Source organism: Pseudomonas fluorescens, assembly GCF_902497785.1.
In the GTDB taxonomy this organism is placed as follows: Bacteria; Pseudomonadota; Gammaproteobacteria; order Pseudomonadales; family Pseudomonadaceae; genus Aquipseudomonas; species Aquipseudomonas fluorescens_BO.
The window spans coordinates 229578-287248 of sequence record NZ_CABVHK010000001.1 but is presented as its reverse complement, the minus strand read 5'-3'; the positions used below and the strand labels follow the sequence as shown (position 1 = coordinate 287248).

Below are 57671 nucleotides of genomic sequence, written 5' to 3'. Positions count from 1 at the left end.
CCCGTGCGGTGCTGACCGGGGCGCAAAATTCGGTGAAGGTGGACCTGTCGGGTGTGGACGTCAGCGACCGTGCGATCAAGATCGATGGCCAGACCATCAACCTGAAAATCGTGCGGCCGGCCAAGGTCAAAGGTGAGTTGCCGGTGTTCATGTTTTTCCACGGTGGCGGTTGGGTGTTGGGCGATTACCCGACTCACCAGCGTTTGATTCACGACCTGGTGGTCGGCTCCGGCGCCGTCGCGGTGTATGTCGATTACACGCCGTCGCCGGAAGCGCGTTACCCGACCGCGATCAACCAGGCCTACGCCGCGACCCGCTGGGTCGCCGAGCATGGCAAAGACATCGGCGTCGATGGCAAGCGCCTCGCGGTGGCCGGCAACAGCGTCGGCGGCAATATGGCAGCGGTCGTGGCGCTGATGGCCAAGGAACAGAAAACCCCGGCGCTGCGCTTCCAGCTGTTGATGTGGCCGGTAACCAACGCACAATTCGACAGCGGTTCGTACCAGCAATTTGCCGAGGGGCATTTCCTGACCAAAGGCATGATGAATTGGTTCTGGGACAACTACACCACCAACCCCACGGAGCGTGCGCAGGTCCATGCCTCGCCGTTGCAGGCCAGCGCCGAACAGCTCAAAGGCTTGCCCGCCGCACTGGTGCAGACCGCCGAGTTCGACGTGTTGCGCGATGAAGGCGAAGCCTATGCCCGCCACCTCGATGCGGCCGGTGTGCCGGTCACGGCAGTGCGTTACAACGGCATGATCCACGACTTCGGTTTGCTCAATCCGCTGAGCCAGATTCCGGAGGTGAAAGCGGCGGTGCGTCAGGCGGCGCTGGAACTGAAGACGCATTTGAACTGACCTGAAAGCAAAAGGATCGCAGCCTTCGACAGCTCCTACGGGTGTACGACGTGCCCTGTAGGAGCTGCCGAAGGCTGCGATTCTTTTGCCCTGTAACCCTTTCGCCGGAGTTCCGCCATGTCCTTTGTCCTCGCCCACCTGCTGTCCTTGAGTGCCCTGCTGCTGGTGATCGACGCCGTGCTCTGGCACCTCGCGCCGTTCACCCATCGCGTCATGCGGGTCGGTGTGCGCCTGGCGCTGTTCGTGATGTTCAGCGCGGTGATCATCAACGCCGGCGTCAGCCCCTTGCAGGCGCCGCTGTTGGCCGATGACCGCGTGGCACAACTGGGCGCGACGGCGCTGGGGATTCTCTGGTGGCTGTACGCCGCGCGGGTGCTCACGGAAGTCATCGGTCTGGTACTGATGCGGCGCATCGGCCACAGCGGTCGGTTGTTGCAGGACGTCATCGGCGCACTGGTGTTTCTGATCGCCATCGTCGCGGCGGCCGGTTATGTGCTGGAGCTGCCGGTGAAAGGTTTGCTGGCGACCTCCGGGGTGGTGGCGATCGTCGTCGGCCTGGCGTTGCAAAGCACTTTGAGCGATGTGTTTTCCGGGATCGTGCTCAACACCACCAAGCCGTATCAGGTGGATGACTGGATAATGATCGACGGCGTCGAGGGCAAAGTGCTCGACATCGACTGGCGCGCGACCCACCTGCTGACCAGCGCCGGCAGTACCGCGGTGGTGCCGAATTCGGTGGCGGCCAAGGCGAAGATCGTCAACCTGAGCCGGCCGCACAACATGCACGGCGTGTCGATCAGCATTCGCGTGCCGAACCACATTCGTCCACGCCGCGTGCTCGACGCACTGGACCGTACGCTTCAAGGCAGCAGTCAATTGTTGCTCAACCCGGCACCGAAAGCGCTGTTGAAAGAGGCCGGCGAAACCATGTCCGAATACGTGGCCAGCGGCTTTATCGCCGAACTCGGGAAGAAAAGCGAAGTCCGCAATCAACTGTTCGACCTTGCCCACCGGCACCTCGAAGCGGCGGGTATTTCCCGGCAGCTGGATGGCGTGATTGAGCCCACCACCCGAGCGCGTGCATTGCTCGACGAGGTGAAAATCTTCCGCTCCCTGAGCGAGGACGAGCGTGACCGGTTGGCGCAGTCGATGGTTGCGCAGCAGTACGCGGCGGGCCAGGTGGTACTGGAATTGGGTGACGTGCCGGACAGCCTGATGGTCATCGCCACCGGTGTGGTCAGCGCGACAGTGCCGGACGGTGCCGGGCAAACCGAAGCCGGCCGCATGGGCCCGAGCGAGGTGATGGGTGAACAGAGCATCCTCACCGATACACCGTCGCAGGCGACGTTCACAACCCTGACTTCGTGCATCATCTACCGAATCGACAAGTCCCTGACCCGTGAGTGCATGGAGCAACGGGTGGAGGTGGGTCGGGCGTTGAACAAATTGCAGGCGGTGCGGCAGCAGAACAGTCGGCTGGCGTTGATGGCCAAGCCAGTGCCGATCAAGAAAGGAGGTTTTCTGGGGTGGTTGCAGAGTCGCGGATAAATCCCTGTAGGAGCTGCCGAAGGCTGCGATCTTTTGATCTTCGTGATCTTCGTGATCTTCGTGATCTTGAAGATCAAAAGAAAGATCAAAAGATCGTCCGAACGCGGCCCGAACCTTCGGCAGCTCCTACAGGGCGAAGGATTACTTCGCAGCCAGCACCGAATAGCTGTTCATCAGGTTGCGGTAGTTCGGAATGCGCGGCGACAGCAGGTTCGCCAGGCCTTCCATGTCGTTGCGCCAGTCGCCTTGCAGCTCGCAGGCCACGGAGAACCAGTTGACCAGTTGCGCACCGGCCGCAGCCATGCGCGCCCAGGCGGCTTGTTGCACGGTTTCGTTGAAGGTGCCCGAGGCGTCGGTCACCACAAACACTTCAAACCCTTCCGCCAGCGCCGACAGCGTCGGGAAGGTCACGCACACGTCGGTCACCACACCGGCGATGATCAGTTGCTTGCGGCCCGTGGCTTTGACGGCTTTGACGAAATCTTCGTTGTCCCAAGCGTTGATCTGACCTGGACGCGGGATGTACGGCGCGTCCGGAAACTGCTCTTTCAACTCCGGAACCATCGGGCCGTTCGGGCCGTTTTCGAAGCTGGTGGTGAGGATGGTTGGCAGTTTGAAGAACTTGGCCACGTCGCCCAAAGCCAGCACGTTGTTCTTGAATTCGTTCGGCGAGAAATCCTGAACCAGCGAAATCAGACCGGTCTGGTGGTCGACCAACAGGACAACGGCATCGTCTTTGTTCAGGCGTTTGTAGGGTACGTTGCTCATGTGAAACTCCTCGATGGACGGGTATTACGTTGGGCGCCGACACAGTGCATCGGCGCTTTATTTGTGATCGTCAGAATGCGAAACACGAGCAGCCGAAGGCGCCCCAGAAACCGGCAAAATCGCTGACCGGCGCGTTCGACAAACGCGCCTTTTCGTGGCTGTGGGAATGCACACCGCAAGGCCCGCTGCAATGGTGAACCTGCGCCTGCATCGGCGAGGTCGGACGCCAGTGACCCGGCACCTTGACCACCGGCGACCAGTCCGGCAGCACCGGCACACTGGCCGGCCCGAGTTTTTCGAAATCGCCGGCGGCGTATACCACCTTGCCGCCAACCACGGTCAGCACCGATTCGATCCACTTGATCGCTTCTTCGTCGACACTGAAAAAATCCGCGCTCAGGGCGGCGACGTCTGCCAGTTGGCCGACCTTGATCATGCCTTTCTTGCCCTGCTCGGAAGAGAACCAGGCACTGCCGTGAGTGAACAGTTCCAGCGCGGTCTGGCGCGACAGCCCCTCGGCGTGCAACTCAAGACCGCCAACCGTGCGACCGCTGACCATCCAGTACAGCGAAGTCCACGGGTTGTAACTGGACACCCGCGTGGCATCGGTGCCCGCGCCGACCGGTACGCCTTCGGCGAGCATGCGCTTTATCGGCGGCGTCGCTTCAGCGGCTTTGGCGCCGTAGCGCTCGACGAAGTATTCGCCCTGAAACGCCATCCGGTCCTGAATCGCAATGCCGCCGCCCAGCGCCCGCACCCGCTCGATGTTCTGCGGGGTGATGGTTTCGGCGTGGTCGAAAAACCACGGCAAACCGTTGAACGGAATGTCGCGGTTGACCTTCTCGAACACGTCGAGCATGCGGCTGATGGATTCGTTGTAAGTGGCGTGCAAACGGAACGGCCAGCGCTGCTCGACGAGGTGGCGAACCACCGGTTCCAATTCATCTTCCATGGTCTGCGGCAGGTCCGGACGCGGCTCGAGAAAATCCTCGAAATCCGCCGCCGAGAACACCAGCATTTCCCCGGCGCCGTTGTGCCGCAGGAAATCGTCGCCCTGATGCAGGGTCACGCTGCTGGTCCAGTTCTTGAAGTCGGTCAGCTCTTCCTTGGGCTTCTGGGTGAACAGGTTGTAGGCGATGCGAATCGTCAGTTGCTGGTCCTTGGCCAACTGCTCGATCACTTGGTAATCGTCCGGATAATTCTGGAAACCACCGCCGGCATCGATCGCACTGGTCAGGCCGAGCCGGTTGAGTTCGCGCATGAACTGGCGCGTCGAGTTGACCTGATACTCCAGCGGCAGCTTCGGCCCCTTGGCCAGCGTCGAGTACAGAATCATCGCATTGGGACGCGCCACCAGCATGCCGGTCGGGTCACCGTTGGCATCGCGCACAATCTCGCCACCCGGCGGGTTCGGCGTGTTGCGGGTGTAACCGGCGACACGCAGCGCGGCGCGGTTGAGCAAGGCGCGGTCGTACAGGTGCAGCACAAACACCGGCGTATCCGGCGCCGCCTGATTGAGCTCTTCCAGGGTCGGCATGCGTTTTTCGGCGAACTGGAATTCGTTCCAGCCACCGACCACGCGCACCCATTGCGGCGTCGGTGTGCGGTCGGCCTGCTCCTTGAGCATGCGCAGGGCATCGGCCACCGACGGCACGCCTTCCCAACGCAGTTCGAGGTTGTAGTTCAAACCGCCACGGATCAGGTGCAAGTGCGAGTCGTTGAGACCGGGGATGACGCAGCGTCCCTTGAGGTCGATCACCTGCGTACCCGTACCGCGCAGGGCCATGGCTTGGGCATCGGTGCCGACCGCGACGAAGCGTCCGTCGCTGATCGCGACGGCACTGGCGCGTGGGTTTTCACGGTCAACGGTATGAAACTGGCCATTGAATAAAATCAGATCGGCGCTCATCGCGTTTCCTTGGGCTGAGTGGAAGAGGACAGCCAGGGCGCGAACAAGCGCGTCGCCATCGGCATGAACAGGTACACCACCGAAACGACGATGGTCAGCGTGATCAGGAACGTGGCAACCACATAATTGGAGAGCACGGCATTGAGTTGCAGCAACGGCCCCCAGATCAGCGGCACCAATAAGGTGTGCGGCAGAATCACCAGCAACGTCACCACGGCCTGTTTCCAGCGCGGCGGCGGCGAGGCGGTTTCTGCCTGCGGGGCGAACCAGAATTCATTGACCGGGTTGACCTCGGTCTGGTCGCCGTCGGCGAGCATCGGCGCGGCTTCGTTGACCAGCGCCAGTCGTTGCGGCGAATCGAGCCAGCGTTGCATGGCGTCGGTGGTGCAAAAGCGCAGCACGCAGGTGTACATGTCGAGGCCGGCGTTTTTACCGCGCATCACGTCCACGCCCAAATGCCCGTCCTGGCGCCCGGCGATGCTCACAATGTTGCGCAGCCAGGCTTCGTATGGCACTTCAAAACCGGCCTTGACCCGGTGCTTGATGACCAGGGTCACGACTTCCTCGAAACGGTTGGATTCAGACATAACGCAAAGCTCCGGCGAATCGGACATTGAGCGCCAGCCGTCCAGGCCCGGCGATAAAAATGCTGGTGAACAGCAGTAACAACAGCCAACCGAATTGCCCTTCTTCGAGGCTCCATTGCGGATGCACAACCAGCAGCGCAATCAACAGCACCGCCAAAACCGGCAGGCACGCCAAACGCACCAACACCCCGGTGATGATCAGCAGCGGGCACAGCACTTCGGCAAAAATCGCCAGCATTAGCGTGACGTTTGCGCCTAGGTGAAACGGGTCTTCGATGGCCTGCAGTTGAGCACTGTAGTCAAGCAGCTTTGGCAGACCGTGCACCCACAGCAGAAACAAACCGGCGCTGACACGCAAAAAAAACAGCCCGAAATCCTCGGCTCGTTGATCCCGCCGCGAAGTATTCATGGGTAACCTGCACCAAAGAAAAACCACCGGCGTCGATGCGCCGGGACTTCATGCGATAGTGCCTGCGCGGGGGTGCGGGAAATTGGATGTACGTGCTCTGTTTGTGCAACAACCGGATCTGCCGGACAACGAAGATTCCCTATGGGAGCTGTAGGCGGGCGGCGTTCCGACGATAGCGGTGGGTCAGGCAATGCTGATACTGACTGTACTGGCCTCTTCGCGGGCAAGCCCGCTCCCACCGGGTTTCGGGTACATCCGGGAGAATGAGTGGGCCGTCAGGCCGTCTTCGCGAGCAGGCTCGCTCCCACAGGGTTTCGGGTACATCCGGGAGGATGGGTGGGCCGTCACGGTCAAGCCGAAACCGGCAAAGGTCTCGACATGAACTCACTGATCCGCGACCGCAACCAGCGCTCCGCCGGGTCATTGTCATGCACCCCGCTCCACGCCATCGACAGCTGCGCGGCGTCGATGGGAAACGGTGGATCCTCCGCCCGCAACGCACATCCCTCAACCAGCGCACACGCCGCATAATCCGGCACGGTGGCGATCATCTCCGTGCCCGCGAGTAAAGCGCGCAACCCGCTGAACTGCGGCACACCCAATACCACGCGACGACTGCGCCCGACCTTGGCCAGATCCAGATCAATATTGCCGCTCAGGTCCCCGGAAAACGACACCATCGCATGGGGCCGTTCGCAGTATTCTTCGAGCGTCAGCAGACCCGGCCGTTTGTCCCCGCGCAGCACTTTGCAGGGGATGTCGCGCAACTTTTTGCACTTGGCATTCGCCGGCAAATCCGTGGTGTAGCTCACCCCCACGGAAATTTCCCCCGAGGCCAACAACGCCGGCATCAACAGATAGTTGGCGCGGCGCACCACCACCACGATGCCCGGTGCCTCTTCTTGCAGTTGCCGCAGCAGCGGCGGGAACAACCCGAACTCGGCATCGTCCGACAGGCCGATGCGAAACACATCGCAGCTGGTCATCGGGTCGAATTCCTTGGCCCGACTCACCGCCCCGGAAATCACATCCATCGCTGGCTGCAACTCTTTGAGAATCGCCAGCGCCCGCCCCGTCGGCTCCATGCCGCGACCATTGCGCAACAGCAACGGATCGTCGAACAGATCCCGCAGCCGCCCCAACGCCGCACTCACCGCCGGTTGGCCCATGAACAGTTTTTCAGCGACACGGGTCAGGTTCTTCTCGAACATCAACGCTTCGAAAATCACCAGCAGATTCATGTCGACGCGGCGCAAATCGTTACGGTTCATAGGCACGGCTCCCTTGTGTAGGCGACGGACTTTACTCGATCAGCGGCACGTTGGCCGCACGTTTGTAAGGACCGTATTCCACCGGCACCCACTGGAAGTGCTTGCCCTCGGCGGCGATATGGCCGATGCCCGGGAACGGCAAGTGCGCAGCGGTGACCCAGGTCTTGCTCGCGGCTGCGGCGCTGAACACTTGGGCGCGGCTCTTGATCGCCTGCTGACTGTTGACGTCAAAGCCGATCGAGACTTCAGGGTGCAAAAACTGCACCGCGAGGTTATGCACCAGATCGCCCATGAACAGAATGCTCTGGCCTTGAGAGGAAAAACGGTAGGTGGTGCTGCCCGGCGTATGCCCGGCTTCGAGCGTCGCTTCGACACCCGGCACCGGCGACTGACCGGCGTCGAAGGTCTTGAAACGTCCGGCCGCGACATAGGCCGCCGTGGAGTCCTGGGCAATCTTGAAATACGGTTTCGCGCCTTCGGGGGCTTTGGCCAGCGCCTGTGGGTCGAGCCAGTAATCGGCTTCGGCCTTCGCCGCGTAGACGGTGGCATTGGCAAAAACTGGCTGCTTCTCGCCGTCGACCAGTCCGCAGATATGGTCCAGGTGCAAGTGCGTCAATAGAATCGTGTCGACTTGCGAAGGCTCATAACCGGCCGCTTTCATGTTCGCCGAGAGCATGCCCGCCGTTGCGCCGATACACTGGCCGGCCCCGGTGTCGACCAGGATCAATTGCTTGCCGGTGTTGATCAAAAACGCATTGAACGCGGTCTGCACGCCCGGTGTTTCAATCGAACGACGCGCCAGCAAGGCGCGGATCTGGCTTTGGCTCAGGCCGTTGAGCAGTTTGGGCGACAGGTCGTTGTAGCCGTCGAACAGCGCCGTCACTTCAAAGTCGCCCACCGCCAGGCGGAAGTAGCCGGGCACCTGGGTACCGACCTGCGCCGGCGCCTGGGCCATGGAAATGCCGGACGTCAGCGCCACCGTAAGGCCCACCGCGCGAACCAGAGAATGTTTCATGCCTTCACCCTTGATCGAATCAGAAAGCGGCCATGCACAACGCCGCCAGGTGAGGTCGATTGTGCGCGCCTCCCGGCCGTGGAAATTGCAGCAATGTGCTGAGTTAGCGCGGTTGCGCTGATGGAATTAACAACGTTTAACTCGCCGCCCAGCGCACTGCGACCAAGAATGAGGCTCACCGACACGGACACTTGTCATGGCCACATCTCAACACAACATCGCCCGCACAACGGTCACGCCAACGCCGAAGAAAAACACCGGTGGCCTGACCCCGTGGCGCGAAAGCCTGGCCAAGCAACTGATTCTCGAACGCCTCGGTGAAACCATCGAGGTGACTGAACTGGCAAGCGCCTGCGCCCTCTCGCGCAGCCATTTTTCCCGCGCGTTCAAGTGCAGCACCGGCCTCTCGCCTCAGGACTGGATTCGTCACCAACGTATCGCCCGGGCCAAGCAACTGATCCAGAGCACCGAACTGAGCCTCACGCAAATCAGCCTCGAATGCGGCTTCTGCGACCAGGCGCATTTTTGCCACATCTTCACCCGCAGCGAAGGCATCAACCCGTTTGCGTGGCGATGCCGGGTAGTGCGGGCGCTTCAAAGCAAAAGATCGCAGCCTTCGGCAGCTCCTACGGGTGTACACACAATCCTGTAATGCGTGGGTGGGAAACAAAAGATCGCAGCCTTCGGCAGCTCCTACGGGTGTACACACAACGCTGTAATGCGTGGGTTGGAAACAAAAGATCGCAGCCTTCGGCAGCTCCTACGGGTGTACACACAACGCTGTAATGCGTGGGTGGGAAACAAAAGATCGCAGCCTTCGGCAGCTCCTACGGGTGTGCACACAACGCTGTAATGCGTGGGCTGGAAACAAAAAATCGCAGCCTTCGGCAGCTCCTACGGGGGTACACACAACGCTGTAATGCGTGGATTGGAAACAAAAGATCGCAGCCTTCGGCAGCTCCTACAGGTGTACACACAACGCTGTAATGCGTGGGTTGGAAACAAAAGATCGCAGCCTTCGGCAGCTCCTACAGGTGTACACACAATCCTGTAGGAGCTGCCGAAGGCTGCGATCTTTTGATCTTTTCGATCAGCCCAACGGCACCAATCGCTCCAGCGCCTCGGCCACACCAAACCCGTACGCCGGATCAGCCTTGGTGCAGTTGTCGATATGGCGCTGGCGGATCGCCTGCGGCACGCCGTTCATGGCCCGCGCGGTGTTGTCGAACAGCAGTTGCTTGCGCACCGGATCGAGTAATCGGAACAGGTTGCCCGGCTGTTCGTAATGATCCTCTTCCAGCCGATGGTCGTAGTGCTGGGCAAAGCCTTCCAGCGGCAGCGGCGGTTCGGCCAGTTCCGGCGAATCCTGCCATTCGCCGACGCTATTCGGAAAATAACTCGCGGTGCCCCCCAGATTGCCGTCGGTGCGCATGGCGCCGTCGCGGTGGTAACTGTGATGCGGACAGCGCGGCGCGTTGACCGGAATGTGATTGAAGTTCACCCCCAGGCGATAGCGCTGCGCATCGCCATAGGAAAACAGCCGCGCCTGAAGCATGCGGTCTGGCGAGAAGCTCACACCTGGCACCACGTTTGCCGGCGAGAAAGCTGCCTGTTCAATTTCGGCGAAGTGGTTTTCGGCGTTGCGGTTGAGCTCCATGACGCCCACTTCAATCAACGGGAATTCACCGTGCGGCCAGACCTTGGTCAGGTCGAACGGGTTGTGTCGATAGTTCAGCGCCTGCTGCTCTTCCATCACCTGAATGCACAGTTTCCAGCGCGGAAAGTTACCTTGCTCGATCTCCTCGTACAGATCGCGCAGATTGCTCTCGCGGTCCTGGCCGACCACCGCTGCAGCTTCGGCGTCCGAGAGATTTTCGATGCCCTGCTGGCAGACAAAGTGAAATTTCACCCACACCCGCTGATTGTCGCGGTCAATCAGGCTGAAGGTGTGACTGCCGAAGCCGTGCATGTGGCGGAAACTGGTGGGAATTCCGCGATCGCTCATGACGATGGTCACTTGATGCAGCGCCTCCGGCAGCAGGGTCCAGAAATCCCAGTTGCTGGTAGCGTTGCGCAGGCCGGTGCGCGGGTCGCGTTTGACCACGTGGTTGAGGTCGGAGAAACGCAGCGGATCGCGAAAGAAAAACACCGGCGTGTTGTTGCCGACGATGTCCCAGTTGCCTTCGTCGGTGTAGAACTTCACCGCGAAGCCACGGATATCGCGCTCGGCATCCGCCGCGCCACGCTCGCCGGCCACGGACGAAAAACGCACGAACAGCGGGGTTTCCTTGCCCACTGAGCTGAAGATATTGGCTTTGGTGTAACGCGTGACGTCATGGGTGACGGTGAAGGTGCCATAAGCCCCGGCACCTTTGGCATGCATGCGGCGCTCGGGAATCAGTTCCCGGTCGAAATGGGCAAGCTTTTCCAGCAGCCAGATGTCTTGCAACAACGCCGGCCCACGAGGGCCGGCGGTCTGAATATTGAGGTTGTCTGCCACCGGGGCGCCGGTGGCGTTGGTCAGCTTTTTCATCGTCAGGTTCTCGAAGGATTCGGCTCATCAGGAGCAAAAAACCGGCGCGGCTCTACGTCCGCGCCGGGCACATCAACCCTTGAGGAACGCCAGCAGGTCGGCGTTGAGCTGATCTTTATGGGTATCAGTCAAGCCATGGGGCGCGCCGGGGTAGATCTTCAGCGTAGAACCTTTCACCAGTTTTGCCGAAGCAATGCCGGCGGCCTCGATCGGCACCACCTGATCCGCGTCGCCGTGCACCACCAGCGTCGGGATGTCGAACTTTTTCAGGTCGTCGGTGAAGTCGGTTTCGGAGAACGCCTTGATGCAGTCATAAGCATTCTTGTGGCCGGAGGTCATGCCCTGCATCCAGAACCAGTCGATCATGCCCTGGGAAGGTTTGGCGTCCGGTTTGTTGAAGCCGAAGAACGGACCGCTGGCGAGGTCGATGTACAGCTGCGAACGGTCGGCCAGGGACGCTTCCCGAATGCCGTCGAATACCTCGATCGGCAGGCCACCGGGATTGGCTTCGGTCTTGAGCATCAGCGGCGGCACCGAAGAAATCAGCCCGGCCTTCGCCACGCGGCCGGTGCCATGACGACCGATGTAGCGTGCCACTTCACCACCACCGGTGGAAAAGCCGAACAACACGGCGTCTTTCAGGTCCAGCAGTTTGATCAACTCCGCCAGGTCGTCGGCGTAGGTGTTCATGTCGTTGCCGGTCCATGGCTGGCTGGAGCGGCCGTGGCCACGGCGGTCATGGGCGATCACCCGGTAGCCTTGGGAGGCGAGGAAGATCATCTGCGATTCCCAGCTGTCGGCGTTCAGCGGCCAGCCATGGCTGAAGACGATCGGCTGACCGGTGCCCCAGTCCTTGTAGTAAATTTCGGTGCCGTCTCGGGTGGTGAAGGTGCTCATGCGATGTCTCCTTGGCGAGTGTCGGGATGAATCAAATCGGTGTGCGCTACCTATGTCAGTCGGCGCGCCGAAGTGTGGGAGCGAGCCTGCTCGCGAAGGGGTTGCATCAGGCAACAACGGCGTTGAATGTGCCGGTGCTTTCGCGAGCAGGCTCGCTCCCACAGGTTGTGCACAAGCCCCGTGCGGCGGGCGTTGAATCAGCAGAGTCTTGGCTGTGGACATGCGGCTGCACGAGTTAAACGTTGTTAATTTTTGCTTGGCGGGGCCAAACCTGACGAATATGCTCGGAAACCGCGTACCAGACGGCTGCAAGCAGGAGTTCCCCGTTGACCCTTTCCCCCTCACAGGCCATCCGTTTCGGCCCTTACCGGATCTATCCCGGACAACGTCTGGTGATGGAGGCGGACCAGCCATTGCGCCTGGGGCGGCGGGCCATGGACATTCTGTTGATCCTGCTCAAACACGCCGGGAAGGTGGTCAGCAAACAGGAACTCATCGCCGGGGTCTGGCCCAAGAGCGTCGTCGAGGACATTAACCTGCGCGTGCACATGGCCGCGTTGCGCAAGGCCCTCGGCGATGGCCAGGCCGGCCAGCGCTACATCGTTACCGTAGCCCAGCGTGGCTACAGTTTTGTGGCGCCGTATGCGCTTGAGGACGTCGGGCAACAACCGGCCAGCGCAGCCACCGCGCCGAGCGGCCACAACCTGCCCGTGCGGCGGACGCGGATGATCGGGCGCCAGTTCATCGTCGACAGCCTGGTATTGCAACTGCCGCGCAAGCGCTTTGTTACCCTGGTCGGCCCCGGCGGGATCGGCAAAACCACCGTGGCCCTGCGCGTCGCCGAGCAATTGATCGGGCGCTACCGGGACGGCATTCGCCTGCTGGACCTGGCGCCGATCAATGATCCGTCGATGATCACCGCTCACCTGGCAACCTTGCTTGAACTGTCATTGCACGACGCCGAACCCATGAGCGGCCTCGCCGCCTATTTGCGCGACCGGCAAATACTGCTCGTCATCGATAACTGCGAACACCTGGTCGAGGCCATCGCCCTGCTGAGCGAAAGCCTGCTGCGCGCCGCGCCCGGGGTCCATATTCTGGCCACCAGCCGCGAGAGCCTGCGCGCCGAAGGTGAATACGTGCAGCGTCTGGACTCGCTGGACTGCCCTCCCCCGATCGCCGTGCTCGACCGCGCGCAGGCCCTGACGTTTTCGGCGCTACAGCTGTTCGTCGAACGGGCGATGGCCAGCCATGACAGTTTCGAACTGAGCGACGACGAGTTGCCGCTGGCGATTGAAATCTGCCGGCGTCTGGACGGCATTCCACTGGCGATCGAATTGGCGGCGGCGCAAGTCGGCGTCCTCGGCGTGAGCGGATTGCTCCTGCAGCTGCAAGGCAGTTTTCGCTTGCTCACTCAAGGTTGTCCCGCCAGCCTGGGCCGGCACCAGACGTTGCGCGCCACGCTGGACTGGAGCTTCGAGCTGCTCAGTGCTTGCGAGCAAACCTGCCTGCGCCGACTGGGTGTGTTCAGGGGGGGCTTCACCCTCGAATCGGCGGCGGCGGTGATCGTCGGCGAACAGATCGAACCCGCAGAAGTGTTTGGCTCGATCACACAACTGGTGGCCAAGTCGCTGCTGAACGTGGAAGTCGGCGATGAAGAAGTGTTTTACCGTTTGCTCGACACCACGCGCAGTTACGCGCTGGAAAAACTCGATCAGGCCGCCGATCTGCCCGATACCCGTGGACGTCACGCCGAGCGCTGCCTGGCCTTGATGCGCCAGGCCCAGCAGGAGTGGGAACTGATCCCGACGGGGACGTGGATCGAGCGTTACGCGCGCGGTCTGGAGGACATTCGCTCGGCGCTCGACTGGGGCTTGAACGCACAGGGGCCGCAAGCCTTGGCGATCCGCCTCACTGCGGCGTCGGCGCCACTGTGGCAGGAAATGTCGCTGCTCAAGGAGCATGGCGTGTACGTGCGCCAGGCACTGGCCTTGCTGGACGCCACGCCCGAACCGGATCCACGGCTGAAAATGGCCCTCAAGCTCGCCCTCGGCAGCGCCTGCTATCACACTCAGGGCGGGTCGACGGAAACCATCGAAGCCTTCGTCAGCGCCAGCCACCTCGCAAGGGAGTGCAACGATCTGGCCGGTCAGTTGCGCGCGGTGTCCGGGCACCTGGCGGTCAATCTCAGTTGCGCCCACTATCAAACGGCGCTTGAGCAGAGTCGCCAATTTGACCAGCTGGGGCTGAACGGCGATGCGCTGTTGTCTCTGAGTTCCCACCGCTTGCGGGTGCTGGCCCTGCACTTTGCCGGCGACCAGCAACAGGCGCGGACAGATGCCGAGCAGGTGCTGCAGCGCATGGCCCAGAGCGGACAACTCAATCGCTTCACCCATGGTTTTGGCGTGCACTACGATCAGAGCGTCGCCGCCCTGACGATTCTGGCGCGCATCCTTTGGGTTCAGGGCCAACCGGAACAGGCCTGGCGCACCGCCCGGCAGGCGCTGGACATAGCGCTGCAGATCGATCACGGCACCTCCATCTGCTACACCCTGGCGCTGGCCGGTTGCCTGATCGCGCATTACAACGGCGATACCCGCACCGCTCGCGCACTCTTGCGCCAACTGCTGGAACAAGCGCAGAAACACTCGGTGCTGCTGTTCTACACGTGGGCCCGGCACTATGCGCAGGTGATCGACCGCACCGAGACACACTCGCCGCTGCAACCCGGCGTGGGGCTGATCAAAGACATTATGGTCACGCTGGACGGCGCTTTCGTCGATGAGGATTTATTGCTCAGGGCGGACATGGGCACGGCGGGCTGGAGCACTGCGGAAATTCTGCGCGCCCGGGCCAATGCGCTGCTCGCCGAGGACTGCCCGCTGCAAACCGAAGCGGCCGAGGCCGTGCTGATCCGCGCATTGAACGTGGCAAAACACCAGGGTGCCCTCGCCTGGGAATTGCGCAGCGCCACCGCGCTGGCCGAAGTCTGGCAGGGCCAGGGTCGATACCGGCAAGCCCACGCGCTGCTGGCGCCGATCTACCAGCGCTTCACCGAAGGTTTCGCCACCCCGGACCTGACGAAAGTGCGGCGGTTACTCGACGCGTTGCAGAGCCAGATGCTCACCTGAAGGCACTGTTTTTTCTGTAGGAGCGAGCTTGCTCGCGATGGACGTTAACGATGACGCGTGTTCTCTGAATGCACGCATCGCTCTCAAGTCCATCGCGAGCAAGCTCGCTCCTACAGTTAAATTAACGGGTGCGGCTGATGTAACGGGCGTAACGTCGTTCTACGTCACGCAACTCACCGCTGTGTTCGAGTTTTTCCTCGGCGTAGGTGCGGGTAGTGTTGAGGAAACGGTAAAGGGTCAGACCGCCCCCCTGCTCCATGGACAACAGCGATTTCAACGCCAGGCTTTCCACCCCTTCGATCAGACGCCCGGGCAGCAGCACCGCGCAACAGATCACGCCAATCGCCGCGTCCAGGGTGAACGCCATTTTGAACACCGCCAAGCGCTGCAACACCGTTTGTTCCAGCGGGCTGAGCTGTTCGTAGCTCCAGTCCAGCGCCGCTTTCAAGGTTTGATGCCGGGCCACCGCGGTGCGCCGGCCCTGGGTCAGCAGTTGCAGGCAGTTATCGAGTTGGGCTTGCAAGCCCACCAGTGCCAACGCGTCGATTTGCGCGGCGGCCAGCTCAATCGCCAGCGGCAAACCATCGAGCCGGCGACAGATGTCCCCCACCACCTCGATGTCTTGTTCGCGCAGGACGAACCCTTGCTGGCGGGCACGGGCTCGGCTGACGAACAACTGCACGGCCGAATAGCCCATGGCCTCGGCGACGCTGTGCAACGCCGAAGCCGGAGGCACCGCCAGCGGCGACAAGCGCTGGACCGTTTCCCCCAGCGCCTGGAGCGGTTCGCGACTGGTGACCAGGATCGACAGCCGTGGCGCGGTGTGCAGCAACGCTTCAACCAACGTCCGGCAACGCTCGAGCAAGTGTTCGCAGTTATCCAGCACCAGCAACGTATGGCGCCGGGTCAACGCATCGAGTGTTGTCCCGACCTCCAGTTCCAGGGTTCGGGTGAGTTGATCGACCACTTGCGCCGGATCATCGATGGCGGCCAGATCCACCAGCCAGACGCCGTCCCGATAGTGCTGCAGCAGCAGTTCGGCCACACGCAACGCCACGGTGGTCTTGCCGATGCCGCCGGGACCGACCAGGGTCATGAAGCGTCGAACCGGCAACTGGCGCACCAGGCTGCCGACAATCGAGTCGCGACCGGTGACCGGCGTGAGCCGCGCGGGCAAGTTGTGTTGAGGTTTGTGCGCGGTATCGATCGAGGCCAGCGTGCTTGCGGGCACCCGCTGCACCGCAGCGATAAAGCTGTATCCACGCTGGGGAATGTTGACGATGTAGCGCTGGCCGTTCTGCCCGTCGCCCAAGGCGCGACGCAACGCGGCGATGTGCACGCGAAGGTTGATTTCCTCGACCACGGACGTCGGCCAGACCCGCCTGATCAGTTCGTCCTTGCTCACCACCTCGCCTGCGCACTGCACCAGCACCTGCAAAATATCCAGGGCGCGACCGCCCATGCGCAGCGGCCGGTCACCGTCGAGAATCAGCCGTTGTTGCCAGTGGAACGCGTACGGGCCGAATTGCAACACCGCTTCGTTATTCAGGTCTGTGAAGCTGTTCATGCTCATTCATGCGTGCAAACCGCAACGGCGCAAAGGACCTGGAATCCATTACGCGCCAGACTCGCACGCCTCCTTTGAAGAGAGTTCTGCGTATCTTGGCAGGCCTCAGTGACAGAACAACCGCCACGGTGGGAGCGTCACGGCCATCGCGGTGCGCGTAACGGACAAGAAGGCTCTAACTGAACTGTTCGCGGTACTGAGTGGGGGTCAAACCGAGCTTTTCACTGAACAGAAAACGCATATGCCGGACACTGCCGAAGCCACTTTTAAAGGCCACGGTCTTCAGCGGCAGGTCGCTGGTTTCCAGCAGATTTCTCGCGCAATCGATGCGTGCACTTTGCAGAAACTCCATCGGCGTCATGTTCACTTCACGGGCGAATACCCGGGCGAAATGACGCGGACTCATGGTCGCCAGGCCGGCCATGCGTTCGATGCTGAAGGCTTCATCCAGATGGTCGAGCACATAGTTCTGCACACGGGTCACCGGCGTTTCATGGGGCGCGACGGCGGCCATCAACGGGCTGAATTGCGCCTGCCCGCCCTGACGTTTCATGACGACCAACAATACCTTGGCCACGTCCTGGGCGACTTTCTTGCCGTGGTCCTCGGCAACCACCGCCAGTGCCAGATCGATGCCGGCGGTAACGCCGCCCGAGGTGATAAGGTCGCGGTCCAGCACGTAAATCTGGTCGGTCTCCACCGTGGCCTTGGGGAAACCCTTGATCAGCCGTTCGGTGTAGTGCCAGTGCGTGGTCACGCGGTAACCGTCGAGCAGGCAGGCATGTCCGAGCACAAAGGCGCCGGTGCAGATTGAGCCGTAGCGGCTTGATCGGGTGACGGCGCGCTTCAACCAGGCGAGCAGCGGTGGGTGTTTGTCGTCGTAGGCGCCGGGCCCACCGGGCACCAGCAGCAGGTCATACGGTTGATCGGCCTGATCGATGTGCAGATCGGCGTGAACGCTGACGCCATTGGAGGCACGCAACGCCCCGTGCTCGGTGCCGATGGTTGACAGCTGGTAACGGTCGGCGGGCGCCAGGTAGCGATTGGCGATGGAAAACACCTCCATCGGCCCGGCCATGTCGAGCAGGAGAAAGTCGGGGAAAAGCACCATTGCCACGGTTTTCATGGGTTCAAAATCACTGAGATCATAATAAGGTCAGCCTGCCCAACGCCGGCCCCTGTGGGAGCGAGCCTGCTCGCGAAAGCGCTGTGTCAGAAAAATAGATGCTGGCTGATACAACGCTTTCGCGAGCAGGCTCGCTCCCACAAGGTCAGTGCAAAGGCTTGCGGCGTAAGAATACCCGAATCTGGCATCACCCACTGTCAACCTGTACGAGACAGTATTTCAATTTCCATCTACTTACTGTCTTTTAGGGTAACCATTAACCTTCTCCTCACTCGGACGAATCACCGTCCCCACAGGAGATTTCATCATGCTGACCCTTCGCAAAGCTTCCGATCGCGGTGCGGCCAATCACGGTTGGTTGAAGTCGTTCCATACCTTTTCCTTCGCCAACTATCGCAACCCAAAAGAGCAAGGCTTTTCCGACCTGCTGGTGATCAACGACGACCGCGTGGCCGCCGGAAAAGGCTTCGGCCAGCATCCGCACCGCGACATGGAAATTTTCTCCTACGTGCTCGAAGGTGCCCTGGAACACAAGGACACCCTGGGCACCGGTTCGGTGATCCGCCCCGGCGACGTGCAATTGATGAGCGCCGGCAGCGGCGTGGCGCACAGTGAGTACAACCACTCGGCAACCCGTGGCGTGCACTTTTTGCAAATCTGGATTGTGCCGGAGGTCAGCGGCGCGAAACCGCGCTATCAGCAAGAGCATTTCAGCACGCAGAAAAAACGCGGACGCCTGCAACTGATCATTTCTCCCGAAGGAAAAAACGGCTCGCTGAAGGTGCGTCAGGATGCTCGGGTCTATGCCGGCCTGATTGACGGCAAGGAAAGCGCCAGCCTGGAACTGGCCGCCCATCGCTTTGCCTACGTGCATGTGGCGCGGGGTAGCGTTGAACTCAACGGCGTGCAATTGCAGGAAGGCGATGGCGTGCGGGTTCGGGATGAACAGCTGCTGACCTTGAGCAACGGCGTGGATGCCGAGGTGCTGGTGTTTGACCTGCGTCCGCAAGAGCTGCCGGAAATGCCGTAACGTTTGATAGGAAGATCAAGAGATCGCAGCCTCGCTTCGCTCGACAGCTCCTACGGGTACACGCGAATACCTGTAGGAGCTGTCGAGTAAAACAAGGCTGCGATCTGTTTATCCATCACTCCCCAGTCCCCGAAAACCCCGCAACAATTTCATCTATCACCACCCGCACCCGCGCGGTATGCCGCAAGTCCGCATGCGTCACCAGCCACACGTCGTACGGCACCGGTCGGGTGCGCTCCGGCCACAGCCTGACCAGCCCGTCCCGCTCGCCCATGTACACCGGAATTTCCCCCAGCCCGATCCCGGCGGCAATCGCACGGCGCACCAGCAGGCCCGAGCTCAGGCTCGACACGATCCGCCCGCGCCCCAGCGGTTCCGCCACCAGGGTGATTTCCTTGTTGCCCTGCAAGTACGGCTGATACACCACCAGATCATGCCCCGCAAAGGCCGAACCCGGTTCCGGCACGCCGTGGGCGTCGATGTACGCTTGCGAGGCAAACAAACCCACCGGCCAGCGTGCAATGCGCCGGGCAATCAGGTCCGGATTGTCCGGTCGGGTATTGCGCACGGCGATGTCGGCTTCGCGTTTCGCCAGGCTGAGAATCTGTGTCGAGGCATCGAGTTGCACGCGCACGTCCGGATGTTGCTCGTGCAGGCGGGCAATGGCTGGAATCAGGAAGTCGATGGCCAGGGAATCCGTGGTGCTGACCCGAACGGTGCCGGTCAGTCGATCGTCCAGCCCTTGAATCTGACGCTGTAGCTCCAGCGCGGAGTGCTCCATTTTCTCTACGGCCTTCAACGCCGCTTCGCCGACGGCAGTCAGGGCATAGCCGTCCGAGGTGCGCAGAAACAGCGTCGCGCTCAAGGACTTTTCCAGCGCCGTCACGCGTCGGCCAACAGTGGCCTGATCGACGCCCAAAACCCGTGCAGCGCCGCGTAGCGTTGATTCCCGGCAAACCGCCAGAAACACCTTGGCGTCATCCCAATTCATAGATTTCCCCCGTGATGCATATGCGCATCACCATAGCGCAAATTCGCTGCGTTAATGCATCGACCAATGTGGATAAGCTGGGCACCAGAGAACATTTCACAGGAGAGCTCCCATGCTCACGACAGCAACCACGCCCCGCAACGCCCTCTGGCTGCCGATCTTCGCCGGTCTGTGCGCCAGTCTGGTCAGCATCGGCCTCGCACGATTCGCCTACACGCCGCTCATTCCTTCACTGATCCAGGCCCAGTGGTTTTCCGCCAGCGACGTGGTCTACCTCGGTGCCGCCAATCTGGTGGGTTACCTGATCGGTGCACTGATCGGCCATCCGCTGGCCCGTCGCACCTCCAACAAAAGCGCCCTGCGCCTGATGATGGTGGCGGTGACGCTATCGTTTTTCGCCTGTGGCTTCCCGCTGTCGGTGAGCTGGTTCTTCGGCTGGCGCCTGCTGTCGGGCGTCGCCGGCGGCGCGATCATGGTGCTGGTCGCTGCGACCGTGCTGCCGCATGTGCCGGCGTCCCGTCGCGGGCTGGCCAGTGGTGCGATTTTTCTGGGTATTGGTTTGGGCATTGCCGGATCGGGGACGATTGTCCCGCCGCTGTTGAGCCTGGGCTTACAGGACACCTGGTTTGGTCTTGGCGTGCTGGCACTGGTGCTGACTGCTGCCAGCTGGTTCGCCTGGCCTTCAGCCGCTCACACTGCGCCCGCTACGTCGTCGGTCGAAGAAGCCAAGGTCCCCGTCGATCCACAGGTTTATCTGTTGTTCGCTCAATACGCGTTCATGGCCGCCGGGCTCGTACCCGCGATGGTGTTTCTGGTGGACTACGTCGCTCGCGGGCTGGGGGCCGGGTCGCACGTCGGCGCACTGATATGGGTGATGTATGGCGTCGGCGCGATCATCGGGCCGGTGAGTTACGGTTTTCTGGCCGATAAACTCGGTGCACGTCTGAGCATTCGTCTGGTACTGGTGGTGCAGGCGATTACCGTCGGGCTCTTATCGATTTCCAGCTCATTCACCGCACTGGCCTTGCTGGCGGTGATCCTCGGCTCGTTCCCGCCGGGCATCGTGCCGCTGGCGCTGGCCCGGGTTCACGAGCTGATCCCGAACCATCACCTGCAGCAGATCGCCTGGAGTCGCGCCACGGTCTCCTTCGCCACATTCCAGGCAATTGCAGGATTCGCCTATTCGGCGTTGTTCAATGCCAGCGGCGGGCATCATGGGTTGTTGTTCATTATGGCGGCGGGTGCGATTGTCGTGGCGTTGCTGCTGGAACAGGGCGTGCGGTGGGTGAACCGTCGTGACCGGCCGGTACCGGTAATCAGTTGCTCATGAACATCAACAGATCGCAGGCCGAGCGCGCGCCCCCGTAGGAGCTGGCGCAGCCTGTGATCTTTTGATCTACCGCGCAAAATCGCGGTCCCAGTTTCTACTGCCCTAAAAGGACGCCGACATGACTCTGCCCCAAACCATGACCCTGATTGAAATCACCGAACCCGGTGGCCCCGACGTGCTGAAGCCGCGTCAGGAACCGGTGCCCACTGCCGGCGTGGGCGAAGTGCTGATTCGCGTGCACGCTGCCGGGGTCAATCGGCCCGACGTGATCCAACGTGCCGGCAAGTACCCGATGAAACCCGGCATGAGCCCGATCCCCGGTCTGGAAGTGGCCGGCGAAGTGGTCGCCGTCGGTAAAGACGTCAGCGAATTCATCGTCGGCGATAACGTCTGCGCATTGACCAACGGCGGCGGCTACGCCCAGTACTGCGTCGCCCCGGCCAGCCAGACATTGCCAATACCTCACGGTATGGATTGGGTTCAGGCGGCGGCGGTTCCGGAAACGTTCTTCACGGTGTGGGCCAACCTGTTCGATATTGGCGGCGCCAGCAAAGGCCAGCGCGCGTTGATTCACGGCGGCACCAGCGGCATCGGCACGACGGCCTTGATGTTGTGTCGCGAATTCGGGGTCAAGGCCTTCGCCACCGCAGGCAGTGAGGAAAAGTGCGCGACGATCCGCAAGCTGGGGGCCGAAGCGATTAACTACCGCAATCAGGACTTCGCCCAGGTCATCGCGGAAAAAACCGCCGGCAAAGGCGTCGATGTGATACTCGACATCATGGGCGGCTCGTACTTGAACGCGAACATCGCGGCGCTGGGCATGGAGGGACGGCTGGTAATGCTGGGTTTCCTCGGCGGCGCCCACGCCAAGGACGTCGACCTGATGGCGATCCTCGGCAAACGCGCTACGATCACCGGCTCGCTGATGCGCTCGCGCACCCGCGAAGAAAAAGCCTCTATCGCTGAACAGCTGCGTGAATACGTGTGGCCGGTACTGGCTGCCGGGCGTTGTTTGCCGATGATCGACAAGGTCTATCCGTTGGTGGATGCGGCGTAGGCCCATGCGCGGATGGAAGCGGGTGATCACATCGGCAAGATTGTGTTGCGGGTGGAGTAAGCGACACAAAACCCCTGTGGGAGCGAGCCTGCTCGCGAAAGCAGTATGACGGTCAACATTGAAGCCGACTGATACACCGCTTTCGCGAGCAGGCTCGCTCCCACAGGTTGGAATCTGTGAACGGCTGTCGAATTTGTTCCCGCGTCCGGTTCGCTTCTGTTAAAAAACGCACTTCAGTCCTTTATCGGTAAACCAGTCGATGCCCGCCACCCTTCTCACCCGTCTGCGCCGACGCTGGCTGCCGCTGCTGTGCATGGCTGCGCTGATGGTCGGCCTGCCCGTGAGTTGTGGTGTGCTGAAGCACACCGAGCGCGAATTGTTGTTCCGTATCGAACCGGGTACCGCCGGCTGGTATCGAGGCTTACCCAAAGACGTCCAGGAGTTCGACATCCAGCCCGCCAGCTTCAAGGCCGGGCAAAGCCTGCATGCATGGTGGTGGCCGGCAGCGCGTCGGGATGCGCCGTCCATTCTGTATCTGCACGGTGTGCGCTGGAATCTGACAGGCCAGGCCTTTCGCATCGAACAACTGCGCGCCATGGGCTATTCGGTGTTGGCCATCGACTATCGCGGTTTTGGTCAGAGCAAGGGTGATCTGCCGTCGGAAGCCAGTGTCTACGAAGATGCCCGCGCCGCCTGGGATCGCTTCACCACGATGCAACCGGACGCCAGCAAACGGCTGATCTACGGCCATTCCCTCGGCGGCGCGGTGGCCATCGACCTCGCGGCTGAATTGGCCGCTAAAGCGAAAAAGGACCACGTCGCCGTCCCGGTGCGCGGTTTGGTGATCGAGTCGACCTTCACGTCGTTGGGCGATGCGGTGGCGCAGGTCGCCGAAAACAAACTGCCGGTGAAATGGTTGCCGGTGCGCTGGTTGCTGTCGCAGAAATTCGATTCCATCGACAAGATCGTCGACATCGACATGCCGCTGCTGGTGGTGCATGGCCTGGCAGACCCGTTCATGCCCTCGCGGTTCAGCCAGCAGTTGTTCAACGCCGCCAACGAGCCCAAGCGACTGTTGCTGGTGCCCGGCGGCACGCACAACAACAGCATGAGTCTGGGTGGCACTCAGTATCGCCAGGCTCTGGACAGTTTGATGAAGGCGAAAACACCACAGATCGCCGGGCCGACGCTGACTCGCACGGCTCGGGACTCCTGACCGTTAGCGATATCCTTGCGCCTGCAGATTGAACAACTGCGCATAACGCCCGCCCGCCGCGACCAGACTGTCGTGATCACCGCGCTCAAGGATCGCGCCCTGATCCAGCACGATGATGTGGTCTGCGTTGCGCACGCTGGAGAACCGGTGGGAAATCAGTAGCGTCATCCGGCCTTCGGTGTGCTCGCTGAAATGCTCGAAGACTGCCGCTTCCGCCGCGGGGTCGAGTGCTGAGGTCGGCTCGTCGAGAATCAGGATATCGGCGTCGCGGCGCATGTAAGCGCGGGACAAGGCAATTTTCTGCCATTGCCCGCCTGACAACTCCTGCCCACCCGCAAACCAACGGCCCAATTGCGTGGCATACCCGCGATCCAGACGCTCGATGAACGGCGCGGCCATGCCCTCGGTGGCAGCGGTCTGCCAGCGCTGCTCGTCGTTGAAGGCCAGGGTGTCACCGACGCCGATGTTCTCGCCCACGGAGAACTGATAACGGATGTAATCCTGAAAAATCACGCCAATGCGCCGCCGCAGCGCGTCCTCTTCCCACGTCTGCAAATCACTGCCGTCCAGCAAAATACGGCCCTGATCGGGGCGATACAGGCGGGTCAGCAATTTGATCAGGGTAGTCTTGCCCGAACCGTTCTCCCCCACCAGCGCCACGCTGTGCCCCGGCACGAGGTGCAGGTCGATACCCTCCAGCGCCGCGCGACTGGCGCCCGGATAGTGGAAACCGACATTCTCGAAGCGCAAGCCATCGCCAGGCACTGCGCCTACCGTGAGGCTGCCGGTATCAGCGACCACAGGTTCGGCCAGGTATTCATAGAGGCTCGACAGATACAGCCCGTCTTCATAGAGGCCACTGATGGCGCTCAAACTGCTGCTGACCGCCGTTTGCCCCTGCTTGAACAACACCAGGTACATGGTCATCTGGCCAAGGGTAATACTGCCGTGAACCGCGTCGACCACCACCCACGCATACGCCAGATAAAACGCCCCCGTGCCGAGCAAGCCGAGCACAAAACCCCAACCATCGCGACGCAAGGTCAGTCGCCGGTCCTCGGCGTACAGACGGGCGAACGTCCCGCGATAGCGCTGCAACAGCAGCGGCGCGAAACCGAACAGCTTGACCTCTTTGATGTAGCCTTCGTGGGACAGCAGCGTCTCGATGTAATTCTGCTGCCGACTCTCCGGAGCACGACGGGTGAACAACCTGAATGCATCACCGGAAAAATGCGCCTCGGCAAAAAACACCGGTAAGGCGCCGACCACCAACAGCACCAGCGCCCACGGCGAAAAATGCACCAACAACACCCCGAAGCTGATCAGCACGATCAGGTTCTGGATCAACCCCAACGATTTCATCACCAGCGCCAGCGGCCGGGTCGACGCCTCGCGCCGGACGCGCACCAGCTTGTCGTAAAACTCGGAGTTCTCGAACTGCACCAGCGATAACGTCTGGGCTTTCTCCAGAATCATCGTGTTGACCTTCTGCCCCAACTGCACCCGCAACAGCGACTGCTGGACCGACAGCGCCCGCTGAGTCGCGGACAGCAAAGCCAGTACACCGGCTTCAAACAGCACGTAACGCACCACGGGCCACAACGGTGCGCTGCCCTGTTGCGCGTGCAACTGCATGGCGAAGACCACCGCGTCGACAATGCGTTGCCCCAGCCAGGCGGCCAGCGCCGGGAGTACGCCTGCAATGAGGGTGGCGACCACCAAACCCAGAAACAACCCGCGAGAGGTTCCCCAGACCAAGAGCAAAGCGCGTCTGGCCTGGTCGAGCAATGAGGTGACACGGGAAAGGGTCGCAGGCATCTTTATCGGTTGCGCCCGCGCGGTCTCTCGTATTCTCTTCTTGAAGGTGGAGGGCCGATTGGAATCACCAATCCGGGGGGAGGAGGACCACCGTTATGCCAGTCCTCCATTAGCCGCCTCAGTTCCGGCGGCATTACATTCGGCATTTTGCATGTCATTTGATCACCCTATTTTTGTTGCAAATTCGACCCACTGAACCTTCGAAGCATCAATAACAATAACTTCGGCCTTGCCCGGTAAGGGATTGTCGTCCTTATCAATCCAGCTAGGAAACTCGAGAACAAACTGTCCGTTTGCAGGCTCCGATGGCCATTCGCTTGGCCAGCCAAACAGGCGCTTCCCTCCAATCAAATGCAGTATCACGAATCCCTGTCTCGATAAAAAAGCACTGTACCACTCGCAGGGGAACGAATTTTGGGTAGTAACTTTCAGCTTCCTGAGCAACGCATGCAGCTTGTCGCTGTTCGCGACGTGGCACGAAATAAACCCCAGCAGCAGCGCAATCATCGCTGACCACAGAGCCTCCGATTTCCTGCTCCATACGCCGATCGAAAAAAACCGCTCTCCCATCAGGAGCAACAACCCCTCCAAACCGACCACCAGCGACTGAATCACAAATGTAAAAATCAGCGCCTGCACTATCTGCCCAAAAGTGTCCGGACGCTTGAACGCCGTCAGCGAGTAAAAAATCCAGGCAGCCAAAAACCCCGGGAGTAAATACTGCAGCAACGGAATCACTTCCTTGACCAAGCCATCCATGTCATTTCCAATCCTTTGAAAAGTTCGACCCGGAGCCAATAAATACAGCACCTCTACGGTCTGTGTCATCCACGGCTGAACTGCAGTCGTCACAAGAATTCTCAGGACTACAAACGGGACTACACGCGAAAAATCCTCCTACATTCAACAAAGAAAAAATGGACGAAAACTCAGTCCAAGTCTGACGTCATGCGTTCGAGAAACCGTGCCCGATAACGCCCCGGACTCTCTCCCGTCCACTTCTTGAACGCCCGATGAAACGCGCTCGGCTCCTGAAAGCCCAGTTGCTCGGCAATGTCGCCAATGCTGGCTTTGCTCTGACGCAACTGTTCAAACGCCACGCCGCGCCGGACTTCATCCTTGATTTCCTGATACGAACACCCTTCCCGCTCCAGTTTGCGGCGGAAGGTGCTGGGGCTCAGGTGTTGTTCGAGGGCGAAGGCGTGCAAGGTCGGCCATTGGCTGTAGGAACTGTTGCGCAAGCGCTGGTGGACTTGCGAGGCCAGGCCATGCTGGTTGCGGAAGCGGATCACCAGCCATTGCGGTGCGGTGCGCAAAAACACTTTCAGCGAGGCCAGGTCCTGAACCACCGGCAAACGCAGGAAGTGACTGGCGAATTCGATTTCGGTGCGCTCGGCGCCGAAGGTCAGGTTCGGGCCCCAGAGCAAAGGGTCATCGCTGAGGGAAACACGTTCATGGCGAAAATCGGCGCGGTCAATGGGGATACGCCGACCGCCCAGCCAGCACAGCAAGCTGATCATCAACACTAGAAACGTCTCCTCGCCGAAACGCGCGAGATCATCGTTTTGCGCGCGGGTTTCCAGGCTGATGACGGCACGCTTGCCACGCACCGTCAGTGTGCCGCGAAAGTCGTGGAGGAACAGCGCAAAGTTGCTCAGGCATTGACGCATGGCTTTGTGCAGGTCGGGTTCCTGTATCAAGGCCCGGCAGATCAGGGCGAAGCTGCCCGGCGGCATACCGTGGGAATCGAGTTTGAAGAACTCGTCGTTGAGCTCGCGAATCTGGATCAGCCATAACGCAGCAAATGCATTGGCCGGCACGCGCGCCACCGGTTCCTCGATCAACGCGGGATTGATTCCCGCCTGTTCCAGCGCGGCCCTCAACCGCTTCGGGTTGTCCCCCAGCCCATGGGTCATCGCCTGCACGAAGTAGGCGGCTACCGAGTCCTTTTCTCGCATCTGAACGTTTCGCTCCCCATCACCCGAATGGCAAAAAACACCAGCACCGTTGAACAGTTCCGGCATAGGACAACCGCCCTGCCGGTTCTAGACTCGCGGCCAATAGTACGCCTTCGGCCGTTGCGGCGGCCAAGGTATCGCAGGGTTTGATCGGAAGGATGGGTAGATGAATCTGCAAAACATCGGCGTGATCGGCGCAGGCACCATGGGCAACGGCATTGCGCAAGTCTGCGCCGTGGCCGGCTTCAACGTGACCTTGATCGATATTTCCGAAAGCGCGCTGCAAAAGGCGCTCGCGACGGTCGGCAAGAATCTTGATCGGCAGGTCGTAAAGGCAACCCTGACCCAGGAACAGAAGCTCGCCGCCCTCGACAAGATCCGCACCAGCACCGATTACAGCAGCCTGAAAGCCGTGCAACTGGTGATCGAAGCTGCCACCGAAAACCTCGACCTTAAACTGCGCGTGCTGCAACAAATCGCCGCGCAGGTCAGTGCCGAGTGCGTGATTGCCTCCAATACGTCTTCGCTGTCCATCACTCAGCTCGCCGCCAGCGTCAGCCAGCCTGAGCGTTTCATCGGCCTGCACTTCTTCAACCCGGTGCCGGTGATGGGCCTGATCGAAGTGATCCGCGGCCTGCAAACCAGCGACGCGACCCATGCGCTGGCGCTGGACATGGCCACCACCCTCGGCAAAACCGCAATCACCGCCGGCAACCGTCCGGGGTTTGTGGTCAACCGGATTCTGGTGCCAATGATCAACGAAGCGATCCTGGTGTTTCAGGAAGGCCTGGCCAGCGCCGAAGACATCGACGCCGGCATGCGCCTGGGTTGCAACCAACCCATCGGCCCGCTGGCGCTGGCCGACCTGATCGGCCTGGACACCGTGCTGGCGATTCTCGAAGCGTTCTACGACGGCTTCAACGACAGCAAATACCGCCCCGCGCCATTGCTCAAGGAAATGGTCGCCGCCGGCTACCTCGGACGCAAAACGGGGCGTGGTTTCCATGCCTATGCCTGAGCGTTGCTCACGTTTTGCCGAATACCGGGACAAGGTGCTGGAGCTGTTTGCCAACAAGGGTTTCGGTCAGGTTGGCATGCGTGAGCTCGCGGCCTGCCTGGGCCTGGCGCCGGGCTCGTTGTATCACCATTACCCGAGCAAACAACACTTGCTGCTGGACTTGATTGAAGAGTTCTACGAAGAACTGCTGTCGACGCTCGGGCGCATCGATCAGAAGGCTTCAGCGAAACGCGACAAACTGCAAAACCTGATCCGCGCCCACCTGAATCTGCATCAGGAAATGCCCTGGCATTTTCGTCTGGTGGAGCGCGACAGCGGCTGTCTGAACGATGAGCAGCAAGCCCGCGTTCGGCAATTGCGCGAGCAGTACGAACGCACCTTGCTGCGGATGCTTGGCAGCAAATCGCGCCTGAGCGAACCGGCACAACGCGCCGCCGGACATGCCATCGCGAATCTGCTGAACAGCGCGCCGTGCTGGCTGGCGCAGCATGCGCTGGATGAACGCGAGCGAGAGGAACTGCTGGAAAACCTTGTCGGTGGCGCCATTGAGCGATTGCTGGCACCGCGACGCGCACCTGAGGCGATAAGCCTCGCGCCTTCCATAGAAAAAACATCTAAAAAAACCCCAGCATCCGCAGCGTTTTAGCGCTTTGCTACCCGAGTCAATACCATCGGAATGTACTGGGCGAATCTAACGCCGACCGATGAGTGCCCTTCAATGACCGGGAGCGCAAACATGAAAATCAATCCCTACCTCATCTTCAACGGCGACTGCAAAGCCGCGTTCACCTTCTATGCCCAGGCCCTGCAAGGCCAGATCGAGCTGATGATGACCTTCGGCGAAAGCCCCGCGCGTGAGCACTTTCCTGCCGACCTGCACAACCTGATCATCCACACCCTCCTGTCGGTGGGCGATCAGGCGATCATGGGCTCGGACACCACACCGGATCGCCCCACCGATGACATGGCCGGCTGTTCAGTCTCCTTGAACGTCGACAGCATCGCCGAGGCCGAGCGGGTATTCAACGCGCTGGCGGAAGACGGCAGCGTGCAGATGCCGCTGGAAACGACCTTCTGGGCGGCGCGCTTTGGCATGCTGGTCGACCGGTTTGGCGTGTCGTGGATGGTCAATTGCGAAAAGGATCAGTGAACTTCACGCGCAATATTCCTGCTCGGATGCCGACCTGATATCGCTGGTGCCCCAATCCCCATTGTGGGAGCGCCGTGTCAGAGCTTGGCAATCGAGACTTCGGTGGATTTTACGAACGCGATCACTGACGTCACCCAATCACCTTGTGGGAGCGAGCCTGCTCGCGAAAAACCTCCAGACACCGCGTTCACCCAGACGGCACGGGTAATCGTTGTCGGCCATCGCGAGCAGGCTCGCTCCCACAGGGATCGCCGTGTCAGAGCTTGGCAATCGAGACTTCGGTGGATTTTACAAACGCGATCACCTCGCTTCCCACTCTCAACTCAAGATCGCGCACCGAACGGGTGGTGATCACTGAAGTGACAATCCCGGAGGCGGTTTGCACGTCGATTTCCGAGACCACTTCCCCTTCTACGATTTCCTTGATGACGCCTTTGAACTGGTTGCGGACGTTGATCGCTTTGATGGTCATGAGGCGGCTTCCTGTGGGGTGTCGAACGCATCCGGGTAGATGGCCAGGCGTTCAAAGTGCACGCCAAGGAACAAGATTAATAGGAATATATAATTCTCTATTTATATCTTTCAGGAATATTAACTCCGCACATAATGCACATCCTGTAGCAGCAGCGCTCCTACAGTTCTACGCGGGACGGAGTAGGAAACGTCCGAAAACGCTTAAATTGGAATCTCGACTGACATCAATTCATCCCGGCTCTTGATAGGTTTGCACTAACCCGGCTCCGGGGCGTTTTGTGGTGATGGCCATGGAAGGTCACTAGCACTTGTTAAATCAGCGTTACCGGAGCCTGTGCCACGCCACAGGAAAAGGAACCCTGAATGCTCAACGCAGATCCTCACGCCCGTTTCAGCCTCACGATTGACGACCTTCAACACGACCTTCAGGTACTCAGATTCGACGGCAAGGAATTCATCAGCCAGCCGTACGCCTTTGAGATCGAGCTGGTCAGCGACCGATGGGATCTGGACCAAAACGACCTGTTGAACAAACTGGCCTATCTCGCTTTTAACGAGGCCGCCGACGGTATTCACGGGCAAATTTTTAGCGTGAGCAAAGGCAGTTTCGGCAACGGCCTGACCCGCTATAACGTGACGCTGGTGCCTCGATTGGCGTACCTGCACCACCGCATCAATTGCCGCATCTTTCAGCAAATGACCGTTCCACACATCATTGCGCAAGTCCTGGACGGCCACGGCATCCATCGGGATTTCCACCAGTTTCAACTGGGCGGCGTTTATCCGGAGCGTGAGTACTGCGTGCAGTATCAGGAGTCGGATCGCCAGTTCATAGAACGCCTCTGCCAGGAGGAAGGTCTGCACTACCACTTCCGGCACAGCCGCGAAAAACATGTGTTGGTGTTTGGCGACGACCAGACCGTGTTTCCCAAACTCGACCGTCCGACACGCTATAAACACGATACGGGCATGGTCGCCGAAACGCCGGCGATCAATCACTTTGACGTGAAAGTGAAAGCCGGTACCAGCCGCACCACTCGCCGCGATTACGACTTCAAGAAAGCGCGTATTTTACTGGAGGCCGAGAGCCGGCCTGATGTTTCCCGAACTCAGCCCGACCTCGAGGATTACCAGTACCCCGGCCGTTTCACCCAGCGCGATCGCGGCAAGCTCTTGAGCCGACGCGAACAGGAGCGTCACGGCGCCGCGCACCGTGTAGCACGAGGTAAAAGCGACCAACCGATGCTGCGCTCCGGGCATTTCCTGCCACTGTCCGAGCATCCCATAGAAGAATGGAACGACCTGTGGCTGCTGACCGAAATCGAGCATGAAGGCGAGCAGCCGCAAGTCCTGCAACAGTACGCGGCCTACACCGGCGCCGGCCTTGAAAACGGCTTTCAGGGGTATCGCAACCAGTTCGTCGCCACGCCTTGGGACGTGATCTACCGCTCGCCACTGACCCACGACAAACCGCGCATCGCCGGCGTTCAAAGCGCCGTGGTCACCGGCCCGGAAGGCGAGGAAATCCATTGCGACGCCTACGGTCGAGTCAAGGTGCAGTTCTTCTGGGATCGCGAAGGTCGCAACGACGATAAAAGCAGTTGCTGGCTGCGAGTCTCCGCCCTTCTGGCTGGCAATGCCTTCGGGGGCGTTGCCTTGCCAAGAGTCGGCATGGAAGTACAAGTCAGCTTTCAAAACGGCGACCCCGACTACCCCGAAATCATCGGCTGTGTCCCCAACAGCGCCAACCCGGTGCCCTACGAATTACCCGCCCACAAAACCCGCAGCGTATTCCGTTCCCGTAGTACGCCCGACAGCAACGGGTTCAACGAAGTGCACGTTGAAGACCGTGTTGGTCAGGAGTTGATTTACCTGCGCGCCCAACGAGACATGGAACAGCGGATAGAAAACGACAGCCGTCTGGAGGTCGGCAACGAGCAACGCACCACCGTCAAAGGTGACAGCGTTACCGTGCTGCAAGCCACGGAGCATCGCACCACCAGCGGTGACCGGCACACACAGCTCAAGGCCAACGACTATCTGCAAGTAGCGGGAAATAGCCACACCCACGTTGATCAAACACTGGCGTTCAGCGCTGGCCGGGTGTTTGTCGTTGAAGCCGACCTGATCGTTTTGAAGGCCAGGACCAAGGTCTTGATCGAAGCCGGTGGTGAACATTTACAAGTAGGTGGCGGCGGAATATTCGGCAGCAGCGCCGTCCAGATCGGTGGCGCGCCGATGCACGTGCCAGCCGCCTCGGTCGCTGCGCCTCGGTCAGTTAATGGCTTGTCCGTGCCACCTGAGCTGCCGCCGATGCTCGCCTCGTCCCAGCCCGCACTGATGGCAGCAAGCAACGCGTTGGCAGCGGACTTCTGCCCGATCTGCGAAGCCTGCCGTGAAGGCGTCTGCCCAACGCAAGGAACCGCCGCATGATCAACACACTCCCCCGTCAATGGATGAACGAACAGCGCCGCCTGGGCCATGAACTGTGCCTGGTGCTGGACTCGCAGAACGAGCGTGACACCCGTCAGCTGTTGATGAAGTCCAGCGGACATGACCAGTACCTGAGCGTCTACAACGGCACCACCCTCGTGAACATGGCCGACGCCGGGCCGTACATGTTCACCCTGGAACAGTCTGGCGACAGACGCCTCGACGACCTGCTGGACCATCCCGACCGCAACTGGGGTTGGCTGGCGAGCGTGGAAAAAGGTGCACTGCGCGAATGGGTCCAACACTGGCAAGAGCGGCTGATTGTCGGGACGCGTCCCTATCAGGCGCTGTATCGCTTTCACGACAACCGGGTGTTGAGTCGCGCGCTTAACCAGCTACCCGTCGAAGAGTCCCCAGCCTTCCTCGGGCCGGCGATCAGCGTGTGCTACTGGGACGGCACAGCCTGGAAAACCGCTCAAAACCCTGCACCCGGCACATACCCCGTGCCGGACAGCCCCCTCTGGCTGCGCACTCCCCTGCCCCAACCCCAAGCCTCGGAAATCCGCCGGCTCAACGCCCACCGTTATTTGCTGGCCGAGCATGTCGAGGCCTACGCCAACCTCGCCGAAGTGCATGACCCTGATGCGTGGTTGCGTACACAACATGCGGCGTGCTCTTTAGCGATTCAGCAGAAAAACGGGCTGCCGGATCGGCCGCCCTTGCTGGCGCAGATCTTCCAGGCCGGGAATCATTCGATGACCGGCGGGTACGTTCCGGCATGTTGGGCGGTGTTGCTGCGGTGGAAGACTGCGCAAGAATCGAAAAAGTCGCGGGTTACAGATATTGAGTTTGACTCGGTCGCTAGGTCGCTGGCACGAATCACTCAGCAGCTCAGGGATGAAGAAGATAATTTGCCGGGGCGTTCGGACGCTTATGGTCGCACTCGAGAGAACCTCATCAATGCACTGAGACTTGAACGGAGCAAGATAGAAACTACCGTCAACCGACTAAAAAAGATTCGACCTGAGAGGATTAGCGCACACGCGCTTTACGGATCGCTGTCGGAACAGCCCGAGCAACTGGAAGCAAACCTGGCGCGCTGGCTGGCGCATCCTGAGAACAAGGTGAAAGACCCGTTCGCCATGGCGCCGGAAGACCCGGATGAGGACGCGCTGACGGCTTCGATCTATGGGCACACCGTTGGCGCACCGTACACGCTGGATATCGATTCGATCTGTTAAACACCCCCTTGTTTAAAACGCCTCTAAGTAACGTCAAGAAAGCTACAGCGTCTTGCGTAATTCCCTACCGTTACGCCAGAATCCGCCGGCTTGTGCGCCTTGGGCATGGGGCTTATCGTTTTCCGGTCGCTGAAAAAAACAGCGATCGGGTTTGGTAGCCCGGATCCTCCAGGCGCATCGCGCCACCTCAGCAGAATTGTTTCTGCATCTTATGGTGGCCATGCGCGGGGCGTCTTCGGATGCGCCGGGTTCCTGGACCGGTCTACCAACCTGCGTATGGCTGCCACCCATCGTTTGGTAGCGAGGGGTGATGGCTCCTAATTTTGTTTTCCAGGAGTGTCATCAATGCCCAAGCCAACCCCCAATCCGCCCGAAACAGATCCAGCCTCCACCCACGAAAGCCTCAATTCAGAAAACCGCCACGAGGACCCCGAACGCATCCCCTCCTACGCCGACATTCGAGCCACCCCACGCACCCTTACCACGTGGTACGTCATCGATCCGCACCTCCATACCGAAGACTTGTTGGGCAACGCGTGCGAATCGCTGGCCTCCGCCCATGTGATGACCATGGATCTGGTCGATCACACCGAGGGGACCGCTCGCAATACCCTGTTGGGTATCGCGCAAGTCATCATGCTGGCTGAACTCAACGTGAATCGGGCGCTGGATCAGCTCGACCCGATTGAGTAAACGCCTACCTCTGTGGCGAGCGAGCTTGCTCGCGCTGGGCTGGGCTGCGGAGCGGCCCCAAAAGTCGGATAAAAACGCCGATTTTTTGTGCGTGCTACGCACTGGAGCGCCAGCCCGGTCAAGCGGGAGCAAGCTCCCTCGCCACAGGCACTAACTCAAGGCATCTTTCCTAGTCACAGACCCTGTGTTCGCTCACCCAATCACTTGATCCGGTAGTGAAACGTATTGCGCACCGCCGGCACTGAAACCACCTGCCCATCGACGACTTTGGGCTGATAGCGAAAGGTGTTCGCGGCAGCCAGCGATGGGCGTATGAACAACGGATGACAGCCATCGATCACCTTGGGGTTCTCAACCTTGCCCTGCGGGTTGACCGTGTATTCCACGGTGCAATCACCTTCGATATTTTTATCCAGCGCCCGTTGCGGGTAGTCCGGCGCTTCCTTGCTCAAAGGCAAATACTGGCGGCTGTTGGCGGCGGTTTGTGCCGCCTGTTGACGGGCGCGCTCGGCGCTCAATCGAGCCTGCTCGGCTTGTTGTGATTGCTGCTCGGCGAGGCGTTGTTGTTCAGCGTCGCGAGTGCGCTTTTCCGATTCCAGACGTTGACGTTGTTGCTCGGCCTGGAGCTCGCGTTTTTTGTCCTCGACCCGCTTACGCGCCAACACCGCCTGCTCGAGTTTTTGCGCCTGAATCTGCGGATCGACGGCGGGTTTGACGGGCGCTGCGACAACGGGTTCGGGCGGTGCCGGTTCGACCACTGCGGGCGCCGGTTCCGGTGCCACGGGCTGCGGCGCCGGCTGCAACATCATCAATTGGGTGCGCAGTACCGCAGGCGTTTCGACAGATGGTTTCTCCGGCGACCAGCCATGCATCAGCAACGCCAGAACGATCGCATGCAAAGCCACCGCGAGACTCGCCGCCACACCGTGCTGCCAGAACGAGCCGCGAATACTGCTCGACACCGCCATCGCCGGACCGTGCATGATCATCGCCGTCATTGCGGGGCCTCGGTCACCAGCCCGAGGTTGCTGACGCCGCCCTGTTGCAACGCCGCCATGGCCGCGACCACGCTGCCATAACCGGCGTCCTTGTCGGCGCGAATGTAGACCTGAGTGTCCTGCCGCTCGGCCACGATGTGCGCGACTTTCGCCCGCATGTCGTCGAGGCTCACGGCGCTATCGGTCTGATGTTCGGTGTCGAGTTCACCGCCGAGGTTCCAGTAGTAACCGCCCTCGGCCTTCACCGACAGCGTGAGGATTTGCTGGCGCGTGTCGGTGACCAGCGCTTCACTGGCGATCTTGGGCAGTTCGATCTTCACGCCCTGGGTCAGCATTGGCGCGGTGACCATGAAAATCACCAGCAGCACCAGCATCACGTCGATGTAAGGCACCACGTTCATTTCGGCCTTGGGCCCGTGCTTGCGTTGCGGTCTGATCAGCATATTCACGCTCCTCTCAGGCCGCAGCGGCCAGGTTCATCGGCGCGCCGTGCAAGGTGCGATGCAAACGAACCTGCAGCTCATTGCCGAAGGCGTAGTAACGGGTGAGCAGGGTCTGGCTGCGCGAGGCAAAGCGGTTGTAGGCCATCACCGCCGGGATCGCGGCAAACAGGCCAATGGCCGTGGCGATCAGCGCTTCGGCGATGCCCGGCGCCACGGTCGACAGCGTCGCTTGCTGCACTTGAGAGAGGCCGAGGAAGGAATTCATGATTCCCCACACCGTGCCGAACAGACCGATGTAAGGACTGACCGAACCGACCGTGGCGAGAACCTGCAAACCTTTTTCCAGCTGCACTTCCTGTTCACTGATGGCCACGTACAGCGCACGCTCGGTGCCCTCGAGCACGACCTCGGGGGAATTGCTCCCACGCTGATGCAGGTGAGTGAACTCGAGAAGCCCGGCTTGAAAAATCGGCACTACACCGCTCTCGTCAGAAGCGGTTTCCCGGTACAGCGGCTGTAAGTCCGAAGCGCCACGAAACCTTTGCACGAAGGCATTCATCTGCCGCTCGCGTTCGCGCAACACCCGACCGCGCTGGATGATCAAATACCAACTGAGCAAAGACGCGAGCAGCAGAGTGAGCATGACCGCTTTGACCAACAGGCTGGCGTCACTGATCAAGCCCCAGATGGTCATGTGTTCGAGCGTGGCCTGCATGATGAAACTCCTTGTTTTAAGCGCCGTTGGGCTATTGGATGAAAGTCCGATGACAGGTTGATGACCGGTCCGGATCAGGGCAGCTTCAGGGCCTTGGTGACCTCGGCCCATGGCACGAATTTGAAATTCTGCGTCTGTTCGGGCATACGCTTGCGGCCGTCCTGCACCACCAGCATCCCTTTGCTCAAAGGCCCGCCGAGGTTGACCGAGGTGACGTCCAGGCCATCGGTTTCCGACGCGCCGTCAATGCCGAGCTCAGCGTTCAAGCCAACACGAAAGGCACCGCGTGAGGCGAACGGTGGTTCGGCGTCCAGCACCAGGTAGCTGTCGTTGCCTTGGCTGGAGATCACCAGATAGTCGTGCGCTGCGCTTTGATACAGCGCCAGACCTTCCACATCAGCCTGCAGCTGCGGCCCGACCTTGATCACGCTGGTCAAGGTCGCCGGCTGTTCGGCGCGGGCGTCCACGGCCCACACGCCGACGTCTTCTTCTCCGAGAAACAGGCGTTGGCGCTGGTCGTCGGCCACGCAACCTTCGGGTTGGCTGTCGACTTTGAACTGGCGCACCAACTCACCCTGCACCGCGCCGTTCGGCGCGCTCAGGCGGTACTGCAAGAAGGTGCCGTCCTTGCCGTTGGCAATGGCGTAGATTTCGCCACTCGCGGGCTGGAACAGGCAGATGCCGTAGATGTCCTTGAGCGGTGTGGCGATTTCGCCCGCTTCGCGCAGCTCGCCGCTAAGACGGTCGATGCTGAACAGGCTGAGGCTGTTGTGATCGCGGTTGCTGGCGACGGCAAGGTCGACGGTCTGTTGGCCGAGTTTGAAATTCGGTCGCACGTCGACGTTGTTCAGGCGCCCGACCGGCAGTTCCTGCAGCAACTTGCCGTGCAGGTCATACGCCAGCAGGCCCTGCTTTTTATTGGTGCCCAGCACTCGACTCCGCGCCGGTTGCTGCGGGTGAATCCAGATCGCCGGGTCGTCGGCGGCGTCACCCTGACGACCGACCGGATCGCTCTGACTGAGTGCTTTTACGTTCGGCAGTACCGGCGCCAAGGGCACTGGCGTGGGTTGCCAGTCGAGCTCGCCCTGATACAAACGGCCATCGTCGTCATCGCGCAGCAGGATTTGCAGGCCTTTGTCCGTCGTGCGCAGCGCGAGGTTTTCCGCGTCCTTCACTCCCGGCAACGCTAAAGTTGCCTGAGCGGACCAGTGTTCGCCCTGCTGTTGATAGAGATGCAATTGCGCCGCTTTCGGGTCCAGCGCAACGAGACCACCGGGCAACACTGCCATGGCGCCAGCGGTTTTTTTTATCTGGCCGAACGGTTCGCGCATGGCCACCGGGCTGCGCGTGACATCGGCTTCGGGATGCGCCGGGTAAGCCCACCATCCGACGTTTTCTTCGTTGACCACCAACTGATTGGCGCCGTCATCGACCTGGCAATCCGTTGCCGAAGGTGGCAGCGGCAGACCGCGCACCCGTTGTGGCTGTGGATTAAGCGTCGCGCCGTTGCCCACCAGCCACTGCTCGCCCTTGCCCTCCTCGCCCACCAGAAACAGGAACAGATTGCTGGCTTCGTCGCGGTACAGGCACAGGCCGTTGACCGGGTAATCCCGCGTTGGCAGATACAGCGGTTGGCCCCAGCTGCGTTTGCCTGGATCGAGGCTGACCAGCAGCGCTTGCTGACGGCTGTTGTCGAGGCTGGCAACCAACACCTGTTGGCCGGCGGCGCGGCTGTCGAGGGTGCTGAATGATCCTTTCAGACGCGCCAGCTCCTGGCCTCGGGCATCGAGCAGCAGGAGGCCGTCACGGGCGCTGGCGGCGAGGCGTTCATTGGTGGCAGGGAGAAATGCCACGGCATCGACCGACAGATTCGGGGCCCAGGGTGTCAGGGTCAGGCTTGGGGTGGCCGCCATTAACTGGGTGGCGGTCAGGCTGATCACTGCGGCTAGCCAGTGACGTTTGGATGGAAACGAAATACTCATGAAAGTCCTTTGTCCTGGAATCGTGTAACGGCCTTCGCCAGCAAGCCGGCTCCTTCGGGAGCGATTGGCCTTCGCCAGCAAGCCGGCGCCTACAGAATTGATGCGCGGCTAGAAGTGGGTGAAGGTCAGGCCAAGCTTGTAGGTCGGGCCGTATTCTTCGTACTGGCCGTTGTAGGAACGGTGGCCGGTGTAGACGAAATACGGTTCGTCGGTGAGGTTCTGCGCCTCGAAGCTGACCTGCAGGTTTTTGGTCAGCGAGTAACGGGCGCTGAAGTCGACAAAGGTCTGGGCATCGACGTGCAGGTCATGGGCCTTGTCGTTGATCGAAGCCAGCTCGTAGAGGTAATCCGACTTGTAGTTGGCCGACAGGCGCAGGCTCAGTTTGTCGTCCTCCCAACCGAGCATCAGGTTGCCGACCGTGTCGGACTGGTTGGGCAAATCGATGCTGCGTTTGCGGATGACGCCACTGGCAGCGTCGAAGCCTTTGATCTCGGCATCCGAACGACTGAACGTGGTGTTGGCGCCAATCAGCAGACCGTTCCACGGCGCCGGCAGCCAGTCGAATTTCTGCGAGTAGGCCAGTTCGAGGCCGTAGAGTTTGGCGCTGTCGCCGTTGGCGAAGGTGTGCGCCTCGGCGAAATCGACCCAGGCGCCGGTGCCGGCGAGGTCGGTGTTGTAGACGAAGTTCTTGATGTCCTTGTAGAACACGAACGCCGAAACGGTGCCGGCGCGGCCCATGAAGTGCTCGATGCCGAGGTCGAGGTTGCTCGACTCCAGCGGCTTGAGTTCCGGGTTGCCGAAGGTCGCTTCGTCATCGTCGATCACAAACCCCGGCGCCAGTTGGCCGAAGGTCGGGCGCACCACGGATTTGGTCCAGGCCGCTCGCACCTGGGTGTTTTTGTCCAGTTGATAGCGCGCATGCAGCCCTGGCAACCAGTGGTGATATTTACGTTTGGTCTCGGTGGACTGGAACGCGCCGTCAGTCGCGCCGGTGCCCTTGGCTTCAAATTCGGTGCCTTCGTAGCGCATCCCGGCGATGAAGCGCCAATCGTCGATATCGATCGTGTTCATCAGGTAGCCGGCGTTGATGTCTTCGCTGATCTTGAAGTCATTGACCCGGGATTCGGTCTCGTCATAGAAGTCCGCCTGATTCAGGCCGCCGATCAATTGCTTGATCGCGCTGCCACTGATACCCGGTCCGAACTCGCCGAGGCGGTAGTCGACGTTGCCTTTGCGAAATTGCGTCAGGTTGAGCTGATCATCGCTGAAACCCAAGTCGTCGAAATCTTCGTAGACCCAGGCGTCGAGGTCGTTGTCCTTGTTGCGCCGACTGACCTTGCCGCCGAATTTGACTTGGGACGCATAGCCTTTGAAGTCGTAATCCCGGGCCAGGTCCAGGCGCAGGTTCTTCTCGGTATCAGTGGTGTTCTGCTTTTCCCACTCGACCTTGTCGAGGCTGAAATTGGCCGGGTCGTAAAACCCTTGGCCCACGATCGGCCGTGGTTTGTCTTTGTCATAGAAACCGCTGTCGGCGAAGTCATCGATGCCGTTGAACGCAGCGTTGGCGATATGGCCCGGACTGTCTTCGCTGGAGCGGCTGTAACCGGCCTGACCGCTGAGGGTCCAGAGGCCGATCATGCGCTCGCCGCCGAACACGTAGGACTGGATTTCCTGGGTCTCTTCGCGTCGTTTCAGTTTGCGCGCGCCTTCGGCGTCACCCAACTCGCCGGCGGCCTGTGGGTCGGCGAATTCGAAGGCGGCCGCGTTGCGCGTTTCGCTGTCTTTGTAGCGGCTGTAGAGGGTGCGCAGGTAGTAGCTGCTGAGGTCATCGGGTTTATAGTCGAAGTTCAGACCACCGCCGGCGCGTTCGCGGCTGATGTCGTAGTCGCGTTGCTCGAACTCCTCAAGTCTGGCGCCCTGCTGGAAATCCCAGGCGCCGCCGGTTTCGACGTTGTCCGAACCGAAGTCGCGCTTCTGCCAGCTGAGCGCGGCGGCGACACCGAAGTTGTCGATGCCGTCGCCGAGGCTGAAGCGATTACTGGCCGCACCGGAAAACTTCGGGCTGGTCTGGTGAGTGTTCTTGTCGTAGCTGGCTTCGCTGGTGCCGGTGTAGAACAGGCCCTTGTGATCGAACGCCGAGAGGCTTTTGACATCGACGGTGCCGCCCAGGGAGTTGGCGTCCATGTCCGGGGTCAGGGTCTTGATCACCGACAACGACTGCACCAGTTCCGAGGGCAACACGTCGAGGGCGACGGCGCGACGTTCGCTTTCCGGCGACGGCACCAGCGTGCCGTTGATGGTCACGCTGTTGAGGTCCGGCCCGAGGCCACGCACGCTGACAAACCGCCCTTCGCCCTGATCTCGCTCGACGCTGACCCCCGGTAAGCGCTGCACCGCTTCGGCGACGTTTTCGTCCGGCAGTTGAGCAACGCCATCGGCATGCACCACGCTCTTGATGCTGTCGGAATTGCGTTGCTCCTTCAGCGCTTGGTCGATGCTTGCGGCCTGCCCCACGACCTCGACGTGTTCGGTGGCTTCGGCGGCATTCAGACGTTCGCTGGCCATCGCGATGGCCAATGCGCTGAGCGTAAAGCTGACGAGCCCGGCAGTGCGGCTGCGCTGATACATGGTGGTCCTCCCCAAGAGTCCGAAAACGCCAGGCAAGTGGCCCGGCAACTGGGAGGGCAAGCTAGGGTCGGGGGATGACCGTTCTGTGACAGGGGTTGGCGGGGAGCGCTTGAAACCGGGGTTTTGCGGGGTTTCAGTTCGGTTAATGAGCTCAAATGACCTGAGCCGGCCGCTAACCCGTGGCGACGGGGGCTCCTGTGGCGAGGGAGCTTGCTCCCGCTCGGTCGCGTAGCGGCCGCCATGGTCTTGGCTGGATAACCGAGGTGGGATCGCTGCGCAATCCAGCGGGAGCAAGCTCCCTCGCCACAATGCATCACAGGTAAGAAAAATACGGTAGCGCCGTGAGCTGATTCGACCTCCCGCCCCCGTCACCCGACTGTCACAAACATCTGCTGTGCTGACGCCCACTGCCACTCGCCCAAGGATCCCGGCCATGTTTTCCGTGCTCAAACCCCATCGTTGGAAACTCGCTCTGCTGCTGTTAGCGGCGAACGCCGGATTGCTGTTGCACCTGGCGTGCGGCGAGTTGAAAAGCCTCAGTGAATGGGTCTGGCTGGACATCCTCGGCGAAGGCGGTTCCGCGCTGCTGGCGCTGGTCTGGCTGGGGCTGGTGCTCAAGAGCCGCCCGGCCGGGCGCGTGACCAATTACCTGGCGCTGGGCTTGAGCGCGATCTTTTTTTCCTGGTGGATCGACAGCCTCGACGAATTCATCCGCCTGCCGGACAGCATCACCTGGGACCACTGGCTGGAATCCGGGCCGATGCCGGTCGGCATGATCTTGCTGACCGTCGGCATTTATCACTGGCATCGCGAGCAACTGGCGATCAGCGCACAAATGGAGAAGCGCGAGAAGCTCTTTCGCGAGCACAGGCTGTTCGACAAACTCACGCCATTGGGCGGTGCCGACTACCTCAAGCGTCAACTCACCGACAGTCTTGAAGAGAGCCTGCGACAACAGCAGCCGCTGTCATTGCTGGCGCTGGACATCGATAACTTCTCGGCGATCAATCAGGCCTTTGGGCATGCCGAGGGCGACGCGGTGTTGCAGGCGCTCAGTCATTTGCTGCTGCTCAACCTGCGGCGCCAGGACCTGCTCTGCCGACTGGCCGGTGACCGTTTTGTGGTGCTGCTGCCCAACACCGGGGAAAGCCAGGCACGCCTGCTGGCGCTGGAGTTGCAACAGACGGTCCAAGGCCTGGCACACAGGACCCGCCAGCATGGCGAGCGCGTGCACCTGTCGGCCAGCACCGCCGTGGTGATGGCGGTGAACGAGGCGCCGGATGCCCTGCTTAAACGCCTTAACCTGGCGTTGGCGCGAGCCAAGCGGCCCTTGGCCAGAACGGCCTGAGGCGCCCCCATGACACTGAAGACCCCCTGGTACGAAGCCGACAGCCGTTTCATTCCCGGCCATTACCAGCCGGCCACCCTGATTGATCTGGCCTTGTCCCGAGACATCGACAGCCATCGCCTGCTGCGCGGCACCGGCCTGTTCCTTGAAGACATTCTGGCGGGGCAGACTCGCCTCAGCCCGCAGCAATTTTTCAGCCTGATCCACAACAGCCGCCGTTTGCTGGACGCGGACGACAGCAGTTTTCTGTTCGGCCAGCGCTTGCTGCCGGGGCATTACGGCCCGGCCAGCCACGCCTTGCGCCATGCGCAAAACCTGCATCAGGCGCTCGATACCCTGGTGCAACAACAAGCGCTGCTCAGCCCGCTGATGACGCCGCGGCTGGTGCTGGATGAAAAATACGCCTGGTTCTACTGGCTGGACAGTTGCGGTGCGGGCGAGCAATGGCGCTTCCTGCTGGAAGCGAGCATGACCTCTCTGGTGGCCATGAGTCGGGCAATGAGCGGCCAGCGGCTGCCGTGGGAATGCAGTTTCAGCCACGCCGAACCGCGCTATGTCGAGCAGTACTGGGTGCACCTGGGCGAGCACACCCGGTTCAAGCGTCCATTGGATATGATGCGCATCCCTCGGCAATACCTCGCGCTGCCGTGGCCCACCGCCTCCGCCACCGCCGGCCAGGTGGCCCGACAGGAAGCTCAGGCGCAGATCGAACAACTGGGTTTCGCCTCAAGCTTCGTCGATTGCCTGTATCGCTACCTGCAAACCCATGTGCGGCAGGCGCCGAGCCTTGAACAGGCCGCTCACGCCTTTGCCATGAGTCCGGCCACGCTCAAGCGCAAGCTGCAAAAACACGACACCGGTTTTCAGCAACAAGTGGACCTGGTGCGCAAGCATGTCGCGCTGTACCTGTACCAGATCAAAGGATTCAGTAACGAAGCCGTGGCGGAGTATTTGAGCTTTAACGATGCGGCGAATTTTCGGCGCTCGTTCAAGCGCTGGACCGGGAGTACGCCGAACCTGATACGGCAGTTGTTCACATCAAATTGAAACGCGCATGAAAAAGCCCAACCTGAAAAGGTTGGGCCGAGGCATTGAACATGTTCTTGTTTCCCTTTACTGGCGGGTATCCATCATCTTGTCCGCGAGCGCCTTGGCTCGTTCGATTAACAGATTCTGCCTGTCCTCATGAGTGGCCCCTCCTACTACCGGCGCTGTCAGGGTGCTTTCCGCAATCAGGGCAGCGCAGAAGTATTGATCCCAGACGGCTTTGGCCTCGGACGTCTGTGCGGTCATTCGGTCGGCGATCATATGCACCTCCATCTGATCAATTGACTCCGCCAGTCTACGCCCGATTCAACGCGAGCAACCGAGCGCCATTCGTCGCTTGCAAGCTCGCACTACAAAAAATTGACGGCGACTGGCCCATGGATTGCAAACGCGATCATAGCTAGCTGAGAACGACGTAATTCTGACGCAGCCAGCACTCATCAATATTTATGGACGCCAGCAAATGCGCTGGGTCGGTCACCGGAGACGTAACGTGTCAACTCTCAGTGAAATCGCAGCGAATCACGCGAAAATGGCAAAAAAACTGGCGGGAGAGTCGACTGAATTGGGTGAACGCCAACCGCTAGTGGTGGGTGGTTTTGAAGTTTCAACCGTTGATGAGCCACCGCACATGCCGCTGCATTTGATCGCGGGTGGGCAGGACAGCGTACTCGTACAGGCTTGCGTGTACGCGCGCTGAGTACATCGGTAACGGCCAATCGGTGCAGACTTGCTATGTGACCTCACTTGAAAGAGATCCCGCTGAAGCGGCCTCTCTTTCAGGGTAGTAATAGGTTGAGGTCAAGTGTTGCATTACTTGTACACATTAGAACTTGGCCTTGATTATTTTAGTGATCGGGGAACGCTTCCTACGCATCAGCATAAATGCGCAGACGCTATATATGGCGTTGTTTTTATCGCAATTGGTCAACACTTTCATCACCTCAAATAAAATAACTAATCATTCGCCCATCGCTCGCATACGACCCGAATTACACCCAGCAACCACGGGACATGATGCCGGCGCCAGATGTTTTTTACTTACGAATAAGTTACGACTTGTGCTTGTCCGAAACTGTGCTTTATTAAAGTAATGCACCCGTAGCCGATCCGATACTCGCGCTGTCCGGATCCCTCGCCGAGGGTTTGATATGGCGTATGTAGGGCTTCCCTTTACTCACGACTTGTTTGTCAGTTACAGCCACGGCGGCGATGACGGCAAGGGCAAGGGTTTATTGCAACCCTGGTCCGCAGTGTTTGTCGAGGCATTGGAGCGCGAGCTGCGACTGGAAAAACAGTTGTACAAAGAGCTCAGGATATTCCTCGACAAGGATGAGCGGCTTGGTCACGGCGTCGACCCGATGTCACCGCTTACAGATCAGCTACGTGAACACATCAACGAGTCGGCGCTATTAGTCATCCTGATGTCGGATCAATATCTGGAATCCGCTTGGTGTACCGAAGAACGTAACTGGTGGTGCCAGCATCAAGAAAAACTTGGCTTTGCCATCAATGAACGCATCGCCGTAGTTAAAATCTGGCCAACGACGGCAGCCTGGCCGCCCCCCCTCTCCGACTCGCGGGGTGAACACTTAGTAGGGTTCGAATTCCATACCTCGATCAGTGGAAGCGTCCGGCCACTTGGTTGGACGGACGAACCTTTCTCTTCCAACCCCACTTTTCGCAAGGCGTTACTTGGCATCGTGGCGCAACTGATAGCGAAACTCAGTGCTCTGAAAGTTCGACTTGAAGAGCGTGGTCGTACCGTGGCAGCCATCGACCACTTGCACCAACCCGGCGGGCAAACCCTCTATCTGCATGGCCGCGCTGACCAGGCTCAGGCTTGGGAAAAGGCAGGCCTCGCCTTGGCGGACAAGGGTTTTTGTGTATTGCCAGGCAGCCCGGATGAGGTTGAGGACAATCCACAAAAAATTCAGGAAACCCGTGAACGACGGGTAGAAATACTGAGCGACTGCGACGCGCTTTTATTGCTGGGCACTGCCAATGATCGGGCTCTGGATGCCGATCTAGTGGTGATCGGCAAGCATGATCGACAATCCGCGCGGTCACGCTCCAGTCGCCCGCTTCCGTGTGCGTTGCTCAACACTGTTGGCACGGCAATCATCACGCCGATGCGCCAGGCGTCCGCCCGTCATGTGCAAGCCGACTGGATCGACGGGACCAAGGACAACTGGACGTCGCAAATCCCGCAATGGCTGCAGGACAAGAGTCCTCTGACAGGTGGCCAGCCATGAGCACCGAGCAAGCCGATACGCTGGAGAAAATCTTCACTGTCATCCTTCCACCTCGCCCCTACCCCGGCCTGCGTCCCTTCGAAAAAAACGAATGGCCGATCTTTTTCGGCCGCGAACGGATGGCCGATGCGATCGTCAGCGAACTGATCTCCAAAAGATTGCTGGTGGTGCATGGCGATTCTGGCTGCGGCAAGAGTTCGCTGATCAGAGCGGCGGTTTTGCCACGCCTGGAACAGGAAAGCGCCCGAGCGGGATTGCGCTGGCGAACCTGCACCGCAATGCCCAGGGGCGGGCCGCTGCTGAACATCGCCGAGGCGCTGGCAAGCGTAGACGGGCGCGCTGACGACGATGAGCGAGTGATCACTCTTCGCCGGGTGCTTAATTTCGGTGCGGACGCCCCCAAAGAACTCGCGCGCCTGATGTGCCAGCGCGCCGGTGATCACGTGTGCATCCTGATCGATCAATTTGAAGAACTCTTCGAACACGCACGCAAAAACGGTCCCGAGGAAGCCCAGTTACTCACTCAATTTCTGATCGCGCTGCAGCAAAACCCGCCCCCCGGGTTGTACGTGGTGCTGACGATGCGCTCTGAGTTTCTCGGGTCCTGTGCGCACTACAAAGGCTTCGCCGAAGCAGTCAATGCAACGCAATACTTGCTGCCGAGGATGGATCACAGCGATTTGTTGAGGGCGATTTGCGAACCCGCCAGGTTGTTCGATGGCGAGATCAGCCTGCCCCTCGCCGAGCGTCTGATCGTCGATTCCGGCGGTGGGCAAGATCAACTGCCGCTGATTCAGCATGGGTTGATGCTGCTGTTCGAGCAGCACGTGGCCAAGACCGGGCAACAGGCGCAGACCGATACGACCTGGCGCCTGGGCATGGAGCAATATCAGCACACCAGTGGGCTGGCCGGCTTGTTGTCGGCCCATGCCGATGAAATTCTCGAACAGGCGCAAGCGACCCTGCCCAATGGCAGCCAGCTGGTCGAAGCGATTTTTCGGGCGCTGACCGATATCAATGCCGAGGGCCAAGCCATTCGGCGGCCGCTGACCTTTGCTGACTTGATAGCAGTAACGGGGGGTGAGGAATCTGACGTACGCCGGGTGCTCGACCTGTTTCGCATCGACGGTGTTTCATTTCTCAAGCCTCATGGGCAGGTTCCACTTGAAGCAGGAACATTGATCGATATCAGTCATGAGGCGCTGATTCGCTGCTGGCAAAAGATCGACGACCCGCAACAGGGCTGGCTGAAACGCGAGTTCCGGAGCGGGCTTGTCTGGCGCGCATTACTGGTACAGGCCGACAGTTTCGAGCAGGACGCCGACAATGTGCTGGGCGCGGCGGTAACGACTGACCGGGAGCGATGGATACTTAAATACAACCGCGAATGGGCGAAACGCTACGGTGGTGACTGGGATCGGGTGCAGGCGTTATTAAAGGCGAGCATCAAGGCGCGTAATCACACGCGCAGAATGAAATTGATCCGCAGAGCGGGCAGCTTAGTGGTGATTCTCCTGGGTTTGAGCGCGTGGGCACTGTGGCTTTTCGTACAAGGCAACAAGGTTGGCGAGGAGAAGGAGGTCATATCCTTTTCACAACAGGAGACCATCAACGTGATACGTGAAGCTCGGGACGCCATCGCCACCGAGCTGGCCTCGCCTCAAAAAACATCCAGCGATGAGTTATCCGCAAAATTGACCAAGTTTGATACCCAGCTCAATGTCCAGGCCAGGCAGCTGGAAACCATCAGCCTGGCGCCGCGCATCTATGTGCATATTGCCCATGAAACCCAGCGCAGAAGCGCTGAACAGCTCGGTTTCTTACTCGAGGCGAGCCAGGCGTTTGACTATGACTTAGTCGTTCCCAAGATCATGCTTTCAGAAATTTTTCCTCCGCGCTCGGTACTGCGTTGTTTTCGCGCCAGGGAATGCGCCGCGAACGGATACGCCTTGGTCAAAGTCATCAATGAAAGTTTGGAAACCCCTTCTGTGACGCTTGAAGATCTGAGCCGCATTTATGAACACGCCCCGGGCACTCGCCCCGAGCACTATGAGCTGTGGTTCGGTCTAGAGCCGATAGTGACGCGGCCCAAATAATCGTCGCAAGCCCCTGCGCCCCTACCAGAGATCCCGGGTATCCAGCCAGGCCACTCGCCCCGTCCGGCGTTTCATTTCCTCGTACATGTGGGAGGTGCCGCCCGGCCCGTCACCGCCACTGCCATTCCACAGGCAAATGAACCTCACCTTGCTGCCCCCCCACGCCAGCGCACTGAACAGCAGCCAGAGATTACAGCGCTCAAAAGGGTCTGCTACTTTTTCGGGGCTGGATTCAGGTGGCAAGCCAAGTTCGTCCGGCATGATGCGCGGTGCCGTGTGCAGGTGGCGCTTGAGTTCACAATAGCGATCACGCCACTGCTCTCCCCCGCAGGAAGGCAATAGGGAACGCTCGATAAACTCGGGTTCGGGCAGTGGCAGCATGAGTTGCAGGCGAATCCCGCGCTGTTGGCATGCTTCGAGAAACAACAGATCCCCGCCATTGGCACCTTGAGCCAACGCGAGGTCGCCGGGGCCTCCCCCAAAACGATCAAGCGCTGCTGCAATACTCGCGGCGGCAATAGCTTCCTTGTCTGCGGGAAAGCGAGGCACCGCGCGATCGGCTGTGTCGATCATGTGGCCACTGAAAAGGAACACTTGGCGGGGTTCAAAGGCTGACTCGCCGAGGGTTGTTTCCTGCTCGACCACCTTGCGATCCGGGCGAGCAAGACACAGGGCTTTCTTCTCGCGGGCAAACCGGTTGTCCGGATCGAGCGCCAGTACCGCGTCAAATTGCTCGCGTGCAAAATCCCACTGGCCGAACTTCAGCAGAGCCTCCCCGGCAGCGCTTTTCGCTTCGATCCGCAATGCAACCGTCGGTGCTTCTTCGGCCAGCACCAGCATGTCGCCCGGCAACAGTTTCCGTCGGGCGGTGTCCAGCCATCGGGACCAATCCTCATAGGCATCAAGCATCACGCGCACCCTGTCCGTAAGACACTTTCGATGGTGAACCCGTCGCCGGGACGCGGGAACACGTACCACCAATATAAGGCAGATGAGCGGGACGTCTAGCTGATCGCGCAGGATCGGGGCACTCGCTGCGTAGACGCAAGGATGGCCATAGACAATCGATATCAAAAGGCCATAAATTGACGGCCTTGGATCCAAGCCATTTCTAGACGAATGACAGCACTGGCTGCTGGGAAGCACCTCTCACACGTGACATTCGGGAAGCTGAATCCTGCGGACAGTGCAGTGCGACCCACTCGCTGAAACCTCATTACCGATCGGCGCCAGCATCAGCCGTCAGACCCTCAGAGAAAGATACCCATCAATGACCAACATCCTGACTCAAGGCCTCGAACAACGGCAGCAGAAAATCAACGTCGCCAAGGAGTTCCTCAGCCGTACCCAGAGCCTGTTCGATGAATTCGGAAGCGCCAAACTGCGAACCTCGCATGCCCGTTTTCCCGAGTTGCTGGATGCATTGAATGCCGATGCCATTCGCCTGGTCGTGCTGGGTGAATTTTCACGGGGCAAGTCGAGTCTTGTGAACGCACTGCTCGGGATTGAGCTGCTGCCGACCGCCCTGGAAGCCACCACTGCCATTAACACCTTTGTACGCATGCTGCCTGCCGATCGCACCGAGCGATTCATTCGTATCCACTTCCAGGATGGAAGACCGGTGCAAGAAGTACCCTGGAATGATGATCTGGCACTTGAACGCTGGGGCACAGAACTGGATGAAAGTCATGCCGATGTTCGGCAGACCCTCGATTACATCGAAGCATTCATGGATCACCCCTTGCTCGAAAAGGGGCTGGTACTGGTGGACACGCCCGGTCTGGAAACGGTGATCAAGCACCACGAGGCCATCACCCGCAAAGCCATTGCTGAAGCGCATATCGCCTTATGGGTTCAGAACACCACGCAGCTCGGTGGCGCCGCAACGGAATGGGATTTCCTGACCGAAACGTTGCGCAGCAACTTTCGCAAATTTGTCACGGTGATTGGCTGGTGGGACAAGGTGCTGGCACCTGACGACGCCCGTGAGCGCCGCGTGCCCGTAGAGCAGCGCATCCAGGAGAAGCTCGACGTTGTGCGGCACAATTTCCGCCGGCACCTGAAAGATGACGATGAATACAAGCTGTTGACCGACAGGAACCATCTGATTCCAGTCAGCGCCCACTGGGCCATGGATAGCGACCCGCAAAAGCAGGCTCAGTCGGGCATCGAACAATTGTCGCGGCGTATCGCTGAAATGTTTTCCAGCGGTGAAGCGCTGGAACAAATCTACAGCAAGCCAATGCAGCAACTGTCCCACATCCAGCTCCAGCTGGCGGAGACGCTGCAAGACGAGCTGCAACAACTGGAATCGGACAAGACACTTGAGGAGCGGGCACGTGAGCTTGTCCAATTCGATCTGGAAACCACGCTGCTCGAGCAGGAAGCCGATGCTGTCGCACGCGACTCCCGTGAAGAGCATCAGCGCGCGGCTCACACACTGGTCGATAAAATCCAGCGTGAATTGATTACCCCGCTGGTCGAACTCAAGGCCGATATCGAAAACCAGGTGAATGCGGGTTATGTCGAGCGGCAAATCAAAAAGCGGGTCAAAAGCGTGACCCTGCCCGACGATTTGCACGAGCAGTTCCTCTCCATCTCCGTTCAGGTGGGCGATGTCTGGAATCAGCAGAAGCAGGAACTGGCCAAGGCGCTCGACGGGCTGAGCGTCGATTACAGCACGCAGATGGAAAAGCACGCGGGCCGTATCAGAGGCGAAATGAGCAAGATGGATGTGCAGATGCCATCGCTCGACACCCAATTCACCCTCGATTTCAGTGCGATCGAAGAGCATCACCAACAAGCAATGGCCCTGGAGCAGGAAATTGCTGCCCGTCATGAACAGATCGACAGCATCGAAAGCGACCTGTCGAAGCACATGGCCAACGGGGCTCAGCTGGAGATGGCGCGCCAGTCGCTGTCTCGCGCAGAGCGCATGCACGATAACCTGGGCGGACAACCCGGTCCGAAAATGTCTTCGCGCCGCGAAGTCGTGAAGAAAGGTGGCATGTACAGCGACGACACCTATGGCGACGTGGCCTTCTCTGACAACAGTAACGTGCAGGCATGGAAAGAGGAGCGGGACAAGCTGCAAGCCTCGCTGGCGGACAAAGAGTTGCGTCTGGAGCAGATTATCGGCGAGGAAGAGCGCAAGACCGGCATGCGCATGACACTGGAAAAAGCCCAGAAGAAGTACGAGCGCGAAGTGTCCACGTTCGAGAAAAAGAAGGCTCAGATCGAACAACAGTCGCACGCTGCCGAGGGCGAGTTGGTCAAGGAAACGACCCAGCGCCTGATCAAAAATACCGCAGGCCAGCTGGAGCAGCGCATTCGTCACCTGCAAAACCACGTGAAGGACGCCGTTCATAAAGTCTTCGCGGATCAACTGCAGGCCTTGCAGGACTGCGTGAAAGAGCAATATCTCGAGCCTCTGAACGCCAAGCTGGAAAAACGCCGGGAAATCCATTCACTGCTGGAACAGGGCAAGCTCGATGTTGCCCAGCGCAGGGCACGACTGGAACACGCCAGTAAAGAGGTCGACGACCTGTTGACCCTCACCCACAACGCGTTGAAAGCCTGAAGGAGCAACCATGTCACAGCCCAATGCGTTCCTGTGCGAACTCCTGTCCAGCCTGCCGACGGACTGGCATGAGCCGGTAGAAGCCCTGGCCGCGGAAGTCCTGCACGCCGATACCCCTTTGCGCCTGGTGCTGCTGGGAAGCTTTTCTGTCGGCAAGAGCAGCCTGTTGAACATGCTGCTGCAAGAGCGCTTGCTGCAGACCGCGCTCGAAGAAACCACCGCCCTGCCCACCTTTATCGAATATGCCGCCGACCGGGGCATGTCGTTGATCGGTCAGGACGGCAGTCAATTACCACTGGATGAAGCACAGTTTACCCACGTCACTACGCACGCTCCGCAGGGAGCCGCGTGCGCGGTACTGGAACTTCCTCAAGCGTGGCTGAAGGGCGTGTCGATCATCGACTTGCCCGGACTGGGCAGCACTTCTTCCAACCATCGCGAATACACCTTGTCTCAGGTTCGCCAGGCCGACGCGGTGCTCTATTTGTTGAGCCCCCGTGGCCCCTCCGCCGCCGACATGGACACGCTGAAAATCGTCCAGCAGTCCGGCAAGCGGGTGAAAGTACTCGTTACCCACTGGGATGAAGTCGAGGCGGCTGTTTCGCGCGGTGAAAAAGCGCCTTCGCTGGAGCAGTGGACCCAGCAGATCGAGCGTGCAACCGGCTTGCGTGTGCGCTTGGCGGCCAGCCATCGCGAAGGCTTGGGGCGCGAAGACATTCTTGAGTTCGTCGAGCGTGCGCGTGAGGATCTGAACAGCATCCGACTGCGTCGTTTTCAGGCGGAGCTGCGTCCAGTCCTGCAGAATGCGCTTGGGCACAATGCCGAACAGCAACGCGCTTGTCAGGTCGACTCGGAACAACAGGCACAGGCCCTGCACCAAGAACTGATCGAGCGAAAGCAGCGACTGGCCGAATTCAAGTCCGGCTTGTATGGCGACCAGCAAGCAGATCGTGCCCGTCTCAGTCAGCAGGCCACCGCCAGCGTGCGCCAACAACGTCAGAGCCTTGCCCAGCAACTCGATGAAAAGGTGGGCGTCCTGACCGAAGAAACCGACTGGGATTGCTTTGGCCAACAAGGCAGCCAGCAGCTGGATGGCGCCGTGCGAAACATCGCCAGCCAGTTCAGCGAGCTTTCACAGCACTATGGCACGCTCGAACTGCCCGCGGCCGAGGTCGTCGAATTCAACCTGCGCTTGCCCGCTCCGGAAACGGTATCCGCCGAAGATTTCATCGATATCGGTCGCCTGACTCAGCTGCAACAGGCGTTGAACGAGCAACAGGACGCACAGCAAGCGATAGCCCAAAAACAGACATCTTTGCAAGTCCAGGACATGGACGAGTATGCGCAGAGCCTGCAAGCGCTGACCTGGCAACAGGAAACCCTGGCCACCCAACCGCTGCCGATGACCTTGCAACCGACAGGCAATTTCAACGGCGCCTTCTTTGGCAGGTTGGTGGGAGAAGTTGCGGACATTGGCTTGATGTTCGTCAATCCGGCAGCGGCCGGAGCAAAGATTGCGGCGCTGGTCGGCAAAGGGGCCAAGGTCGCCAGGATCGCGGTCAACACCGGGAAGCTGGCCAAGACCATCAGTACCACCGTAAAGGTCGTCAAAGGTGTGCAACAGGGCCAATCGACCGTCAAGGGCGTCCCGCAACCGGTCATGGACAAACTCGGCGGGCTGGAAATGCTGTCGCTGGGCTACTGGGGCGAGCGCGTTGGCAATGCCTTGGGTGGCCCAGCCGAAGTTCAGGTGGTGGACCCTCATGCCATGGCCGAGCGCGAAGCGGCAATAGCGGATCTGGAGCAGCAGCGCCAAACCCTGCGCCGAGCCTTGGCACGCAATGAAGATATCGCCAACGAACGCCAGCTGACCGGGTGGGCGCTGGAGCAGAGCCAGAAAGAACAGACGCGGTTACACAGCGAACTGGAGCGCCTCAAGCTGCAAGCCGAACAACAACACCGACAGGCCCTGCAGCAATTGCAGCAGGCACGCATGGACCAGTTGCGCCGGAGTTCGGAAAAGGCCAGGACGCAGTGGCTGCAAAGTTTCGACCGCCAGGCCTCGGCCATGGACGAGCTTTTGCACCATCAGGTTCGAAGTTATTGGGAGGATCGAGTACAGGCGCTGCTCAACGAGCGTTTGCAAGACATCGATCTGCTCAATGCCCAGACCCAGGCCAGCGCGCAGGATAAACAGGCCTCACTGATTCGTTTGCGCGATCAGGCGCAAGCCCTTGAACGCACCCTGGAAACGCTGCACTGAACCAGCGCGCCCGCATCGCATGAACGGCGAAGCGGGTGCTTTGCGAATATTCCCGAGAACAACTTTGAATGACCTCTGCCAACCCATCAGCCAGCTCAGTCACCCACTCATCAACCAGGCAAGCGCTCGACCCTGGCCCGTCGGAGCCGCTGGAGCAATTTCTCGGCTCGTTCACCGAGACCACCGTGGTGTTTCGCTATCTCGATTTACTGGCGGAACGCACCCAGGCCCTGGAACAGCGCATCGGCCTCAACGAGCTGCATCAGTTGCGTCGGGAAAACAAGCATCTACGCGAACAAGTGAAGAAAGGCGCCACCGCCAGCATGGACTTGCTGACCCTTTACTTACCCATCATCTATCACAACTTCTGGAACACCGTGCGCCCTGACGAGTTGGCCATGCTTGCCGGCAGCAGCCAGATCCCTGCGATTCCTTCGCCTTACACCGAACCGGACGGTTGGCTGGTGATGTCCATGAAACAGCGCTTCCTTCAACTGTCCGGGGAAGCCCGGGCCAGCGTCATCGCGTTCTGTCACCAGATGCCCTACCCACTGACGGTGCGCCGTTCCATGCAGTCGTTGCTGGAGCCTTCGGTATGAACGAGGACACGCCACGGCTCCCGACGCCGCTCCTGCAAGGCACGGTTCGCTCAACCCTGTTGGCCCTGCTGGAGTCTGACGATCATGTGCAGCAGGCGGTCCGCCAACTCTGCGCCCCGTCACCCTCGCCCCCCCTCGCTGTGGTTGAGCATCAGGCGTTCGGCCCGGAGCGCGAACTGCTCGACTGGATCAGTACAGACCCGGCGCTCAAGCAGGCTTGGCTGAGCGTTGACGAACCTGTCGAACGCCAGTTGGTTCGGCTGATTGCCATGGCCTCGCAATGGGATCAACTGCTGCTTCTTTGGGATCGGTTGGCCAGCCGCTGCAAGGACGAACAACGCGGTGCCTCAGCGACCGAGGAGAACGTCCTGGCCCGTTGCCTGGCGCTGCACAACCTTGTCTGGCAGGAGCATCAGGCCAGCCTGCAGGCAACTGGCGACAACGGCGGTACACGTCAAAACCGTTGCGGACATCGCTACGATGCAAGCGCAACTGCTGCAACTGCAAAGCGAGAAGCCAAAGTTGCGCGAGAAAAAAAACAAACCCGCTACATCCAACCTGTTTCCCCCGTACCTGAGCCATTTGCTCAAGCACGTTCAGGACACTTGAGTGAAAACCGTCGGAAAGCAACGCATGCCGCCTGCCTTGAGCCATCAGGGCGACAACCAGAGAAGGCCAATGCAAGACATAGTCAGCAGTCTTGAACAACAGCTGTTCGAAGACATCAGGCGCATTCATCTGCCAGACAGCCACTCCGCTGCCCGCCATGCAGGACAGCGGCTGAAGGCTGTGGCCGAACACGCCCCGGTTTTTCTCGCCGTGCTGGCCGAACCCTGGCTCGAGGGGCCCGTGAGTGAACGCACAGCACAGTTGCTGCTCGACTGCGCTCGTATTCATCTCTATGCACGCATCCTTGATGATGCGCTCGATGAAGGCCTGGCCGTCTGCCGACAGAACCTGCTTCGGGCCCAACCGATGTTCTGGCAAGCCGTGCAACGTATTGGGGCGAGCGTGTCAGTCACCGTTGCCAGCGAAGCCGAGCAGTTGATTTACCAAACCGTATCGGCGGTGCAGCACGATGACCTGTGGCGTGATCCGCAATTGTGGGGTCCGAAGAACCACCACCTGTTGCTGGTACCGTTGCTGTTATCGGATAACAGCGCGGCGTACCAGGCATGCCAGGCCGGGCTGTCGAACCTCATCGCTTTGGTGCAAGCGGGCGATGAGTGGAAACAGGGCGCGCTGGCTGACAGCACGCTGCGCGGCCGTCTGCTCGACTTCGTGACGCAATGCCTGGATACCGAACAATTGGCCACCCTGAGCCGCCTGGGTTGGCAAGATGCGGCCGAACGCATCGTCTGGAACGCTGAGCAATTGATCGGCGTGCTATCTGAACCATCCTGCGTATGAATGCCATGACTCCCAATGCAGTGCCTCGAAACACCGGCTTCACCCGCTCGCTGGCGGTGCAGCAGCACCTGCTGTCCTTCAGCGCAAACATGATGACGCAGATCCAACCGCAAGACGGATTCCTCACCGCCAGGTTCGTTGGTGAGTTTTCCGCGGGCAAGACGCGCCTGCTCGCAGAGTTGTTCGGCGATCAGATCCCGCCGGCACTGTTTCCGGTCAGCTCGCTCGAACGTCAGACTCGTTTGCCACTGGAAATCACCTACGGCGACTCGCCAGCCCTGACCTTGATTCAACGTGAGCATGACTACTCATCGGCCGAAACCCTGGAAGCATTTGCGCACTTTCCCGAACGCCATGAACTTGCTCACCTGGACCCGATGCAGCACCGGTTGCGCCTGACGATCAATGAACCACGACTGATTCTGCCTGATGGCGACGGCTACAGCGCCGACAAGAGCCCCAAGCGCCTGTTCCTGATCGACACGCCCGGCTGGAACTCGGGTGATGACGAGATCGCGGAACTGAGCGCTGCGTCACTGATGACCGGTTACCACAACCTGGCCGTGATCTACGTTTGTCAGGCCGCCCGGCTCGATGGCGCAACCAATGCCGATCACTTGCGTGATTTCATGTCGGCCCTGGTCGATGCCGACTTTTTTGATCAGGCCAAGCTGTTGATGGTCATTACCGCCTGCCCGGACAAGGATGCCGCGCACCTTAAACAGCGTGCGCAGGATCTTGCCTATCGGATATGGAGTGAGCTTGATGGTGAAGCCAACACGCTGAAACTGGATGTTTTTTGCGTGGACTTTCAGGACCTGCCCACCCGCGATCTGCATCGCTTTCGCGATCGATTCTGGGACTGCTTGCTCGCACCGCTCAAACACGCGACAACCCCCGTCAATACCAACCCATGGGCGGCAGCCCTCAAACGCTGGCCCGCCGATTGGGATATAAGCCCACAGTTACTCGAATCCGCTCAACTGCTGGAGCGCGGCAAAAATCTGCTCGACAGGGCACGCGTCCGTGAAGAGTTCGTGGAGGGCATGAACATGTACCGGCTGATGGGTTTGAAGCCCGCCGAGCTTCGCGAAAAGGTGCTGAAGTCCTGGCTTCGGCAATTGGCATGCGACATTGCAACGCTCAAAAACTGGACCGTGCCCTGCCTTGCGACGGGACATCCATTGGAACAATGGTGGCTGCATTATTGGCAGGTAGAACTGGAACAGTTGATCAGCCCGGTGCGTAACTTCTTCGCCACTGCGCAACGCACGATCAATCGACTGACACCGGATATCGAGGACTTGCAGCTACACCTGACTCAGCAACTTGCTGCACAGCATGACGTGGCTACCGCGACGCTCACCGGCAGCTTCGCCTGCCTGGTTCAAAGCATGCCTGCGCTTTGTCATGAACCTGCGGTAGAAAACCGCGTCGCTACGTTGCTGTCGTTATCGCTGCTGCAAAGCCGCTACGAAGACTATTACTTCCAGCACCGGGCGGAGTTTGCTGCGGGTACGTAAATGCGTTGATGGAAGGGATGTTTGCTAGGCGCCATAGTCCGACAGCTCAGACAGATCAAGTAGCGGTTTGGAACGGCGCGGCTTGCCAATGACGCTTGATTCCAGTGCCTGGTCAGCTAGGCGCTGACCTGCAAAAAGTTAGCAGGCGGGGAAAGAAATCAGGGTTTGGGACGCTCGCTCGATAGCGGGTTGGCGGCCTCTACGTCGGCCATCTCTTCGTCAACAGGTGCATCGTCATCCGCAGGCAGTGGAATCGCAGCCTCATTGCGCTTCGGATCGTGGCCGGTTTCGTTGTCCGTGACGCCTGTTACACCTTTCTGGGAAATGTTACCCGGTGCATTCTCATCGATGTCCATTCTCGCTCTCCATTCTGACGCGCGGGATGTCCGTGCTTGAAATTGAGAGGTTGAGAGCACTTGAAAGTGCTGATTTCTGGACGAGCGGCGGAAGAACAACCCGATGCGACGACCGAATGGTCGACGGCGAGTGAGAATGTGACAGCGAAACTCAAGCGACCTTTAGTGTCTCGACAAATACTCGACCATCCGCCATTCGATGCAGATACTCGCGCCATTTTTTGAAGGCTTGTTGCTGCCTATTGGAGACTTCTTGCCACTGAGCGCCGCCGATGAGTTCGACCGAAATCGACATCATCTGCGAAGTCGCGAGATCAAGTTCATCAATGAGTTCACGGCCATTAGGCATATCGAGAATTAGAGATCGCATAGAAGCCTGTCCTTTTTGGGTTACTACATCG

Annotated in this window: 49 protein-coding genes (1 of these 49 only partly in view); 25 read left to right on the top strand and 24 right to left on the bottom strand. The window is 60.0% G+C overall.

Going from position 1 to position 57671, the window contains the following annotated elements:
• Nucleotides 1–857: the 3' portion of an alpha/beta hydrolase gene (locus F8N62_RS01365; RefSeq protein ID WP_150709261.1), read on the top strand. 163 nt of this gene lie to the left of the window's left edge; 857 of the gene's 1020 nt are visible here — the last part of the coding sequence; the start codon falls outside the window, past its left edge; it ends in the stop codon at nt 855–857.
• 117 nt (nt 858–974) lie between these two features.
• Nucleotides 975–2405 (top strand): mechanosensitive ion channel family protein, encoded by a 1431-nt coding sequence (locus F8N62_RS01360; RefSeq protein ID WP_150709260.1) that lies wholly within the window; start codon nt 975–977, stop codon nt 2403–2405.
• Between the two features lie 141 nt (nt 2406–2546).
• Here the strand turns inward: F8N62_RS01360 and ycaC are convergent, their stop codons facing one another.
• From ycaC to F8N62_RS01330, 6 genes are all read right to left on the bottom strand, one after another.
• Nucleotides 2547–3173 (bottom strand): isochorismate family cysteine hydrolase YcaC, encoded by a 627-nt coding sequence (gene ycaC, locus F8N62_RS01355; RefSeq protein ID WP_150709259.1) that lies wholly within the window; start codon nt 3171–3173, stop codon nt 2547–2549.
• A gap of 70 nt (nt 3174–3243) precedes the next feature.
• Complete coding sequence (locus F8N62_RS01350; RefSeq protein WP_150709258.1) at nt 3244–5082, bottom strand: amidohydrolase; 1839 nt, start codon at nt 5080–5082, stop codon at nt 3244–3246.
• Nucleotides 5079–5669: an antibiotic biosynthesis monooxygenase gene (locus F8N62_RS01345; RefSeq protein ID WP_150709257.1), complete on the bottom strand. Its 591-nt coding sequence runs from the start codon at nt 5667–5669 to the stop codon at nt 5079–5081. Before F8N62_RS01345 ends, F8N62_RS01350 begins: the two co-directional genes overlap by 4 nt.
• On the bottom strand, nt 5662–6078 hold the full coding sequence (locus F8N62_RS01340) for a DoxX family protein (RefSeq protein ID WP_150709256.1): 417 nt from the start codon (nt 6076–6078) through the stop codon (nt 5662–5664). The genes F8N62_RS01345 and F8N62_RS01340 overlap by 8 nt, the downstream gene beginning before the upstream one ends.
• 350 nt (nt 6079–6428) lie before the next feature.
• Entirely contained in the window at nt 6429–7349 is a 921-nt protein-coding gene (locus tag F8N62_RS01335; RefSeq protein ID WP_150709255.1) for a LysR family transcriptional regulator, read from the bottom strand.
• Nucleotides 7350–7380: 31 nt separating this feature from the next.
• Complete coding sequence (locus F8N62_RS01330; RefSeq protein ID WP_150709254.1) at nt 7381–8364, bottom strand: MBL fold metallo-hydrolase; 984 nt, start codon at nt 8362–8364, stop codon at nt 7381–7383.
• A gap of 196 nt (nt 8365–8560) precedes the next feature.
• Here F8N62_RS01330 and F8N62_RS01325 point away from each other — a divergent pair, with 196 nt between their 5' ends.
• Entirely contained in the window at nt 8561–9016 is a 456-nt protein-coding gene (locus tag F8N62_RS01325; RefSeq protein WP_150709253.1) for a helix-turn-helix domain-containing protein, read from the top strand.
• A 438-nt stretch (nt 9017–9454) separates the two neighbouring features.
• Here F8N62_RS01325 and F8N62_RS01320 read toward each other — a convergent pair whose 3' ends face one another.
• On the bottom strand, nt 9455–10897 hold the full coding sequence (locus tag F8N62_RS01320) for a catalase (protein ID WP_150709252.1): 1443 nt from the start codon (nt 10895–10897) through the stop codon (nt 9455–9457).
• 72 nt (nt 10898–10969) lie between these two features.
• Nucleotides 10970–11794 carry an alpha/beta fold hydrolase gene (locus F8N62_RS01315; protein WP_150709251.1) on the bottom strand — a complete coding sequence of 275 codons (825 nt, stop codon included), beginning with the start codon at nt 11792–11794 and terminating at the stop codon, nt 10970–10972.
• 326 nt (nt 11795–12120) lie between these two features.
• Between F8N62_RS01315 and F8N62_RS01305 the strand changes: the two genes are divergently transcribed.
• Entirely contained in the window at nt 12121–14925 is a 2805-nt protein-coding gene (locus F8N62_RS01305) for an ATP-binding protein (protein WP_150709250.1), read from the top strand.
• Between the two features lie 121 nt (nt 14926–15046).
• Here the strand turns inward: F8N62_RS01305 and F8N62_RS01300 are convergent, their stop codons facing one another.
• Nucleotides 15047–16492 (bottom strand): ATP-binding protein, encoded by a 1446-nt coding sequence (locus tag F8N62_RS01300; protein ID WP_150709249.1) that lies wholly within the window; start codon nt 16490–16492, stop codon nt 15047–15049.
• 175 nt (nt 16493–16667) lie between these two features.
• Entirely contained in the window at nt 16668–17618 is a 951-nt protein-coding gene (locus tag F8N62_RS01295) for a GlxA family transcriptional regulator (RefSeq protein WP_150709248.1), read from the bottom strand.
• A gap of 307 nt (nt 17619–17925) precedes the next feature.
• Here F8N62_RS01295 and F8N62_RS01290 point away from each other — a divergent pair, with 307 nt between their 5' ends.
• Nucleotides 17926–18648 carry a pirin family protein gene (locus tag F8N62_RS01290; protein WP_150709247.1) on the top strand — a complete coding sequence of 241 codons (723 nt, stop codon included), beginning with the start codon at nt 17926–17928 and terminating at the stop codon, nt 18646–18648.
• 115 nt (nt 18649–18763) lie between these two features.
• Here the strand turns inward: F8N62_RS01290 and F8N62_RS01285 are convergent, their stop codons facing one another.
• A complete protein-coding gene (locus F8N62_RS01285) occupies nt 18764–19639 on the bottom strand; it encodes a LysR family transcriptional regulator (protein WP_150709246.1) in 876 nt (291 codons plus the stop codon).
• A gap of 112 nt (nt 19640–19751) precedes the next feature.
• Between F8N62_RS01285 and F8N62_RS01280 the strand changes: the two genes are divergently transcribed.
• From F8N62_RS01280 to F8N62_RS01270, 3 genes are all read left to right on the top strand, one after another.
• Nucleotides 19752–20969: a YbfB/YjiJ family MFS transporter gene (locus tag F8N62_RS01280; RefSeq protein ID WP_150709245.1), complete on the top strand. Its 1218-nt coding sequence runs from the start codon at nt 19752–19754 to the stop codon at nt 20967–20969.
• Nucleotides 20970–21087: 118 nt separating this feature from the next.
• Entirely contained in the window at nt 21088–22026 is a 939-nt protein-coding gene (locus tag F8N62_RS01275; protein WP_150709244.1) for an NAD(P)H-quinone oxidoreductase, read from the top strand.
• A gap of 259 nt (nt 22027–22285) precedes the next feature.
• On the top strand, nt 22286–23242 hold the full coding sequence (locus F8N62_RS01270; protein ID WP_150709243.1) for an alpha/beta hydrolase: 957 nt from the start codon (nt 22286–22288) through the stop codon (nt 23240–23242).
• A 3-nt stretch (nt 23243–23245) separates the two neighbouring features.
• Here F8N62_RS01270 and F8N62_RS01265 read toward each other — a convergent pair whose 3' ends face one another.
• The 3 genes from F8N62_RS01265 to F8N62_RS01255 form a co-directional block, all read right to left on the bottom strand.
• Entirely contained in the window at nt 23246–25060 is a 1815-nt protein-coding gene (locus F8N62_RS01265; RefSeq protein WP_150709242.1) for an ABC transporter ATP-binding protein, read from the bottom strand.
• A gap of 162 nt (nt 25061–25222) precedes the next feature.
• Nucleotides 25223–25819, bottom strand: a complete 597-nt coding sequence (locus tag F8N62_RS01260) for a DUF6338 family protein (RefSeq protein ID WP_150709241.1) — start codon at nt 25817–25819, stop codon at nt 25223–25225.
• A 170-nt stretch (nt 25820–25989) separates the two neighbouring features.
• Entirely contained in the window at nt 25990–27018 is a 1029-nt protein-coding gene (locus tag F8N62_RS01255; RefSeq protein ID WP_150709240.1) for an AraC family transcriptional regulator, read from the bottom strand.
• 166 nt (nt 27019–27184) lie between these two features.
• On the opposite strand from F8N62_RS01255, the gene F8N62_RS01250 reads away from it, so the two are divergent.
• The 3 genes from F8N62_RS01250 (at nt 27185) to F8N62_RS01240 (ending at nt 29186) form a co-directional block, all read left to right on the top strand.
• Nucleotides 27185–28036, top strand: a complete 852-nt coding sequence (locus F8N62_RS01250; RefSeq protein ID WP_150709239.1) for a 3-hydroxybutyryl-CoA dehydrogenase — start codon at nt 27185–27187, stop codon at nt 28034–28036.
• Nucleotides 28023–28682 (top strand): TetR/AcrR family transcriptional regulator, encoded by a 660-nt coding sequence (locus tag F8N62_RS01245; protein WP_150709238.1) that lies wholly within the window; start codon nt 28023–28025, stop codon nt 28680–28682. The genes F8N62_RS01250 and F8N62_RS01245 overlap by 14 nt, the downstream gene beginning before the upstream one ends.
• Before the next feature lie 90 nt (nt 28683–28772).
• Nucleotides 28773–29186: a VOC family protein gene (locus tag F8N62_RS01240; RefSeq protein WP_150709237.1), complete on the top strand. Its 414-nt coding sequence runs from the start codon at nt 28773–28775 to the stop codon at nt 29184–29186.
• Between the two features lie 256 nt (nt 29187–29442).
• On the opposite strand, the gene F8N62_RS01235 is transcribed toward F8N62_RS01240, so the two are convergent.
• On the bottom strand, nt 29443–29658 hold the full coding sequence (locus F8N62_RS01235; RefSeq protein ID WP_008032823.1) for a TOBE domain-containing protein: 216 nt from the start codon (nt 29656–29658) through the stop codon (nt 29443–29445).
• Between the two features lie 365 nt (nt 29659–30023).
• On the opposite strand from F8N62_RS01235, the gene F8N62_RS01230 reads away from it, so the two are divergent.
• The 3 genes from F8N62_RS01230 (at nt 30024) to F8N62_RS01220 (ending at nt 34027) form a co-directional block, all read left to right on the top strand.
• Nucleotides 30024–32093 carry a type VI secretion system tip protein VgrG gene (locus tag F8N62_RS01230; protein WP_150709236.1) on the top strand — a complete coding sequence of 690 codons (2070 nt, stop codon included), beginning with the start codon at nt 30024–30026 and terminating at the stop codon, nt 32091–32093.
• A complete protein-coding gene (locus F8N62_RS31650; RefSeq protein WP_224791324.1) occupies nt 32090–33334 on the top strand; it encodes a DUF4123 domain-containing protein in 1245 nt (414 codons plus the stop codon). Before F8N62_RS01230 ends, F8N62_RS31650 begins: the two co-directional genes overlap by 4 nt.
• Nucleotides 33335–33679: 345 nt before the next feature.
• Nucleotides 33680–34027, top strand: coding sequence for a DUF6124 family protein (locus F8N62_RS01220; RefSeq protein WP_150709235.1), 348 nt, complete (start codon nt 33680–33682; stop codon nt 34025–34027).
• Nucleotides 34028–34227: 200 nt separating this feature from the next.
• Here the strand turns inward: F8N62_RS01220 and F8N62_RS01215 are convergent, their stop codons facing one another.
• From F8N62_RS01215 to F8N62_RS01195, 5 genes are all read right to left on the bottom strand, one after another.
• A complete protein-coding gene (locus tag F8N62_RS01215; RefSeq protein ID WP_150709234.1) occupies nt 34228–35025 on the bottom strand; it encodes an energy transducer TonB in 798 nt (265 codons plus the stop codon).
• Complete coding sequence (gene tolR / locus F8N62_RS01210) at nt 35022–35468, bottom strand: protein TolR (protein ID WP_150709233.1); 447 nt, start codon at nt 35466–35468, stop codon at nt 35022–35024. The genes F8N62_RS01215 and tolR overlap by 4 nt, the downstream gene beginning before the upstream one ends.
• 13 nt (nt 35469–35481) lie before the next feature.
• Complete coding sequence (gene tolQ, locus F8N62_RS01205) at nt 35482–36183, bottom strand: protein TolQ (RefSeq protein WP_150709232.1); 702 nt, start codon at nt 36181–36183, stop codon at nt 35482–35484.
• Between the two features lie 74 nt (nt 36184–36257).
• The gene (locus F8N62_RS01200; protein WP_150709231.1) at nt 36258–38165 is read right to left on the bottom strand and encodes a phytase; all 1908 of its coding nucleotides are present in this window, start codon (nt 38163–38165) and stop codon (nt 36258–36260) included.
• A 108-nt stretch (nt 38166–38273) separates the two neighbouring features.
• Nucleotides 38274–40793, bottom strand: coding sequence for a TonB-dependent receptor (locus F8N62_RS01195; RefSeq protein ID WP_150709230.1), 2520 nt, complete (start codon nt 40791–40793; stop codon nt 38274–38276).
• A 433-nt stretch (nt 40794–41226) separates the two neighbouring features.
• Between F8N62_RS01195 and F8N62_RS01190 the strand changes: the two genes are divergently transcribed.
• Together F8N62_RS01190 and F8N62_RS01185 are read left to right on the top strand one after the other, a co-directional pair.
• A complete protein-coding gene (locus F8N62_RS01190) occupies nt 41227–42141 on the top strand; it encodes a GGDEF domain-containing protein (RefSeq protein WP_150709229.1) in 915 nt (304 codons plus the stop codon).
• Between the two features lie 9 nt (nt 42142–42150).
• Nucleotides 42151–43188 carry an AraC family transcriptional regulator gene (locus tag F8N62_RS01185; protein ID WP_150709228.1) on the top strand — a complete coding sequence of 346 codons (1038 nt, stop codon included), beginning with the start codon at nt 42151–42153 and terminating at the stop codon, nt 43186–43188.
• Nucleotides 43189–43254: 66 nt separating this feature from the next.
• On the opposite strand, the gene F8N62_RS01180 is transcribed toward F8N62_RS01185, so the two are convergent.
• The gene (locus tag F8N62_RS01180; RefSeq protein ID WP_150709227.1) at nt 43255–43449 is read right to left on the bottom strand and encodes a hypothetical protein; all 195 of its coding nucleotides are present in this window, start codon (nt 43447–43449) and stop codon (nt 43255–43257) included.
• A 232-nt stretch (nt 43450–43681) separates the two neighbouring features.
• Between F8N62_RS01180 and F8N62_RS01175 the strand changes: the two genes are divergently transcribed.
• The 3 genes from F8N62_RS01175 (at nt 43682) to F8N62_RS01165 (ending at nt 47539) form a co-directional block, all read left to right on the top strand.
• Nucleotides 43682–43888: a hypothetical protein gene (locus F8N62_RS01175; RefSeq protein WP_150709226.1), complete on the top strand. Its 207-nt coding sequence runs from the start codon at nt 43682–43684 to the stop codon at nt 43886–43888.
• Between the two features lie 484 nt (nt 43889–44372).
• The gene (locus F8N62_RS01170; RefSeq protein ID WP_224791323.1) at nt 44373–45443 is read left to right on the top strand and encodes a toll/interleukin-1 receptor domain-containing protein; all 1071 of its coding nucleotides are present in this window, start codon (nt 44373–44375) and stop codon (nt 45441–45443) included.
• The gene (locus tag F8N62_RS01165) at nt 45440–47539 is read left to right on the top strand and encodes an ATP-binding protein (RefSeq protein ID WP_150709224.1); all 2100 of its coding nucleotides are present in this window, start codon (nt 45440–45442) and stop codon (nt 47537–47539) included. Before F8N62_RS01170 ends, F8N62_RS01165 begins: the two co-directional genes overlap by 4 nt.
• 21 nt (nt 47540–47560) lie before the next feature.
• Here the strand turns inward: F8N62_RS01165 and F8N62_RS01160 are convergent, their stop codons facing one another.
• Entirely contained in the window at nt 47561–48448 is an 888-nt protein-coding gene (locus tag F8N62_RS01160; protein WP_224791322.1) for a hypothetical protein, read from the bottom strand.
• A gap of 361 nt (nt 48449–48809) precedes the next feature.
• Here F8N62_RS01160 and F8N62_RS01155 point away from each other — a divergent pair, with 361 nt between their 5' ends.
• The 6 genes from F8N62_RS01155 (at nt 48810) to F8N62_RS01130 (ending at nt 56914) form a co-directional block, all read left to right on the top strand.
• Nucleotides 48810–51119 (top strand): dynamin family protein, encoded by a 2310-nt coding sequence (locus F8N62_RS01155; RefSeq protein ID WP_150709223.1) that lies wholly within the window; start codon nt 48810–48812, stop codon nt 51117–51119.
• Between the two features lie 10 nt (nt 51120–51129).
• Entirely contained in the window at nt 51130–53382 is a 2253-nt protein-coding gene (locus F8N62_RS01150) for a dynamin family protein (RefSeq protein WP_150709222.1), read from the top strand.
• A 68-nt stretch (nt 53383–53450) separates the two neighbouring features.
• Complete coding sequence (locus F8N62_RS01145; RefSeq protein WP_150709221.1) at nt 53451–53981, top strand: hypothetical protein; 531 nt, start codon at nt 53451–53453, stop codon at nt 53979–53981.
• Complete coding sequence (locus tag F8N62_RS01140) at nt 53978–54685, top strand: hypothetical protein (protein ID WP_150709220.1); 708 nt, start codon at nt 53978–53980, stop codon at nt 54683–54685. Before F8N62_RS01145 ends, F8N62_RS01140 begins: the two co-directional genes overlap by 4 nt.
• Nucleotides 54660–55391, top strand: a complete 732-nt coding sequence (locus tag F8N62_RS01135; protein WP_150709219.1) for a hypothetical protein — start codon at nt 54660–54662, stop codon at nt 55389–55391. Before F8N62_RS01140 ends, F8N62_RS01135 begins: the two co-directional genes overlap by 26 nt.
• A 5-nt stretch (nt 55392–55396) precedes the next feature.
• Nucleotides 55397–56914 (top strand): dynamin family protein, encoded by a 1518-nt coding sequence (locus F8N62_RS01130; protein ID WP_191632331.1) that lies wholly within the window; start codon nt 55397–55399, stop codon nt 56912–56914.
• Between the two features lie 158 nt (nt 56915–57072).
• On the opposite strand, the gene F8N62_RS01125 is transcribed toward F8N62_RS01130, so the two are convergent.
• Both F8N62_RS01125 and F8N62_RS01120 read right to left on the bottom strand, forming a co-directional pair.
• Nucleotides 57073–57270: a hypothetical protein gene (locus tag F8N62_RS01125; RefSeq protein WP_150709217.1), complete on the bottom strand. Its 198-nt coding sequence runs from the start codon at nt 57268–57270 to the stop codon at nt 57073–57075.
• Nucleotides 57271–57421: 151 nt separating this feature from the next.
• Nucleotides 57422–57640 (bottom strand): hypothetical protein, encoded by a 219-nt coding sequence (locus F8N62_RS01120; RefSeq protein WP_150709216.1) that lies wholly within the window; start codon nt 57638–57640, stop codon nt 57422–57424.
• Between the last annotated feature and the right edge of the window lie 31 nt (nt 57641–57671).

Coding starts and splice junctions, on each gene's coding strand:
- F8N62_RS01360 (WP_150709260.1), top strand. CDS start 975: ATGTCCTTTGTCCTCGCCCACCTGCTGTCCTTGAGTGCCCTGCTGCTG.
- ycaC (WP_150709259.1), bottom strand. CDS start 3,173: ATGAGCAACGTACCCTACAAACGCCTGAACAAAGACGATGCCGTTGTC.
- F8N62_RS01350 (WP_150709258.1), bottom strand. CDS start 5,082: ATGAGCGCCGATCTGATTTTATTCAATGGCCAGTTTCATACCGTTGAC.
- F8N62_RS01345 (WP_150709257.1), bottom strand. CDS start 5,669: ATGTCTGAATCCAACCGTTTCGAGGAAGTCGTGACCCTGGTCATCAAG.
- F8N62_RS01340 (WP_150709256.1), bottom strand. CDS start 6,078: ATGAATACTTCGCGGCGGGATCAACGAGCCGAGGATTTCGGGCTGTTT.
- F8N62_RS01335 (WP_150709255.1), bottom strand. CDS start 7,349: ATGAACCGTAACGATTTGCGCCGCGTCGACATGAATCTGCTGGTGATT.
- F8N62_RS01330 (WP_150709254.1), bottom strand. CDS start 8,364: ATGAAACATTCTCTGGTTCGCGCGGTGGGCCTTACGGTGGCGCTGACG.
- F8N62_RS01325 (WP_150709253.1), top strand. CDS start 8,561: ATGGCCACATCTCAACACAACATCGCCCGCACAACGGTCACGCCAACG.
- F8N62_RS01320 (WP_150709252.1), bottom strand. CDS start 10,897: ATGAAAAAGCTGACCAACGCCACCGGCGCCCCGGTGGCAGACAACCTC.
- F8N62_RS01315 (WP_150709251.1), bottom strand. CDS start 11,794: ATGAGCACCTTCACCACCCGAGACGGCACCGAAATTTACTACAAGGAC.
- F8N62_RS01300 (WP_150709249.1), bottom strand. CDS start 16,492: ATGAACAGCTTCACAGACCTGAATAACGAAGCGGTGTTGCAATTCGGC.
- F8N62_RS01295 (WP_150709248.1), bottom strand. CDS start 17,618: ATGAAAACCGTGGCAATGGTGCTTTTCCCCGACTTTCTCCTGCTCGAC.
- F8N62_RS01290 (WP_150709247.1), top strand. CDS start 17,926: ATGCTGACCCTTCGCAAAGCTTCCGATCGCGGTGCGGCCAATCACGGT.
- F8N62_RS01285 (WP_150709246.1), bottom strand. CDS start 19,639: ATGAATTGGGATGACGCCAAGGTGTTTCTGGCGGTTTGCCGGGAATCA.
- F8N62_RS01280 (WP_150709245.1), top strand. CDS start 19,752: ATGCTCACGACAGCAACCACGCCCCGCAACGCCCTCTGGCTGCCGATC.
- F8N62_RS01275 (WP_150709244.1), top strand. CDS start 21,088: ATGACTCTGCCCCAAACCATGACCCTGATTGAAATCACCGAACCCGGT.
- F8N62_RS01270 (WP_150709243.1), top strand. CDS start 22,286: ATGCCCGCCACCCTTCTCACCCGTCTGCGCCGACGCTGGCTGCCGCTG.
- F8N62_RS01265 (WP_150709242.1), bottom strand. CDS start 25,060: ATGCCTGCGACCCTTTCCCGTGTCACCTCATTGCTCGACCAGGCCAGA.
- F8N62_RS01260 (WP_150709241.1), bottom strand. CDS start 25,819: ATGGATGGCTTGGTCAAGGAAGTGATTCCGTTGCTGCAGTATTTACTC.
- F8N62_RS01255 (WP_150709240.1), bottom strand. CDS start 27,018: ATGCGAGAAAAGGACTCGGTAGCCGCCTACTTCGTGCAGGCGATGACC.
- F8N62_RS01250 (WP_150709239.1), top strand. CDS start 27,185: ATGAATCTGCAAAACATCGGCGTGATCGGCGCAGGCACCATGGGCAAC.
- F8N62_RS01245 (WP_150709238.1), top strand. CDS start 28,023: ATGCCTATGCCTGAGCGTTGCTCACGTTTTGCCGAATACCGGGACAAG.
- F8N62_RS01240 (WP_150709237.1), top strand. CDS start 28,773: ATGAAAATCAATCCCTACCTCATCTTCAACGGCGACTGCAAAGCCGCG.
- F8N62_RS01235 (WP_008032823.1), bottom strand. CDS start 29,658: ATGACCATCAAAGCGATCAACGTCCGCAACCAGTTCAAAGGCGTCATC.
- F8N62_RS01230 (WP_150709236.1), top strand. CDS start 30,024: ATGCTCAACGCAGATCCTCACGCCCGTTTCAGCCTCACGATTGACGAC.
- F8N62_RS31650 (WP_224791324.1), top strand. CDS start 32,090: ATGATCAACACACTCCCCCGTCAATGGATGAACGAACAGCGCCGCCTG.
- F8N62_RS01220 (WP_150709235.1), top strand. CDS start 33,680: ATGCCCAAGCCAACCCCCAATCCGCCCGAAACAGATCCAGCCTCCACC.
- F8N62_RS01215 (WP_150709234.1), bottom strand. CDS start 35,025: ATGACGGCGATGATCATGCACGGTCCGGCGATGGCGGTGTCGAGCAGT.
- tolR (WP_150709233.1), bottom strand. CDS start 35,468: ATGCTGATCAGACCGCAACGCAAGCACGGGCCCAAGGCCGAAATGAAC.
- tolQ (WP_150709232.1), bottom strand. CDS start 36,183: ATGCAGGCCACGCTCGAACACATGACCATCTGGGGCTTGATCAGTGAC.
- F8N62_RS01200 (WP_150709231.1), bottom strand. CDS start 38,165: ATGAGTATTTCGTTTCCATCCAAACGTCACTGGCTAGCCGCAGTGATC.
- F8N62_RS01195 (WP_150709230.1), bottom strand. CDS start 40,793: ATGTATCAGCGCAGCCGCACTGCCGGGCTCGTCAGCTTTACGCTCAGC.
- F8N62_RS01190 (WP_150709229.1), top strand. CDS start 41,227: ATGTTTTCCGTGCTCAAACCCCATCGTTGGAAACTCGCTCTGCTGCTG.
- F8N62_RS01185 (WP_150709228.1), top strand. CDS start 42,151: ATGACACTGAAGACCCCCTGGTACGAAGCCGACAGCCGTTTCATTCCC.
- F8N62_RS01180 (WP_150709227.1), bottom strand. CDS start 43,449: ATGATCGCCGACCGAATGACCGCACAGACGTCCGAGGCCAAAGCCGTC.
- F8N62_RS01165 (WP_150709224.1), top strand. CDS start 45,440: ATGAGCACCGAGCAAGCCGATACGCTGGAGAAAATCTTCACTGTCATC.
- F8N62_RS01160 (WP_224791322.1), bottom strand. CDS start 48,448: ATGCTTGATGCCTATGAGGATTGGTCCCGATGGCTGGACACCGCCCGA.
- F8N62_RS01155 (WP_150709223.1), top strand. CDS start 48,810: ATGACCAACATCCTGACTCAAGGCCTCGAACAACGGCAGCAGAAAATC.
- F8N62_RS01150 (WP_150709222.1), top strand. CDS start 51,130: ATGTCACAGCCCAATGCGTTCCTGTGCGAACTCCTGTCCAGCCTGCCG.
- F8N62_RS01145 (WP_150709221.1), top strand. CDS start 53,451: ATGACCTCTGCCAACCCATCAGCCAGCTCAGTCACCCACTCATCAACC.
- F8N62_RS01140 (WP_150709220.1), top strand. CDS start 53,978: ATGAACGAGGACACGCCACGGCTCCCGACGCCGCTCCTGCAAGGCACG.
- F8N62_RS01135 (WP_150709219.1), top strand. CDS start 54,660: ATGCAAGACATAGTCAGCAGTCTTGAACAACAGCTGTTCGAAGACATC.
- F8N62_RS01130 (WP_191632331.1), top strand. CDS start 55,397: ATGACTCCCAATGCAGTGCCTCGAAACACCGGCTTCACCCGCTCGCTG.
- F8N62_RS01125 (WP_150709217.1), bottom strand. CDS start 57,270: ATGGACATCGATGAGAATGCACCGGGTAACATTTCCCAGAAAGGTGTA.
- F8N62_RS01120 (WP_150709216.1), bottom strand. CDS start 57,640: ATGCGATCTCTAATTCTCGATATGCCTAATGGCCGTGAACTCATTGAT.